Below are 54542 nucleotides of genomic sequence, written 5' to 3'. Positions count from 1 at the left end.
CGTCGATCGCGTCGCCGCGCACGAGGCGGGGCGGGTCGAGTCGCGCGATCGCGATCGCGGCGCGCAGGCGGTCCCGGCGCTCGTGCTGCTCCGGCCAGACGAGGGTCTCGAGCCAGAGGGTGTCAGCGGGGTCGGAGACGTCGAGCGGCGCGAGGTCGATGCCCGCGCGCCAGACGATCTCGGGCAGCCGGGTCGGCACCGGCACGAGCCCGTTCGTCGCGCACTCGAGAAGCACGGTGCTCGGACCGTCGGACGGATGCAGCGGCTCTCCCCCGTCGTACCGGTAGCTGTAGCGGTCCGGGTAGAGGCACAGGCCGGCACTCGCCCCCACCTCGAGCAGGGCGAGCGGCCCGGGGATCATCGCGAGCGCCGGGAGCAGGCTCGCGCACCGTCGGGCCTCGTTCGTCTGGGTGCTGCGGTGCTCGGTCTCCGCCGCGACGGAGGGCCAGTGGCGCACCAGCCAGTCCCGGAACCCGGGGTAGGGCCCCTCGGGGGCACCGAGCAGGCGGGAGCAGGCGAAGACGAGGTTGGGTTGGCGCTTCTGCAGCGGGAGCTCGTCGATCAGCGCGATCACGGGGGCGTCGTCCGACACCGCGAGGGCCCACTCCTCATAGATCGCGGACTGGCCGCGTGCCTCGACCTCGCCGAAGGTGCGATACCACGACGCGGTGTCCCTCACGCCGTGTCCCTCACGCGCCCGGCCGATACATGGAGAGGTGCGGAAGGCCCGCCTCCACGTAGGCGGCGCCGAACGGTTCGAAGCCGAACTTCGAGTAGAGCGGAGCTATGTACTCCTGGGCGTGCAGGAGCATGGCGTCGTGGCCGTGCCGCTCCACCGCCTCCGCGAACACAACCTGCGCGAGCCCCTCGCCGCGTCGGTCGCCACGCACGACCACTCGCCCCACGATGCGGTGGGCGTCCCGGTGCGAGGCCTCGCCGTCCCAGAGCACCCGCAGGTAGGCGGCGACGCCCCGGTCATCCGCGATCCAGAAATGCTCCGTCGTCGGCTCCTGGTCGCGATTGTCGAGCTCCTCTTCGTCGATGCGCTGTTCGACGAAGAAGACGTCGGTGCGGAGCTTGAGGATCGAGTACAACTCGTCAGTTGTGAGTTCGCCCCACGACTTGCGGACTACGGAACATTCGGGCACGGTGCCGAGTTTAATGAGTCGAACGGTCTTTTCCGGAAAGGAACCATCCCATGAGCAATCACACCAACCCGACGAGCTTTCCCGTGGCGAAGTCGGAGGCCGAATGGCGCCAGGAACTCGACCCGACCCGCTACGCGATCCTGCGCGAAGCCGCGACGGAGCGCCCGTGGTCCGGCGCTCTCCTCGATGAGAAGCGCGCGGGCGTCTACACCTGTGGCGCGTGTGGCGCCGAGCTGTTCCCCAGCGGCACCAAGTTCGACTCCGGATCCGGTTGGCCGAGCTTCTACGCCTCCATCAACCCGGATGCCGTGATCCTCAACACCGACACGAGCCTGGGCATGACCCGCACCGAGGTGCTTTGCGCCAACTGCGGCTCGCACCTGGGGCATCTCTTCGACGACGCCTACCAGACGCCCACGGGCGATCGGTACTGCATGAACTCGCTCTCCCTCGGCTTCAAGGAAGAGAAGTAACCGCCGAATGACGGCGCTGGATGCCGTGGGGCGCCGCCGCTCCTGGCCGCGAGTGACCGGCGATGCGCCCGGTCACGACGAGCTCCTTCCGCTCGTGGCCGCGGCCGGCACGGTGGCGGACCACGGCGCCCTGCGCCCGTGGCGTCTGATCGAGTTGCGCGGCGACGCGCTCGGGCGGCTCGGTGCCGCGTTCGTCGAGGCGTCGGGCACCGAGGGCAAGGCGGCGGAGACCCTGGCCGGCAAGCCGCTGCGTGCCTCGCTGCTCATCGCCATCGTGGTCACCTACCGGCCCAGTCCGAAGGTGGCCGAGTGGGAGCAGGAGGCCGCAGCATCCGGTGTCGCCCACATTCTGAGCCTGCTTCTCGCCGAGGCGGGCTGGGGCGTGATGTGGCGCACGGGCCACCTCACCCGCTCCGAGCCGGTGCGGCGACTGCACGGGCTCGCCGACAACGAGCAGCTGCTGGGCTGGCTCTACGTCGGCGGGGTCGCCGATGGCGGCCGGGACGTGCGCACCGAGCGCATCAACCCCGAGGAGTTTCTGACCGTGCTCTGAGCCGCCGGGACGGCACGGCCGCGATGGCCACCGCCACGAGGGTGAGCAGGGTGCCGCCCACGGTCGACGCCTCGATCACGTGCCCGCGAATGGGCAGGAAGGCGTCGAGCGCGAGGGACATCACGAGCTGGCCGGCGATCGAGCCCAGCCCGAGCAGCAGCACCCCGGTGGTGCGCACGACGACGACCGCCCCCGCGATGAAGATCGTGCCGATGAGCCCGCCGGTGTAGAGCCACGGATTGCTGGGAAAGTGCGCGGGCCAGCCGACGATGGCCTCGTGCACGGCGCAGGCCGCGAGCAGCACGGTGGTGCCGGCCAGGAAGTTGAGGAACGTGGCCGTCATCGCCGATCCCGCGACGATGCGCACCTGTCCGTTGACCGCCTGCTGACCGGCGATGCCGAGCCCGGCGGCGAACGGGAGCAGCAGCATCCACGGCGGGATGTCGGTGACGAGCTGGGCCGACACCGCCCAGCCGACCGCGACGAGGGCAAGGGCGGACCCGATGAGTCGGGTCACGGTGATCGCGGCGGGAGGGGTGGCTCCGATTCCTCGCCGGTCGATGGCGAGTCCGCTGATGGTCTGGCCGGACACGACGGCGACCGTGAAGAGCGCGACGCCGAGGGTCGCACCGGTGAGGCCCTGGGACAGCACGAACAGGCCGCCGGCGACTCCCCCGGTGACGTACCACCAGGGCGTGGTGCGCGCCCGCACGGCAGAGGCGACCCGCGCGAGCCCGCGGCGTCCCGGCCGCCAGACGGCCAGCGCGACGAGCAGGATGACGAACCCGGAGCCGAACGAAATCACCGAGCCGAGATAGCCGTCGCCGAGGCTGCGGCCGAGCTCGCTGTTGATGCGGGACTGGGTGGCGGTGAGGATGCCGATGACGATCGCCCCGACGACCCCCGCCACCACGGTGAGCCGCCGACGGCGCAGCAGGGCGGCGGGCGCGGACGAGGTGGTCATGATCGCCTCCCACGCTAGCGTGATCGCGGGGTGGGCAGCGGCAGCCAGTAATATGGGTTCTCGTTCGCCCCCTTAGCTCAGTTGGCCAGAGCACCGCTCTTGTAAAGCGGGGGTCGTCGGTTCGAATCCGACAGGGGGCTCAGAAAAAGAGCCGACGATTCGGCTCTTTTTCTGAGCCCGCATGGCCGTGACCCGTTCCTGTGGGTCCTCGGGATGTCTGAATGGGTATCGATAAGCGAGGGGTGTGACCCACCGTCAGTCGATAGCGATCGGCGTGCCGAGCGGCAGAAGCGCGGCGAGAGCCGTTATGTCGGCGTTCGACATGCGGATGCAGCCATGGCTGACAGCCCTTCCGATGCTCGCGGCATCATCCGTTCCGTGCAGACCGATTTGACCGGGACCGCCGCCGAAGCTCGTGAGCACATCGGAAAAGGCGGAGAGCCCGAACGCGTACGGGCCGTAGCCGGGGTTGCTCGGGGCGATCAGTTCGGTCAGATAGAACGACCCGTGCGGCGTTGGTGTGCCGCCCGTGCCCGTTGCGACCGGGTACGTCGACACCACTGTGTTGTTGCGAGTCAGCGAGAGGGTGTTCGCTTCCGTCGACACGCGGATGCTGTATACGAGGTCGTGAAGGGTCACCTGGGACGCGCTGATCCAGCCCCTGCTGCCGTTCGGACGCGTGGGGAGGTCAACCTCGAGCCATCCGTCGCTCGACTGCACCACGAGCAGCGTGAGCGGCCCCCCGGTCGGGCTTGGATTGGTGAGCGACAGCTTTGCCGGGCCGCCGAGGCTCGCGTACACCGTGAGACGAGGAACCGTGGCGGTCGCCGAAGTCCCCACCGGGGGCGGGGGTGCTGGAGGCGCGGGCGAAGCCGAGACCGACGGACTGGATGATGCGGGTGCCGAGGGACCCGGCTGCACCGCACCCAGACGCGCACACGAGGAAAGCAACGCCATCGCGATGACCGCACCCGCCAGCACCGGGAGCAGACCTCTACTGGCCATTGCCAGCATCCCGCTCCGAGTGAAGGCCGCCCGGAATTGCTGGGGCGGCCGCCGCTTCGGTTGTCTCGTTCGTGGCGACTAACCCGTGAATCGTGCGCGACCTGGCACCGGCGTGGCGGGGGTGCCGACAGCTGAGGTGGCGCAGGAGGTCGGGCGGGTGATCACATTGTCGTCCATGGTGACTCCCCCGGTCCGGGCCAGAAGTCGACCCTCGACCGTCGCGCCGGTGTCGGCGCTTACCGAGGTGAGAGCCATGATCGTTCCGACGAACTGGGCACCCGTGTGCAGGGTGGCCGAGGAGGCGACCTGCCAGAAGACGTTGCAGGCGCTGGCGCCGCCGATGAGCAGGACACGGGATCCAGGGCCGGCATCGAGGGTGGCTGCGGACTGGAAGATGAACACGTCAGTCGCGCTTCCGTTGAGCGTCAGGGTGCCACCGAGCGAGAGCGCACCGCCCGAATAAACCCCGGGCACCAGGGTCATGCCGTCAAGCGCGGCGAGCCCGCTCGTCGTCGGGGTACGGCCTGCCGCATCGTTGTAGGCGGTCACCAGATCGTTTTGGGCCAGACCCGACAACGTGTCGGTGGCATGGATGGTTCCGTTATTCACGATTCCCGGCGGGAATCCGGTCACCGCAGAACCGGCGTTGACTCCGAGGTCACCGCTGATGATGGTGGGGCCGGTGTTGGTGACAGTGCTCGCGGCGAGCACCGCAAAGCTCCCGGCGTTGCCGAGTCCGACCGCGGACTCGGCCGCGCGAGCAGAATGCGCACCGGGGGCCGACGCGAGGCTCACAGAAAGGACCAAGCCAAGGAGGACGAAGATAGGCACCGAAACACGTCTTGTGGAGTGGGCCATGGTCATCTCGATTCGATCGTCTTCAGCACGAAGGGACATCCCCGCGGGGCTAGCGTACCAGCACGCAGCCGCTGTCGGCCGTGGCCGACCCTGACTACAGACCCGACGATGACTTGATTTCCCGACTAATCCGGATACCTGACCATGGCCGACGATCGAGAAGATCCCCATCTCCGCTAGCCAGCGATCCTGCGGCCGCTCCGAACACAGCAACTGCCGCACCGTAATCGCGCCGCACTCATGGCGTCAGGACGATCCGGCCGAACACCTCGCCTGCGTCCATGCGCCGATGCGCCTCCGCGGCCTTCGGGAGGGGGAGCACGTCGTGAACCACGGCGCGAAGCTCACCGCGGGCAGCCGCCGCGAACTGGTCGGCACGCACCCGGTTGCGATCGAGGATGGGCACCGTGTCCAGGCTGAAGGTCGCAAATGACAGCGACCGCCGAAATGCGCGCATCAGCGACATGCCAAAGTCAGCGGGGGGATAGCCTCCGACCACGCCGATCGAGACCATGCGGCCGTTTGGCGCGAGGTGCTCGAAGAAGGTCGGCATCGCCCCACCTCCCACCACGTCGAGCACGATGTCGAACGGACCTGACTCCCCACCCTCCTGCACGTCGCCGGAACGGTCGAGCACGAGAGTGGCGCCGAGCGCCCGAAGTCGATCACCACGCTCGGCAGAGGCGGTTGTGACGCCGATCCGGGAAGCGCCGCCTGCTGCCGCCAGCTGCACAGCCATGATGCCGATGCTGCCCGCGGCGCCGCGGATCAACACGGAATGACCGGCAGTAAACCGGGCATGCGCGAGCGCGAAATGGGCGACCGGGCCGGCGCTTCCGAGGGTCACGGCGTCGGTCATCGAGAGGACCGACGGAAGGATCGTCACATCGTCGATGGCGGCGATCGCCCGTTCGGCATAGCCACCGCTGACTCCGGTGAACGCCCAGACCCGCTGCCCGATCCACGTCCGATCGACCCCGGTGCCGACCCCGATGACGCGTCCTGCGACCTCGCTGCCGGGGACGAGTCCCACGGCAAAGCCGGAGCCGAGCGTGCCGCGTCGGATGACCGCGTCGACTCCGCCGACTCCGATTGCCTCGGTCCCAATCAGCAGTTGGCCCGGTCCCGGCACAGGCTCGGGGATGTCTGACGCCTCCAATCCGTCCGCGTCACCAAAAGTCCGGATCGTCACTGCTCGCATTTCGCTGCCGCCTCCGATTGCGCCTCCACGGGGGATTCCCGCCTCACGCGACAGTAACGGACGCCCCCGTCCACTTTGCTAAAGTGAGACACATGCCCCGCCGATTGCCTCACACGCTCCGGGCCGACGCCGAAGACAACAGGGAACGAGTGCTCGAGGCAGCGAGGACACTGTTCTCCGAACGAGGTCTTGACGTACCGATGCGCGCTATCGCCAGGCAGGCGGGGGTGGGTCCCGCGACGCTGTACCGACGGTTCCCGACGAAGCAGGCCCTCATCGAGGCCGCTTTCAGCGACGAGCTCCACGCCTGCCGAACGATCGTCGCCGAGGCCTGCGCCGATCCTGACCCGTGGCGAGGACTCTGTTCCTTCCTCCTGCGGACCGGCGAATTGAACGCGCGCAATCAGGGCTTCACCGAAGCCTTTATGACGACATTTCCCGATTCGTTCGACTTCACGGCGCACAGAACTGCGATGCTGCGCTCCCTGGCCGACCTCTGCCGGCGCGCACGCAACGCTGGATCGCTCCGGACCGGAGTCGTACTCGACGACTTGCTGCTCATGCTCATGGCCGGGCGCGGACTCTCCGCAGCGACCGTGGATCAGCGTGTCGCAGCCGCGCGCAGATTTTCGGCCCTCGCTGTCGAGGCTCTCCGGGGCTCCGGAGCGGACGCGCCTCTCCCGCCACCGGCGCGTTTCGTCGCAGGTCTCTTCAACTGACGGCACGACAGCCCGTCGTATCCGAACTATGGTCAAGACGAGATCCCGTAGGCCAGAATAAAGAGATGTTCTCAATTATTCCCCTCCTTCCCCTCGTGATCTACCTGCCGCTCTTCGCGCTTCTCGTCATCGGGATCTGGGTGGGAGTTCTCGGAATCCGCGCGCTGAACAGATACCTGCGCGCACCGACCACGGAGACGAAACCGCCGCTCTGATCGGCCGCCTTTCGGATCCGAGCAGGATTCGAGAAGCGCCGACGCAGGGGTCGGCCTAGCCTGTGAATGCAAGGCGGCGACCACATCCAGCCGCGCGCGAAACGAACGGAGAGTCACAATGCCCACGAAGAATGCCACGTCCGAGTCCGTCGGCTTCACCGCCGCGGAGCGTGCCGCCATGAAGGGTCGCGCGGCCGAGCTCCGCGCCGAGGGCAAGGCCGGCGCCAAAAGGGCGGACGGCCTGCAGGCGGTGCTCGACAGCATCGCGAAGATGGCGCCGGAGGACCAGGTGCTCGCCGGACGAGTACACGCGACGGTGACGGCGACCGCGCCCGGGCTGTGGCCGAAGACCTGGTACGGGATGCCCGCCTACGCGGACGACGACGGCAAGATCGTCTTCTGCTTCAAGAACGCGGGCAAGTTCAACTCCCGCTACTCGACCCTCGAGTTTCAGGATGCCGCCCACCTCGACGACGGCGAGATCTGGCCGGTGTCCTACGCGCTGGAGAAGTGGAGCCCGGCGGTGGAGAAGCGAGTCGCCGAACTGGTGACAGCCGCGATCTCCTGAGGATGCTCAGCTCGCGTCGGCCCGCCGGTAGGTGTTGACGAGGATCCCCGATGGCAGCGCGCGAGTCTCGACCAGGGCGAGCGTGCTGAGCGGGAAGCCGTCGGAGAACAGCCTCTTGCCCGTGCCCAGCACGATCGGGTAGACGAGGAGCCGGTACTCGTCGACCAGGTCGTGCTCGGCGAGCGTCCTGATCAACTGGGTGCTCCCCCACACCCGGATCTCTCCGCCCGGTTGCGCACGCAGGCTCTGCACCGCGCCCGGCACGTCGGGGCCGAGGAGCTGCGAGTTCTTCCAGCCGAGCTCGGTCAGCGTGCGCGACGCGACGTACTTCGGGATGCGGTTGTACCTCCTGGTGAACTCCCCCTGGAGGCCCTCGGCGTTCTCGTCCCACACTCCCCACGAGCCGGCGAAGATCTCGTATGTCTTGCGGCCGAAGAGGAGCGCCTCGGTCTTGCTCTCCCATTCCGCCACAAGGGTTGCTCCTTCGCCCTCGTCGACGACGTACCTGTCCTGCCAGCCGCCGTGCTCGAAGCCGCCCTCCCGGTCCTCCTCCGGGCCGCCGCCCGCCTGCACGACGCCGTCGAGGGTCATGAAGGCCTGCACCACGATCGTGCTCATGGGCCCAGAATACTGGCCGATCGAGGTCATTTCGAGGGGATGACACCACTCGCGCTTGACATGACACCACTCTGGTGTCATTCTGGTGACATGGAACTTGGACAGTACGTCACCGACCTGCAGCGCCAGCTCGTGGATGCCGCGGCGAACGGCTCGGACGACACCCGCGCCGTCGCTGAACGGCTGGCCGCCGGGCTGGATGCCGCGACGCGGCTCGTGCTGCTCGACGCGCTCTCGGCCGCGGCCGGGGAGATCACCCGCGACCTCGCGCCGGGCTCGGTCGACCTGCGGCTGCGCGGACGCGAGATCGAGTTCGTGGTCACGCCGCCCACCACCGAGCCTGACGATGACGACCGGACCGTCGCATCCGTCGACCTCGACGATGCGAGCACCTCCCGCACCACGCTCCGCCTGCCGGATGCGCTCAAGACTCGGGTGGACGAGGCCGCTGCGGCCGATGGCCTGTCCGTGAACACCTGGCTGGTGCGTGCCGTCGCTGCAGCCCTGCAACCCAAACAACGACGATCAGCGCAGCGCACGCTGCGCACCGGCGACAACTTCGCCGGCTGGGCGCGATAAGCCGTCCCGCTCAGCACCCCACCACAGCCCCGCGAGCCCGCGGGGCCCGTCAGACACGCCCACAGAACGGAAAGCGCCAGCATGCCTACATTCACCACCCCCGCACCGATCGACGTCGCCATCAACCTGCCGGTCGGCGACATCGAGGTCATCGCCAGTGACCGTGCGGACACGGTCATCACCGTGTCGCCCACCAACCCAGGCAAGGCTGTGGACCGCCGGGGTGCGGAAGAGACGAAGGTCGACTTCGACGGCGAGCGGCTCACCATCAAGGGCCCCCGGCCGCGAATCAGCCTCGTCGGACCCACCGAGTCCGTCGACCTCAGGGTCGAGCTTCCCACCGGATCACGACTCACCGCGGAGCTCGCGGTCGGCCTGGTGCGCACCGTCGGCCGCCTCGGCGCCACCCGCATCAAGGCCTCGACCGGCGGAATCGACGTCGACTCCACCGGCGACCTCTGGCTGCGCGCCGGGCACGGCGCCGCCACCGTGGGCAGAGCGGACGGCGGGATCGAGATCACCGCAGATCACGGCCAGATCAGGGTCGGCTCGGTGACCGGCGATGCGCTCCTCAAGGCCTCGCACGGCAACGTCACGGTCGGGGAGGTCGGCGGCGAGCTCGAAGCGAAGCTCTCCTACGGTGACCTCGAGGTCACCAGGGCGCTCGCCTCCGTGACCGCGAAGACCGCGTACGGCAGCATCCAACTGCACGAGGTGTCGAGCGGCTCCATCCAGGTCGACAGCGGCTACGGCCTGATCGCCATCGGGGTGCGCGAGGGCGTGCCCGCCTGGCTCGACCTCTCCTCGAAAGAGGGGCGTGTGCGCAACCAGCTCGACGGCGACCGCGCCCCCGAGACGTCCGAGTCGTCCGTGGCGGTGCGCGCACGCACCCAGTTCGGCGACATCACCATCCAACGCTCCCGGTAATCCCGGGGATCGAGAAGAAGGGCACCACGCCATGTCACTCCCAGCGATCGAAGTCCGTGGGCTGCGCAAGTCCTACGGCAAGAAGACCGTGCTCGACGACGTCGACCTCACCGTGGCCGCGGGCACCGTCACCGCGCTGCTCGGCCCGAACGGCGCGGGCAAGACCACGACCGTGCACATCCTCAGCACGCTCCTGCGGCCCGAAGGCGGCACGGCGTTCGTGAACGGCTGCGACGTCGTTCGCGACCCAGGCGGCGTACGCGCGGTCATCGGACTGACGGGGCAGTTCTCGGCGGTCGACAAGCTGCTCACCGGCGAGGAGAACCTCCTGCTGATGGCCCGGCTGCGCCACCTCGGGGAGAAGCGCTCGAAGACACGGGTGGCCGAACTGCTCGAGCAGTTCGACCTCGTCGAGGCCGCCCGCAAGCCACTCGCCACCTACTCCGGCGGGATGCAGCGACGGCTCGACCTCGCGATGACCCTCGTGAGCACCCCGAGGGTCATCTTCCTCGACGAGCCCACCACCGGGCTGGACCCGCGCAGCCGCCACACGATGTGGGACATCGTTCGCGAGCTCGTCGCCGACGGCACGACCGTGCTGCTCACCACCCAGAACCTCGAGGAGGCGGACGAACTCGCCGACCGCATTGCGGTGCTCGACGGCGGCCGCATCGTGGCTGCGGGTACGCCGGAGGAACTCAAGCGCCTCGTGCCCGGCTGGCACATCCGGCTCCGGTTCGCGGATGCCGCGGCGCTCGACGGCGCCACTCTGGCGCTTCGAGAGCACGGCCTCGGCGAGTCCGATCGCGAGGGAAGCACTCGCGACGATGCCGGGCTCGCGCTCACCGTGCCGACCGACGGCGGGGTGCGCGCCCTGCGAACCGTGCTGGACCGCCTCGACGCGGCGGGCCTCGAGGTCGACGACCTCAGCATCCACACCCCGGATCTCGATGACGTGTTCTTCGCCCTAACCGGCAGGAACGATCGCCCGGGCCGGGCCGACCGAGAAGGAAACGAATCATGACCAGCACCATCGCCCAACGGCCGACCGCCGTGGGCACGAGTCGACAGTCGCATGTCGTCGCCGACGCGTTCACGATGCTTCGCCGCAACCTGCTGCACATCGTGCGCTACCCCGGGCTGTCCATGTTCACGATCCTCGGACCGGTGGTCATCCTGCTGCTCGTCGTGTTCGTGTTCGGCGGCACGCTCGGGGCGGGCCTGCCCGGCGTGGGCCCGGCCGCAGGGCGGGACGCCTACCTCGCGTACGTGATGCCGGGCATCCTGCTCATCACCATCGCGGGCACCGCCAGCGGCGCCGCCATCACGGTCTCGATGGACATGACCGAGGGCATCACCGCACGGTTCCGCACGATGGCGATCTCCCGGGGCGCGGTGCTCGCCGGACACGTGCTCGGCAACACCATCCAGGCCGTCATCGCGGTCGCCCTGGTGCTCGGCGTCGGCTTGGCAGTCGGCTTCCGGCCCGCCGCCGGACCGATCGAGTGGATCGCCGCCGCCGGCCTGATCGTGTTCATCGCGTTCGCGGTCAGCTGGATCGGGGTCGCGATGGGGATGCAGTCGAAGACTGTCGAGACGGCCAGCAACCTGCCGATGATCCTGACCCTCCTGCCGCTTCTCGGCAGCGGTTTCGTGCCGACCCAGTCGATGCCGGCCTGGTTGCAGTGGTTCGCCCAGTACCAGCCGTTCACCCCGTTCATCGAGACCATCCGGGGGTTGCTGCTCGGCACCCCGCTCGGCTGGAACCCGACGCTCGCGCTCTGCTGGTGCGTCCTGATCACGGCCGTCGGGTACGCCTGGTCGATGGCGATATACGAGCGGAAGTCGGTGCGCTGAGGCCGGCGCGGCCGCGCGACCTCAGTCGGGCTCCGGCGCCGGGCTCACGATCATGATGAGGTTGCCGCAGGTGTCGTCGAGCACCGCTCCGATCATCGGGCCCATGGGCATCGGCGGCTGGGTGAACACGACCCCTTCCGCCTCGAGCTCGCGATACGCGGCGTTCACGTCGTCGACGCGAAAAGAGGTCATGGGGATCCCGTCTTCGACGAGAGCCCGCGTGAACGCCTTCGCGGCGGGATGCTCGTCGGGCTCGAGCAACAGCTCCACCCCGTTCGGGTCGTCGGCCCCCACGACAGTAAGCCAGCGATATTCCCCGGCGGGCACATCCGTCTTCTTGATGAATCCGAGCTTCTCCGTGTAGAAGGCGAGGGCCTTCGCCTGGTCGTCCACGAAGACGCTCGTCACCTGCAGTCGTGCCTTCACTCTGGGCTCCTATCGATCGAGGGGCCAGCGCTCGGTGATCGAGCGCAGCGGCTCCGTGTTCAGGGTGTGGATCTTCGTTCGGCCGGCGCGGTGCGTGGCGATCAGCCCGGCATCCTCCAGCACCGCGAGGTGCTGGGACACCGCCTGCCGGCTGGACTGGCTGCCGTGCACGTTCATCAACCGAGCGCAGAGCTCGAACAGCGTCTGGCCGTCGCGCAGCACAAGCTCGTCCATGATCACGCGCCGGGTCGGATCGGCCAGTGCCTTGAAGACGTCTCCCACGGTGCCAGAATAGGCAAGCACACACTTGCCTGTCAATGCCGAGGTGACCGGGGCACCCCGGATGGGCCCGCCGACGGCCCGTCCGGCCTGTAGCGTGTCAGCGGCGAACTATCGCGTAGACGGGACGAAATGATCACCCTCCAGCAGGATTCCGACGGCTTCATCCGCATGAACAGGCACTTCCCGATCTCGGCGACCATTTCCATCACCTTCGCCGACGGGTCGTCCGAGGTGTTCTCGGGCGAGCAGGTCAACGCGATCTACGACGCCACGCTGGCGGAGTTCCGGGCCCAGAACCACCTGGACGCGAAGGGGTTCTCGCGCGGCCCGGCCAAGACCGTGCACCCGAGGAACAAGATCGAGTTCGTGCCGGTTCATGCCGGGATGGGGAGCGAGCCCACCGCCTGAGGCCGCTGCCGGTGGCGACGGCGCGTGCACAACTCCGGCAAATCCCGGCCCGCCGCCTGTCCTGGCCCCGGAATTCGGCCCGCGCGCGTCCTCGACAGAAGGTTTTGCAGGAGTTATGAACGCCGGGCGGGGGGAGCCAGTTCACGCCCGGATGGCGAGCACGGAGCCGACCCGGGCCACCCGATCCTGGCCGCCTGAGCCAGTCGAGCAGGTCGAGCCAGCCGAGCCTGTCGAGCAGGCCGAGCCGGCCGAGCAGGCCGAGCAGGCCGAGCAGGCCGAGTCACGTTCATAAATCCTGCAAATCCCGGCACGCGGCCCGTCCTAACCCCGGAATTCGGCCCGCGCGCGTCCTCGACGGAAGGTTTTGCAGGAGTTATGAACGCCGGGCGAGGGAGCCAGCTAACGCCCGGTGGCGAGCGAGCGCCCCTCCCACGGAGCCGACCCCGGCCGCCCGACCCCGGCCGCCTGAGCCTGTCGAGCCAGCCAGTCGAGCCGGCCAAGCAGGCCGGGTCACGTGCATAACTCCGGCAAATCCCGGCACGCGGCCTGGCCTGGCCCCGGAATTCGGCCCGTGCGCGTCCTCCACGGAAGGTTTTGCAGGAGTTATGAACGCCGGGGCAGGGCAGCGCAGGGCAGGGCACGATCACGTCGGGGCAGGGGCAGGGGCAGGGGCAGGGCACGGTCGCATCAGGGCAGCGTCACGTCAGGGCGGGCTCGCATCGCGGCTTGTTACGTCGGGGCAGGGGCAGGGCACGGTCACGTCGGGGCGGGCTCGCGTCGCGGCTTGTCGCGCCCGGCTGGGGCCGCAGCCGGGGCAGGGAAGCAGCGGGGCCGGGGTCGCCTCGACACGATCGTGGCCACCCGGGGATCCGGCGGCCTCGGGGAAGGCCTAGGACTTTTGGCCGACGGGCAGCGAACTGTCGCGGAACCAATCGAGCAGCCGCCTCGCCCGTTCGGCGGTCTCTGACCCGTTAGTCGGACTCTGCGGTTGGTGGAAGAAGTCGTCGTAGCCGGGGATGGACCGCGAGAACCTGTCCGTGAGCGCGCGGTAGCCCATCCGCCAGCTCGGATAACGCCGCTCGGTGATGGGCTCCACGCTGAGCATCCGGACGCCGAAGTGGCGAGGGTCGACGGCGATGACGGCGTAGCACGCTCGTACCGCCTCGTCCGGACCCTCGAGCACCTGAATGAACTGGCTGTTGTCGTACAACAGGATGCCCGTGATGCCGAGCCGGGCGTTGTTGCCGCGAATGCTCGTGAGCAGTCGCGCCAGGTCCTCGTCGGAGTAGGCGCGACTCGCTGAACTCAGGTACGCGATCGACAACATGCGGCCTCCATTTTCTTGAACCATGCTCGCGTATACCGACAGTTCGGTACAGTCCCCTCTTTAGGGCGCACGCCGCCCGAGGCGCTCGGTCGGGTACCCCCGAACGGGGCACACTATGCTGCTCAGGCGGCGCAAAACCACCGCATTGAGTAAGAACGGAACCGTTCACCCATGTCTCAGGAAGAAACCGCCCAACCCCGCATCCACGTAATCGTTCGCGGCAGCACTGCCGGCGAGGTACTCGTCGACGGTCTCAGCCACCCCATCGTCGCCGCCGACGATGCCGGTGTGCGAGAGGAAATCATCGCCCACGTCACGACCCGCGCGCGGGTCAGCGGTCGAGCCCTCTACATCACGACCGAGGACGAGTCCGGCCAGGGCGAGCTGCTGGTCCACCCCGATGGACGCGTCGAGGGGGTGGGGGCCGGGGTTCCCCCGCAGACCCGTCCCATCCTCGTGCCGCCGGTCGAAGTCGGCCGGACCGAGCCGGTCTCCGCCGTCAGGCGGGAGACGGCCGTTCCCCCGGCGCCCGAGCCGGCGGCGCCCGAGCCGTCAGCGATCCCCCAGCCGCTCGGGCGGGAAGACCTCGACCAGGACTCGCTGTTCCCGATGCCGATCACGGCGCCCGCCTCCCGCTCACTCGCGGGAGCGCTCGGCGGGGAATCCGCCACGCCCCCGACCCTCGCCGACTTCCTCGACTCCCGTCCAGAGTCCCCGGCAGGCCCGGCGGCGTGGGGCTGGCAGGGTGCCGTTCGCCGGCTCTCCGCCGGCCTGATCTCGCCGACACCGGGCTCGGGGGAGCGAGCCCACCGGGCCGCGGTTACCGCCGTGCAGCGTAGCCTCAACGGGCCGCGCACCATTGTCGTGCTCAACCCCAAGGGCGGTGCCCACAAGACCACGACGACCCTGTTGATCGCCGCCACCCTCGGCATGTACCGCGGCGGGTACACCCTGGCCTGGGACAACAACGAGACGATGGGCACCTTGGGCGTTCGGGCGCAGGCCGCCCGGCACACCAACACGGCCGTCGACCTGCTGCGCGCGCTCGACCGCTTCGCCGATCCCCGCTCCATGCGCGTGGGCGATCTCGACAACTACGTGCGGGCCCAGGGCGACGCCCAGTTCGACGCGCTCGCCTCCGACCTGGACCCGGCCGGCGCCGCAAGCATCGACGCCGACGCGTTCCGCAAGCTCCACGCCACCCTCAGCCGTTTCTACCGGGTGCTCGTGATCGACACCGGAAACAACATGCGGGCGTCGAACTGGGAGGCCGCCGTCGAGACCGCCGACCAGCTCGTGATCGTCTCCACCATCCGCGAGGACACCGCCTACGGAGCCGCCTCCCTGCTCGACGGGCTGCGCCAGAAGGGGCATTCGGACAAGGTCGACCAGGCGGTGACAATCCTGGCGTCCCCGGCGAAGAACGCCGACGAGCAGCTCTCCGAGCGGCTGCATGACCACTTCGGTCAACTCACCCGCGCGGTCGTGGACGTGCCGTACGACCCGGCACTCGTGGCGGGAGGCCCGCTGGTGATCGAGGCCCTCGCGCCGGCCACCCGGGAGGCGTGGCTTCGCGCGACTGCCGCCATCGCGGAAGGGCTCTAGGTACGGCCGAAGCGCCCGACTCTCCCCGTTACGCGATATCGTGGCCGGTCAGTGACGACTGTGTCTCGAGAGATAAGGAACGGACAGAAAGATGGCCACTGCCACCCGACCCGATGAGAGCCGCTGGCAGAGCTGGCACGGCAAGTTCATCGTCGAGGAGCGCTACGTTCGCCCCGAGACCAGGCGGAACCTGTATCTGACCTCCTCGATCCTCATCCCGCTCGGCATCCTGTTGTTCATCGTCATCCTGACGTCTGTGCTGCAGCAGACCGGGCCGGCTCGGCTGGACCGACCGGTGGAGCTCTGGATCAACTCGCTGCGCTCGCCATCCACCACCGCGGTGATGGGGGTGATCACGACCATCTTCGGCCCGATCTTCCTGCCGATCATCATCCTCGTCGCCACGGTCGCCTGGGCGCTGCTCGCACGGCACCTGTGGCGACCGCTCCTCCTCGCCGGAGCCATGATCACCGGGGTGATCGTGGCGAACACCATCGCCCCCATCGTTCACCGGCACCGCCCGCCGACCGACCTGATGCTGATCGGCAGCGACTCGACGCCGTCGTTTCCGTCTGGCCACGTGCTGGGGGCGAGCGACTTCCTCATCCTCCTGTCGTTCCTGCTCATCTCCCGCGCTCCGTCGGCCGGTCGCGTGGTCCTGGCCGCCATCGTCTCGGTGCTGGGGATCGTCGCCGCGATGACGAGCCGGATGTACCTCGGCTACCACTGGCTCACCGACACCCTCGCCTCGCTGTCCCTGTCCCTGGTGATCATCGGAATCGTCATTGCGATCGACACCTGGCGCACGGTGCGGGTGCCCGGCGAGCCGGTGACCGGCCCGGCATCGCAACCGCAACGGGACGGCACCTAGGCATGAGGGAGGCCGGCCGGGGGCCGACCCGCGTGTGGATCGCCTGCGTCGACGATGAGTTGCCGGCCATCGCAGCGGGCCTCGGGCTACCGCACGGCGATTCCCGGCAGGGCGCGTTGCTCGACCCGGACGAGCGGGCTCGGGCGTCGAGCTTCGTCGATCCACTGGTCTCGGCGAGATTCAGCCGGGCGCACGCGGTGCTTCGCCTGGTGCTCGGCTCGGTGCTGGCGGTGGAGCCCGCACTCGTGTCCTTTCGCCGAGGCGCCTGCCCCGCCTGCGGGGGTCCGCACGGTCGGCCGCAACTGGCGCACCCTCCTGGGCCGGAATTCAGCCTCAGCCGCACCGGAGCCTGGGTGGCCGTGGCCGTGCGAGAGGGGGCCGCCGTCGGGGTCGACATCGAGGTGCGGCGATCGGATGCCGCGCTCGCCCCGCTCGAGCGGGACATCCTGGCCGCGGGCGAGGCGGTGACCGGCGACATCCTCGACGTGTGGGTGCGCAAGGAGGCCCTGCTCAAGGCCACCGGGCTCGGCCTCTCCCGCGAGATGTCGACCGTGCACCTTCTGCCCAGGGCCGGCGGCTGGCTGGAGGCCGGCACGCCCGGTATGGTCGTGCGCGATCTCGTCGCCGGCCCGACGCTCGGCGGCGCGATCGCCGGGCCGGCGTTGGGCGAGGTCGAGGTCCTCGTCTGGCCGACAGGCTAGTCAGCCCTCGAACCACCCGTGGGGGGCGTGCTTTGCGACCTGCTCCTCGAGCGGAAGCGTCGGGGCCGCCCAGCGGATTCCATTCGCCAGCACCCGCAGCACCTCCGGCTGGTGATAGACGGGGTATTCCTGGTCGCCGGGCGAGAAGTAGAAGACCCGGCCGTGCCCGCGCGTGTATGTGACGCCCGAGCGGAAGATCTCGCCGCCCACGAACGATGAGACGAAGACCAGTTCGTCCGGTACCGGGATGTCGAAGGGTTCGCCGTACATCTCCTGCCGCGCGATCACGAGCGGGTTCGGGATGCCCGCAGCGATCGGGTGGGTGGGCGCGATTGTCCACACCAGCTCGCGTTCGCCCTCGTTGCGCCAGAGCAGCGAGGCGGTCGACCCGGTCAGTTTCTGGAAGATCTTGGAGTAGTGGCCCGAGTGCAGAACGAGGATGCCCATCCCGGCGAGCACACGACGGTGCACCCGCTCCACCACCTCATCCGACACCTGGTCGTGGGCGATGTGCCCCCACCAGAGCAGCACGTCGGTCGCGTCGAGCACCTCCTCGGTGAGGCCGTGCTCCGGATCGGCGAGAGTGGCGGTGCGCACGCTGTCCGCGCCGCCCTCGGCGAGGTCGAAGTGCCCGGCGAGGCCCTCGGCGATCGCGCCGTGGATGCCCCGCGGGTAGTTCTGGGCGACGATCGCGTCACCGCGGCTCTCGTGCACGTTCTCGTTCCAGACGGTGATTCTCATGCGACGTTCACTTCCTTGTTGATGCGAGCGGATTCGTAGACGGCATCGAGAACCCGGCTGCGGTGGAGGGCGTACTCGCCGTACGAGTTCGCCCACTGGCCGGATCGGATCGTGGCGAGGAACTCCTCGATCACGAGCCGGTGCTCCCCGCCGGGCACGTGCACCCGAGGCACCGTGATGGCCGACGCGCCATGCACCTCCGAGTGAAGCCGCAGGGTGTCGTCGGTGGCGTGATCGCGAACGAAGAGGCTCGCGCCCCCCATCGAGCCGAGGAGGTCGACGGAGATGTCGTTGTCATGGGCCGTGTAGTCGGCCCAGGACGCCTCCAGTTGGATGCTCGCCCCGTTGTCGAGTCTGAGCAGGGCGAAGGCGAAGTCCTCCACCTCGAAGGTCTGGGTGCCCCCGGTCGTCTGGGAGTTGCTGGCGCCTCCCCGGCCGAGGCGCCCGACCTCGCCGTAGTCGACCGCGCTCACGGAGAGCACCCGCGGTTCGCCGAGCAGATAGAGCACGATGTCGAGCACGTGCGAGCCGAGGTCGATCATGGGACCGCCCCCGGACATCGCCCGGTTGGTGAACCACGAGCCGATGCCCGGGATTCCGCTCCGCCGGCGCCAGCTCGCGCGAGCGTGGTAGATGCGGCCCAGTTCGGTGGAGGCGAGGTAGTCCTTGAGCAGGCGCACGTCGCCGCGGCGACGATGGTTGAAGGCGATCTCGAGGACTCGGTTGTTGGTGAGGGCCGCATCGGTCATCTCCGCGGCGAGCGCGCCGGTGGTGGCGAGCGGCTTCTCGCAGAAGACGTGCTTGCCGCTGGCCAGCGCAGCGAGAGCGATCGGATGGTGCAGGTGGTTGGGCACGCCGATGCTCACGATGTCGAGATCATCGCGCGCGACGAGGTCCTGCCAGTCGTGGTAGAGGTTCGGAACGCCGCGGGTGCGGCCGAGTTCGGCCAGCCGAGACTCCTCCTGGCCGGCCAGGGCCACGACGGTGACACCAGGAAGCGCCGTGTACGCGTCGAGGTGGGTCGTGCCGGCGAATCCGAGACCGATCACCCCCACCCTCAGCTCGGTCGGGGCCGTGGTCGGCGCGGGTACGGTGGGCGCTGGCAGGGTCATTGACGGCCTTTCACGGCGAGGGAGGGAGGGGGTTTCGGCGGAATCGAGCGAGAATGGTTTAGCGCTCCACCTCGCCTGCGAAAGTCAACCGGCACCGCCCCCTCGCTGTCAAGTCGCGAGCAGCGTGTCGGCCCGGATCCGCGACAGCTCTGATCCGCTAAATTCGAGTGGACCCCGATCGGAGGATGCCGTGCGCGTGACTCTCAAGGACATCGCCGCCGAGGCCGGCGTCAGCCTCCAGACGGTCTCCAACGTGGTCAACGGAAACCACGCCAGGGTCTCGACGGCCACGATCGACCGGGTGCTCTCCATCGTGACCGCACGCGGCTACGTGCCGAGCGCCTCCGCCCGCACCCTCGCCGGCAGCGCCTCGCGAACGATCGGCCTCATCGTGCCCGCCGCGGACATCTCACGCCTGCTGCTCAGCCCCTACGACGTCGACATGCTCGGCGGGCTGGAACGCGAATTCCGATCGCGAGGGTTCGACCTGCTGCTGCGCGGGATCGTGGACGTCGCCGAGGTGCGCGAGGTGGTGCAGACCTGGAACCTCCACGGCGCGGTGCTCCTCGAGTTCACCGAGAGCCAGGTCGGCGCCCTTCGCGCGGTCGGCGAGGCGGTGCTCGTGTCCCTCGACGCCTATGCCGACAATCCGGCCGTGCGGTCGGTGCGCATCGACGACTTCGACGGCGGGCGGCAGGCCGCGGGGCACCTCCTCCGCGCCGGGCACCGCTCGGTCGCCTTCGCCGGGCTGATGGGCAGCACCACCGGTGTCGTGCGGGAACGCCTTGCCGGCTTCCGCGCCGGCCTCGCCTCCGAGGGGGTGATGCTCTCCGACGACGCAGTGCTGGATGCGCATGCCAGTCACGAGGCCGGTCACGCCCTCGCGACCTCCCTCGCCGCCCGGTGGGCGGAGTCGAGGCTCGAGCCGGGCGCCCGCCCGACCGCCATCTTCGCCACCGCCGATATCCTCGCGATCGGACTCATCCAGGGATTCGTCGCGGCCGGACTGCGGGTGCCGCGGGACGTATCGATCATCGGCTTCGACAACCTCGCGGCCGGACTGTACGTGACGCCGCAACTGACCACGATCGCTCAGGACTTCGGAGCGAAGGCCTCCGCGGTCTCGTCACTGCTCTTCACGCGACCCGCGGAGATCGGTCGGTCGGCGTCCCCGATCGTCACCGGGGTCCAGCTGATCGAGCGCGCCTCGGTCGCTGCTCCCCCCGGGGGACGCCGCGGGAACTGAGCGCTACGGGGCCGGGCTGGGGCTCGGGGTCGCCGTGGCGTCCTCGCGGAACGTGTCGCCGGCGGCCTTCTGGATGGCGGCGGAGAACGCGCTCGCGTCGGTCGCCGCCCCGTTGAACTTGGCACCGTTGATGATCACGGTCGGCGTCGCCGACACCTTCTTCACGTCGGAGTTGGCGATCGGACCGGTGGTGGCGCGCGATGTGGCCGCCGTCACCCAGGCCTTGAACGACTGGTCGGTGATGCAGCTCGTGATCGAGGCGAGGGAGTCGACCTTGGCCTGCTTCGCGATGGAGACGAGCTTCTGGTCGGTCAGCCCCTCGGTGTTCTCCTTCGGCTGCTCCTCGAAGAGCAGGCTGTTGAAGTCGAAATAGGAGTTCGGCGAGAAGTTGGCGACACAGGCCGCCGCGTTCGCCGCGCGGCTGGAGTAGCGCTGGCCGAGCGAGCGGTTGTCAAGAATCGCGATCGGATGGATCTCGAGCGTGGCCGCTCCGGTCTTGAGATAGGACTTGATCTGGGCGGTGTTGGTCTGCTCGAAGACCTGGCAGACGGGGCACTGGTAGTCGACGAAGATCTGGATGTCGATGACGTCGGACTTGTTTCGGGCCGACGGCACGGGGGCGTCGCCCGGCTGAAGCGCGGCGGTGGGCACGGCGGCGAGGTTCTGGCCGATCTTGATGCCGTCGCTGATCATGTTCTTCGGACCCGCGGACGGCGGGCGCACCGAACTGGTGATCACGACGACGATGACCGCGATGATCGCCAGGGAGACGACGATGAGGCTGCCCTGAAGCACGAAGCGGCTTCGGCGATCCTTCTTCCTCTGCTCTTCGCGCAGGGTGCGGGCCTTCTCGCGAGCGGCCTCGCGCCTCTGGTTCTTGCTGAGGCGATCGTCGCCAGCACCGCCGTAACTCATCGAACCTCACTATTGATCAATATGGTTGTGGCCCTCGAACCGTCTCGACAGCAGCGAGCGGGAGCCCTTTGCACACTAGACAGTGATTCTGGGAATAGGCCAGACGAACGCTGGATAAGCCTAACCAACAGGTGAACGGCAATTTAACGTCGTTCACCTCGACGTGACATAATGACCGAGCAGTATCTTCCATTCACTACGGATCGTCCGGCACGTACCTGCCGGTGAAGGAGCAATAGAACCATGGCATCTGTCACTTTTGACAAGGCAACCCGTCTCTACCCGGGTTCCACCAAGCCCGCCGTCGACGCACTCGACCTGCACGTCGCGGATGGCGAATTCCTCGTCCTCGTCGGCCCCTCCGGCTGTGGCAAGTCCACGTCGCTGCGCATGCTGGCCGGCCTCGAAGAGGTCAATGACGGCAACATCCTCATCGGCGACCGCAACGTCACCGATGTGCCGCCGAAGGACCGTGACATCGCGATGGTGTTCCAGAACTACGCGCTGTACCCGCACATGACTGTCGCCGAGAACATGGGCTTCGCGCTCAAGATCGCCGGCGTCAACAAGGACGAGCGCGCCACCCGCGTTCTCGAAGCCGCCAAGCTTCTGGACCTCGAGCCGTACCTGGGCCGCAAGCCGAAGGCGCTCTCCGGTGGACAGCGTCAGCGCGTCGCCATGGGCCGCGCGATCGTGCGCCAGCCGCAGGTGTTCCTCATGGACGAGCCGCTGTCGAACCTCGACGCCAAGCTCCGCGTGCAGACGCGTACCCAGATCGCCTCCCTCCAGCGCCGCCTCGGCGTCACGACCGTCTACGTCACGCACGACCAGACCGAGGCGCTCACCATGGGTGACCGCATCGCCGTGCTCAAGGATGGCGTGCTGCAGCAGGTGGGAACCCCCCGCGACCTGTACGCGAACCCGAAGAACGTCTTCGTCGCCGGATTCATCGGCTCGCCGGCCATGAACCTCTTCACCGCCGACCTCGTCGAGGGTGGGCTCAAGTTCGGATCGGCCGTCGCGGCCCTCGACCGTGCCACCATGGGCGCGACGAGCAACACCAAGGTCACGATCGGTGTGCGTCCGGAGGACGTGCGCGTGTCGACGACCGGCGAAGGCCTCAAGGTTGACGTCGACCTCGTCGAGGAACTCGGCGCCGACGGTTACCTTTACGGTCACACCGACATCGACGGCGGTCGCGTCGACATCGTCGCCCGCGTCGATGGCCGCGTTCACCCGAACGCCGGCGAGACGGTCTTCATCCTTCCGGAGCCCGCCCACATCCACGCGTTCGACATCGAGTCGGGCAACCGCCTCAGCAAGGCCGTCGCCGACTGATCGGTCGAATAACCCTGGTGCGGGCGACGATCTCTTTCGTCGCCCGCACTTTTTTTTACTCTCGAAATCTCGATAGGCACAACGCATGAGCGGCTCACTCAACATCACCTCGGCAACCGTCGACCCGGCGCTGCTCGACCTGCCGTGGAATCTCCCCCTCGACGTGTGGCCAGACAGCGTGATCGCCGCCCTGCCCAAGGGAATCTCACGGCACCTCGTGCGGTTCGTGCACCTCAGCGGCTACGTGATCGCGATCAAGGAGACCTCCTCGGAGCTGGCCAAGCGCGAGTACGACATGCTGCGCGCTCTGCAGAAGCTCGACGTGCCCTGCGTCGACCCGGTCGCGGTTATCACCAACCGCACGGACGACGAGGGCAACCCGCTCGAGTCCGTGCTCGTCACCCGGCACCTCAAGTTCTCGCTCCCCTACCGCGCGCTGTACTCGCAGACCCTGCGACCGGACACCGCGACCAGGCTCGTGGACGCCCTCGCCGTGCTGCTCGTCCGACTGCACATCCACGGCTTCTTCTGGGGCGACGTCTCCCTCTCGAACACGCTCTTCCGCCGCGATGCCGGCTCGTTCGCCGCCTACCTCGTCGACGCCGAGACCGGCCAGCTGTACAGCGGCCTCTCCAACGGCCAGCGTGAGAACGACCTGGAGATCGCCCGGGTCAACATCGCCGGCGAACTGCTCGACCTCGCCGCCGGCGGGCGCCTCGACGAGGACGCCGACCCGGTCGAAGTCTCGAACGGGATCGTCGCGGCCTACCGCAACCTGTGGAAGGAGCTCACGGGCTCCGAATCCTTCTCCTCCTCCGAGCGCTGGCGCATCAACGAACGCGTCGAGCGCCTCAACGAGCTCGGCTTCGACATCGAAGAACTCGCCATCAAGACTGATGACTCCGGCACCCAGGTGCGCATCCAGCCGAAGGTGGTGGACGCCGGCCACCACCAGCGCCGTCTGTTGCGTCTCACCGGACTCGACGCCGAGGAGAACCAGGCCCGCCGCCTGCTCAACGACCTCGACTCGTACACCGCGACCTTCAAGAAGCAGGGCCTCGACGAGGAGATGGTGGCCCATGAGTGGCTCGCCCAGGTCTTCGAACCGGTGATCCGTGCCATCCCGCGCGATCTGAAGCGACGCCTCGAGCCGGCGGAGGTCTTTCACCAGCTGCTCGACCACCGTTGGTTCCTCTCGCAGAACGAGAATCGGGATGTTCCGCTCGCCGAGGCCGTGAGCTCCTACGTGGACACCGTTCTGCGTCACCGCCGCGACGAGGCCACCGTGATCGACCCGGTCACCGGAACGATCACCTTGCCGATCTCGGTGGTCGATGAGAGCGACTGGCGCTCGAGGGTCTAGCTGCACTGCCCGGGGATGTTGGTTGACCTACTGATGGGTGGGCTGTCTCCGATCGCGGTGTGGAGCCCGTTGTGATGGCATTCGTGGGGCCCTGTTCGAGGGCGTTTCGGCCCGCCCGTCCCCGCCACTGCGCGGCACTCGCTTGCCCTCGCGCGCGTCGTGCAGCACGGTGCCGCCGTCCACGGGTGTCCGCCATACAGACTCCAGTTGTGCAGGACAGGTTGTGCAGGACGCCTCGGGCGGATAGCGAAGACGATAGGCGCAAAACCGAGGGGAGCGTCCTTCAGGCCGGGACCGATCCGGTCGCCACACCCCTGCCGTGTCCTGCACACGCTGTCCTGCACAACTGGAGTCTGTGGGGTAGGCAACCACGCCTCCGGGGCCCGTCCTGCAGAACGCGGCCCGACCGACGCGAGCGGCGCCGCCAGAGGGCGTCCGGGGCGGCCGCGAGGTCCACGACCACGAGAACTAGCCCAGCAGCCGCTCGAGCCCCCCACCGGCCACGTGGTCGAAGATGAGGTTGGTCTCGGTGTGGGCGACCGCCGGGTGCCCGGCGAGGTTCTCGAGCACGAAGTCGCGCAGGTCTGAGGCGTTCGGCGCGGCCACGTGCAGGAGGAAGTCGTCCACCCCTCCCATGTGGAAGAGGGCGAGCACCCCCGGCCAGTTCGGAGCCTCCCGGCGGAATCGGTCGACCTCCTCGCGCACGATCGAGACCAGGCGGATCGAGATGAGCGCCTGCACGGTCATGCCGAGCGCGGCGATGTCGACGTCGGCGTGGTAGCCGCGCAGCACCCCCGAGGCGTGCAGCCGCTTCAGCCGCAGCGAGACCGTGGACTCCGCCACCCCCGCGACGGCGGCCAACGCGGCTCCCGACATCCGCGCATTGGCCGAAAGCGCCCGGATGATGAGGCGGTCCGTGTCATCGATCATCGCGTCGACCCCTTCGCTGGTTCTTTCGTCGGACGCGGAGATTGCGCCCCAACAGTGCATGATCCGCGCATGCGGTGCCCAGTATCGCACTATCTGCGGACACTCTTGAGTCCTGTCGCAGATTCTGGTTTCGTCGACCCATGTCGACTTCCGAATTCCGTCTCGAGACCCGCGCCGTACATGCCGGAATGGAAGGGCTGAGCGAGAGCGGCTCGCACGTGCCCCCCATCGACTTCTCCACCACGAACCCGCTTCCCGGCGTGGAGCTCGGCGGCGAATCCTACGAGCAGCTCGCCACCGGCGGCGTGCTGCTGCCCGGCCAGTCCGCGGTCTACCAGCGGCTCTGGCAGCCCGGCGTCGCCCGCTTCGAGGACGCCCTCGCCGCGCTCGAGGGGTCGGAGTCCGCGGTCGCCTTCGCGAGCGGCATGGCCGCACTCGCGGCCTGCCTGCTCGCCACCGTCACCGCCGGTCGCCCCCATGTCGTGGCCCTCCGCCCGCTCTACGGCGGCACCGACCACGTGCTGGAGAGCGGACTCGTGGGCACCTCCGTCACGTGGACCGACCTCGACGGCATCGCCGGGGCCATCCGGGCAGACACCGGACTCGTCGTCATCGAGTCCCCCGCCAACCCGACGCTCGAACTCGTGGACATCGCCGCCGTGGTCGCGGCGGCCGGCGGCGTCCCGGTTCTCGTGGACAACACGTTCGCGACTCCCGTGCTTCAGCGTCCGATCGAACACGGCGCGACCATCGTGCTGCACAGCGCCACCAAGTACATCGGCGGCCACGGCGACGTCATGGGCGGGGTCGTCGCGACCACCGACGAGTGGGCCAGCCGCCTGCGCCATGTGCGCGCGCTCACCGGCGGGGTGCTGCATCCGCTCGCCGCCTACCTTCTGCACCGCGGGCTGCGCACGCTGCCGATCCGCGTTCGCGCCCAGCAGGAGACCGCGGAGACGCTCGCGCGGCGCATCCTCGGCGACCCGGCCGTCTCCCGCGTGCTCTACCCGACGCTGGACGGCTGCGACCCCGACGGCCTCCTCGGCCGCCAGATGCACGGCGGCGGATCAATGATCGCCCTCGAGATGGCGGGCGGCTACGACGCCGCCGTGCGGTTCATCGAGGCTCTGCGACTGGTGACGAACGCCGTCTCACTCGGCGGCGTGGACTCGCTCGCCCAGCATCCGGCGTCCCTCACCCACCGACCGGTCGCGGCCGAGGCCAGGCCTCACGCCGGGCTTGTGCGCCTTTCCATCGGCCTCGAACACGTCGACGACCTCAGCCAGGACATCCTCGGAGCCCTCGCGGCCGCCCATCGCACCGCCTGACCGCCCACGGTCGAGCTACTTGCGGGCGCGCTGCTTGGAGATCTCGTAGAGCGTGACGCTCGCCGCGATGCCGGCGTTGAGCGACTCCGTGGCCGCGTTGATCGGGATGGAGACGATCGCGTCGCAAGTCTCCGTGACGAGTCGGGAGAGCCCCTTGCCCTCGCTGCCGACGACGACCACCAGGGGTTCCTTCGCCCAGGACAGGTCGGGCAGCGGGGTGTCGCCGCCGCCGTCGAGGCCGAGGATGAACACGCCGCGTTCCTTGAACGCCTTGAGCGTCTGGGTGAGGTTGCCCGCCATGGCCACCGGGGTGCGCGCCGCGGCACCGGCCGAGGTCTTCCAGGCGGCGGCCGTGAGTCCGACCGAGCGGCGCTGGGGAACGATCACGCCCTGCCCGCCGAACGCGGCGACCGAGCGGATGATCGCGCCGAGGTTGCGCGGGTCGGTGATGCCGTCGAGCGCGACGAGCAGCGGCACCTGGCCGCGGGAGATGATCTTCTCCAGCAGGTCGGTGGGGTGCGCGTAGTCGTACGGCGGAATCTTCAGCGCGAGACCCTGGTGCACCGAGTCGAACCCGGCCAGGCGGTCGAGCTCGGGCTTCATCACCTCGAGGATCGGCAGCCCGCGCTTCGTGGCGAGCTGCATGACCTCCTTCACCCGGTCGTCGTACTCGATGCGGGTCGCGATATAGAGGGCGGTCACCGGGATCTTGGCCCGCAGCGCCTCGAGCACGGAGTTGCGGCCCGTGACGACCTCGAACTCGTCGGTCTGCTTGGGCCGGTTGGCGCGGCCGGCCTGCGGCCGCTGCGGAGCCCCGGCGCTCGAACCGGTCTTGGCGGGCTGGCGCGTGCCGCCCGCGGCCGTGAACCGGTCGTTCGCGGCCTTGCGCTTGCCCGCGGGATGATACGGGCGGTCGACGGCCTTGGGCGTCGGCTTCTTGCCCTCGAGGGCCTGGCGGCCCTGGCCGCCCGAGCCGACCTGCTTGCCGGTGCTGCTCTTGCGCACCGCGCCCGCGCGAGGCTTGTTCGCTCCACTGCTCTTCATTAGTCAAGACTCCAATGTGACCCCGTCGGGGTGTCTTCGATCTGGATGCCGGCGGCGGCGAGTTCATCGCGGATGCGGTCGGCCGAGGTGAAATCGCGCTCTTTGCGCGCGGCGTCCCGGTCTTCCAGCAGCTTCTCCACGAGGGCCGCGAGGGCGACGCTGGCCGGATCGTGTGCGGCAGTGTGCCACTCTACGGCCATCGGGTTGATACCGAGAACCTCGGCCATGGCGAGCACCCTGCCCTGGATCACGGCGGCGCCGCCCAGATCCTCCGCGTCCAGCGCCGCGTTGCCGGCCCGAACCTGGTCGTGCAGCACGGCGAGGGCCTGCGGAATGGCGAGGTCGTCATCCATCGCCTCGGCGAATTCCGCGGGCACCAACTCCACTCCCTGCCCGGCGAACTGGGTTCCCTCGAGTCGACGCTCGGCGCGGTCGAGGAAGACCTCGATGCGCTCCAGGGCCGCCTCCGCCTCGATGAGCGCACCGTCGTGGTAGTCGAGGGTGGATCGGTAGTGAGCGGCACCGAGGTAGTAGCGGATCACGAGGGGGCGGGCCTCATCGAGAAACTCCGACGCGAAGACCGAGTTGCCGAGCGACTTCGACATCTTCTGCCCGTTCACGTTCACCAGCCCGTTGTGCACCCAGTGGTTGGCGAACGGCAGGCCGGCGGCCGACGACTGGGCGAGCTCGTTCTCGTGGTGCGGGAAGCGCAGGTCGAGACCGCCGCCATGGATGTCGAACCGGGGACCGAGATACCGAGTCGCCATGGCCGAGCACTCGATGTGCCAGCCGGGCCGGCCGTCACCCCATGGGGAGGGGAAGGCCGAGGACTCCGGCTCGTCCGCCTTGTGTCCCTTCCAGAGAGCGAAGTCGCGGGCGTCCCGCTTGGCCCTCGACTCGGCATCGGCCGAGGCTGCCATGTCGTCGGCCCGCTGGTTGGTGAGCTCGCCGTAGGAGGGCCAGGACGCCACGTCGAAGTAGACGTCGCCCGAGTCGTCGTCGGCCACGTAGGCGTGGCCGTTCTCGATGAGGCGGGAGATGATCTCCTGCATCTGGGTGATGCTCGCTGTGGCGCGCGGCTCGTAGGTGGGGGGCAGGATTCCCAGGGCGCGATAGCCGTCGGTGAACTCGAGCTCGTAGCGGTAGGCGAGCGCCCACCACTGTTCCTCGGTGGCGTCGGACGACGCGGAGGCCGCATTGGCAAGGATCTTGTCGTCGATGTCGGTGACGTTGCGCACGAGGGTCACCGTGTAGCCGCGGTAGGACAGCCATCGTCGCCACTGGTCGTAGACGAGGGCGGAGCGAAGGTGACCGATGTGCGGCGAGGACTGCACCGTCGGCCCGCACACGTAGATACCCACCTCGCCCTCGACGAGGGGCACGAGGTCGACCACGGACTGGGTCCTGGAATCATAGAGGCGCACAGTCACGACTCACAGCCTAACTTGCGGGGGCAGCGGGCGGAGGAGAGCCGTGGCGATGACCGCGACACCCTCGCCGCGGCCGGTGAACCCGAGGCCGTCGGATGTCGTGGCGGCGACGCTCACGGGCGCGCCGACGAGAGAGGAGAGGGTGCGCTGCAGCTCGTCGCGGCGAGCGGCGAGCTTCGGTCGGTTGGCCACCACCTGCGCGGCGACGTTGCCGATCGCGTAGCCGGCCTCGCTCACCAGCCGCACGGTCTCGGCGATGAACACCGCGCCGTGCGCGTTCGCGAAGCGCTCGTCGGCGGTGCCGAAACGCTCGCCGAGGTCGCCGAGGCCCGCCGCGGAGAGCAGCGCGTCGCAGATCGCGTGGCTGAGCGCGTCGCCGTCGCTGTGGCCGGCGAGGCCGACCTCGCCCGGCCAGTGCAGCCCGCCGAGCCAGAGCTCGCTCGACTCATCGAAGGCGTGCACGTCCATGCCGACTCCGGTTCGCGCGGACCCGGGTGCGGCATCCGGGGCGGCCGACGCGAGCGCCTCGGCGCGACGCAGATCCCACGGGGTGGTGATCTTGAACGCGAGGGGGTCGCCGGGAACGACGATCACCGGATGCCCGGCCGCGGCGTAGAGCGCGGCGTCGTCGGTGTGCTCGGCGATCGCGGTCGCGTAGGCGTCGGCGAGAGGCTGGCGCGGAAAGCCCTGCGGGGTCTGCACCGCCACGAGCTCCGAGCGATCGACTGTGGCCACGGCGATCCCGTCTACCGCACGCTTGATGGTGTCCGCCACGGGCAGCCCCGGGATCACTCCGGATCCGGATGCCTCGACCGCGGCGATCACCGTTTCGAAGAGGTGGGTCGGCGTGAAGGCTCGGGCCGCATCGTGCACCAGAACGACGCGGATGCCGGGCTCGAGCACGGCGATACCCGCGGCCACCGAGGCCTGCCGGGTGGCGCCCCCCGCGACGACCGTCACGTAGCCTGCGGCCACCCCGGCGACCTCGAGCGCCATCGCCCGCGCCTCGCCGAGCTGAGCCACGGGCGCGACCACGACGACCTGGGCGGCGACGCTCAGCCCGAAGACCGGCAGCAGCGCGTGCTCCAGGATCGGCCGACCCTGGAGGTCGACGAAGGCCTTCGGCTCGGGCTGGCCGAGCCTGCTGCCGCTTCCGGCAGCAACGACGATCACTCCGACGCGCGGAGTCTCGGTGCTGCCCCTAGGAGGCAAGGACCTCGTCGAGAACCGTTGATGCCTTCTCTTCGTCGGTCTTCTCGGCGAGCGCGAGCTCGGAGATCAGGATCTGGCGTGCCTTGGCGAGCATCCGCTTCTCACCGGCGGAGAGTCCGCGGTCCTGGTCACGGCGCCACAGGTCGCGCACGACCTCCGACACCTTGATGACATCGCCGGACGCCAGCTTCTCGAGGTTGGCCTTGTAGCGCCTCGACCAGTTGGTCGGCTCCTCGGTGAACGGGGCGCGCAGCACCTCGAAGACCTTGTCCAGTCCCTCTTTGCCGATCACATCGCGCACGCCGACGAGGTCCACATTCTCTGCGGGCACCTCGATCGTCAGGTCACCCTGGGTGACATTGAGCTTGAGGTAGAGCTTCTCCTCGCCCTTGATGATTCGCGTCTTGACCTCGGTGATGGTTGCTGCACCGTGATGGGGGTAAACGACGGTTTCGCCGACCTCGAAAAGCATGGATGGGACTCCGTTCCGTGGCCTCTAGTTTACCACAGCGATCTCCCAGTTAGGGTGGCCTTACCCGAAGCCGGGCGCGAAGGGTCGGTAGGCTAAACTCCAAGCAGGTTCCCGCGGCGATCGTCCGCGATGTGAGGCCATTTTCTTTGCTTCTGGAGGGTTTTGTGAGAGCACGCATTGCTGCATCCGTCGTCCTGGCGGCCGCCATGATGTTGGGCGCGACCGGTTGCAGCCTGTTCGCCCCCCAGTCGACCAGCAAGCAGTATGACCCGAGCGACGGGGTAGGTGCGACTCTCGGCTCGATCCAGGTGCGCAACGCCCTGGTCTTCACGAAGGACGGCGAGGAGGCCGCCCTGGTCGTGAGCCTCATCAACGACGGCGAGCAGCCGGCCGACGTGAACATCCAGTACGAGGGATCCGAGGGCAAGCTCACGTCCACCGTGCGGCTCGACGCCGGCGAGGCGCGGACCCTCGGCGCCAAGGGCTCCAAGCAACTCGTGCTTCAGGGCATCAACACCGAGCCGGGCGGACTCTTCCCGGTCTTCTTCCAGTCGGGATCCGACACCGGCAAGCAGCTTCTCCTTCCGGTGCTGGACGCGAGCCAGAAGGAATACGTGGGCCTTCTGCCCTCGCCGACTCCGACGCCCACTCCCACTCCCACTCCCACCGGCATCCCGACCCCGAGCGCGTCACCGAGCAACTGAGCCTCGCGGGGCGTCCCGGCCCGCCCGCGTTTCTCCCTCACCCGCGTTTCTCCCTCACCCGCGTTTCTCCCTCACCCCGCGTTTCTCCGGAGCTTCGGGGCTAAACCGGCCGGAATCGGGCTATTCGGACGCAATTTGGACCGCGGCGAGACAAACCTCCGGAGAAACGCACGCCGCGGAGCACGCCGGCGGAGCACGCACGCCGAAATCGCCCTCCCCGCGGATCTCCCGCAGGTCCCGTCCCGACCGCGCCCTCACCCCGCGCTTCTCCGGAGCTTCGGGGCCAAACCGGCCGGAATCGAGCTATTCGGCCGCAATTTGGACCGCGGCGAGACAAACCTCCGGAGAAACGCGCGCCAGCGGAGCACGCACGCGGAGCACGCACGCCGAAATCGCCCTCCCCGCGGATCTCCCGCAGGTCCCGTCCCGACCGCGCCCTCACCCCGCGCTTCTCCGGAGCTTCGGGGCCAAACCGGCCGGAATCGGACTGTTCGGACGCAATTTGGACCGCGGCGAGACAAACCTCCGGAGAAACGCGCGCCAGCGGAGCGCGCACGCGGAGCGCACACGCCGAAATCGCGCTCCCCGCGCATCTCCTGCAGGTCCCGTCCCGACCGCGCCGTCACCCCGCGTTTCTCCGGAGCTTCGGGGCCAAACCGGCCGGAATCGGACTGTTCTGACGCGATTTGGACCGCGGCGAGACAAACCTCCGGAGAAACGCGCGCCAGCGGAGCGCGCACGCGGAGCACGCACGCGGAAGTCGCGCGGTCAGGCCTCGAAGCGGTAGCCGAGCCCCCGCACGGTGAGCAGCATCGTCGGGTCTGACGGATGCCGCTCGATCTTGGTGCGGATGCGCTTGATGTGCACGTCGAGCGTCTTTGTGTCGCCGAAGTAGTCGGCACCCCAGACACGGTCGATCAGCTGGCCGCGGGTGAGCACCCGCCCCGAGTTGCGCAGCAGCACCTCGAGCAGTTCGAACTCCTTGAGCGGCATGGCCGTCTCCTTGCCGCGCACCGCCACGGTGTGCCGCTCCACGTCCATCCGCACGTCGCCGGCCTCGAGCACCGCGACATCGTCATCGTCGCCCTCCACCCGGCGGCGCATGACCGCGCGGATGCGGGCGAGGAGCTCGCGGGTCGAATACGGCTTGGTGACGTAGTCGTCGGCGCCCAGCTCGAGGCCGACCACCACATCCACCTCGCTGTCCTTCGCCGTCAGCATGATGATCGGCACCTGCGAGCGGGTGCGGATCTCGCGGCAGACCTCGGTGCCCGGGATTCCCGGCAGCATGAGGTCGAGCAGGATCAGGTCGGTGCCGTTGCGGTCGAACTCGGCGAGCGCCGCCGGGCCGTCGGCGGCGATCGTGGTCTCGTACCCCTCCCGGCCCAGCAGGAAGGCCAGGGGCTCGCTCAGGGACGATTCGTCTTCCACGATCAGGATTCGCGTCATCATGCTTCTTTCAGTGAAGCCTGCGAGGCGTGGGACGCCTCGGGCAGGCGGATGGTGAAGGTGGAGCCATTGCCGACCTGGGACCACACGCGAACGTCGCCGCCGTGGTTCTGCACGACGTGCTTGACGATGCTGAGGCCGAGGCCCGAACCGCCGGTGTGCCGTGATCGCGCCTGATCGATGCGGTAGAAGCGTTCGAACACCCGGTCGAGGTCCTCCTCGGGGATGCCCGCGCCCTGGTCGGTCACCGCGATCTCGACGATGCCGTCAGCATTGGTGACCCCCACCCCCACCCGGGAGCCCTTGGGCGAGTACTGGATGGCGTTGGCGATCAGGTTGTGCAGCGCGACGGCGAGCAGCGGCTCGTCGCCGTAGACCTCGGCGCCCGCGTCTCCCCCACTCACGATGGTCACCCGGCTCGAGTCCGCAGCCACCCGGTTCTGGTCGATCGCGAGCGCGACGACGTGGTCGATGTCGACCACCTCGGGTTTGGTGAGCGCGTCGGCCGCCTGCAGTCGGGAGAGCTGGATGATCTCCTGGGTGATCTTGGCCAGGCGTTCGGACTCCTTGGTGAGCCGTTTCGCGAAGCGGCGAACCTGGTCCGGCTCGTCGGAGGCCGCCTGGAGCGCCTCGGCGAGAAGGCTCACCGCGCCGATCGGGGTCTTCAGCTCGTGGCTGATGTTGGCCACGAAGTCGCGCCGCACCTCGTCGAGCCGGTAGCTCTCGGTGTGGTCTTCGGCCAGCAGCAGGATGTAGCGGGCGCCCAGCCTCGCGACCCGCACGAACAGGTAGATGTTGGCGTCGCCGAACGGCCCGCGGGCGAGCTCGAGCTCCTGGGTGATGGAATCGCCGGTGCGGCGCACCTGGTCGACCAGCGCGACGAGTTCCGAGTGCACGAGCGCGTCGTTCCACACCAGGCCGAACGCGAGGGCGCCCGGCGATGCCTTGACGACGTTGTTCGACGGGTCGAGAACCACCCCGGCGGACTCGAGGGCCTCGATCACCTGGTCGACGCCGTCCGGCACCGCGTTGCTCACGACATCCACCGCCCGCTGGCCCCGGCGGGCGGAGGCGACGAGGATCAGCACGATGGCCGCCCCAACGATCACACCGAAAACGAGTGTGAGCGGCACGAGCCACGCGGAGGTCATAGCAATAAGATTAGTTAGATCTCACGGCCCGCCTCGCAGCCCCTGTCGGGGGAAGGCGATACTTTGGCATTTGTTCAGGTGCTGATCACCAAGTGTTAACCGGCATGGGGCAGTGTGGCTTCAACTGTGCGGGGACCGTCATGCTCGCAGCGAAAGGGATTCGACAATGCGCGAGGTTTTCCAGCAGGAACTTCAAGAGGTGCAGGAGCGCCTCGTCGAGATCGCGACCCTCGTGGAGATCTCGATCGAGAACGCCACGCGGGCCTTCAACGAGTCGAACGTGTCCCTCGCCGAGGCGGTGATCGCGGATGACGACAAGATCGACGGCGCGGCGGTCGCCCTCGACGAGCTCGCCATCAACATCCTGGCCCGCCAGCAGCCGGTGGCCCGCGACCTGCGAATAGTCGTGAGCGCGCTGCGCATCAGCGCCTCCCTCGAGCGCATGGGCGACATGGCCGAACACATCGCGCAGCTCGCGCGCTACCGCTTCCCGGACAAGGTCGTCCCCCGTTCGCTGCGTAGCACCTTCGCCGATCTCGGCAAGTACGACGTGCAGATCGCGAAGAAGCTCACCGAGCTGCTGCGCACCGAAGACATGCGTCTCGCCGAGGAGATCCGCAACGACGACGACCAGATCGACGCGCTGCACCTCAGCGTGTTCGACAAGGTGCTCGGCGAGACCTGGAAGGGCGCGGCGGTCGACACGGTCGACGCGACCCTCGCCTCGCGCTATCACGAGCGCTTCGCCGACCACGCCGTCTCGATCGCCAAGAAGGTCCAGTACCTGGCGACCGGCGACTGGGTCTCCGCAGGCCTCTAGGACCGGCCTCCCGGGGCGTGCCCCCAACGGCAGGGCCCGCTCAGGCTACTTCTTACCCTGGGCGGCGACCGCGGCTGCCCCGGCGGCCGCGGCCTCCGGGTCGAGGTACACGGCGGGCTTCGTCGGCATGAAGTCGTCGCCGAGTTCGTAGACGAGCGGGATGCCGGTGGGGATGTTGAGCTCGGCGATGTCCGCATCCGAGATGCCGTCCAGGTGCTTCACGAGCGCGCGCAGCGAGTTGCCGTGCGCCGTGACGAGCACGGTCTTGCCGGTGGTGAGATCCGGCTTGATGTCCGACTCCCAGTAGGGCAGCATCCGGTCGATCACGAGCTTGAGCGATTCGGTGCGGGGAAGGTCGGCTCCGAGGCCCGCGTAGCGCGGGTCGTGGGCCTGCGAGAACTCGCTGTCGTCGTCGAGCGGCGGTGGCGGCACGTCGAACGAGCGGCGCCAGGTCATGAACTGCTCCTGGCCGTACTCGGCGAGGGTCTGCGCCTTGTCCTTGCCCTGCAGGGCGCCGTAGTGACGCTCGTTGAGCCGCCAGCTGCGCTTCACGTCGATCCAGTCGCGGTCGGCCACCTCGAGCGCGATGTTCGCGGTGTGGATGGCGCGCTTGAGAACGGAGGTGTACTGGATGTCCGGCAGCACGCCGGACTCGGCGATGAGCTCGCCGGCCCGCCTCGCCTCGGCGCGTCCCTGGTCGCTCAGGTCGACATCCACCCAGCCGGTGAAGAGGTTCTTGGTGTTCCATTCGCTGTTGCCGTGGCGCAGCAGGATGAGCGTGAAAGTCATGTCCCAACTCTAGCGAAGCCGCCCGCGCCCGCCCGCGGGTGCCGCTGCCCGCCCCGCGCCGCCTTCCCCTTCCCCGTTCGCCCGTTCCGAAATCCATGCATTTCTTCTCAACACGCCGCTGCGGGGTCACTCCAGCCGGAGCGTCGGCGCCGATTGCATGGATTTCGGAAGGAGCGGTGGCGGAAGGGGCGGCGAGATCGGTCGAGGCGCTGGGATACTTGGGGGCATGCCCATCGGTTCGATCACCCGCGGAACGACGGGCACCAATCGCCTGCGCCGGGTGGACCGGTGGATCGCGCAGCTTCCCGCGTTCCGCCGTGCGGCCGCACCTCTCGTCGTGGATCTCGGCTACGGCGCATCCGCCACGACGACCCTCGAACTGCACCAGCGTCTCGGCCGGCTGCGGCCGGACGTGGAGGTGATCGGCATCGAGATCGACCCGGCGCGGGTGAGGCTGGCGTCGGCATCCGCCCGGCCCGGGGTGAGCTTCCGGCTCGGGGGGTTCGAAGTGCCGCTGCCCGGCGACCGACTGGCCACGGTCATCCGCGCCCTCAACGTGCTGCGCCAGTACGACGAGTCCGCCGTGCCGGATGCCTGGCGCCGGATGGTCGCCAGACTCGAGCCGGGCGGTGTGCTCGTGGAGGGAACCTGCAACGAGATGGGCCGCGTCGCCAGTTGGGTGGATGTCGCGGCGAGCGGTCCCCTGTCGCTGACGGTGAGTCTGCGCCTCGCCGACCTGGAGAGGCCGTCGATCGTCGCCGAACGACTGCCGAAGGTGCTCATCCACCGCAACGTGCCCGGCGAAAAGATCCACGCATTTCTGCAGGACCTGGACCGGCACTGGCAGCTCAACGCCCCGCTCTCGGTCTACGGTCCGTCGCAGCGATGGATCGCCACCGCTCAAGGCCTCGCCGATGACGGCTGGCCGGTGCTGGGCAACCGGTCGCGCTGGAAGCTCGGAGAACTCACGCTCGCGTGGGAGGCCGTCGCCCCGAACGGGTTCGACTGGAGCTGACCGGCCGCGTCCCGCATCCGCCTTTCTCGGCCGGCTACACCTCGGGGAGGACCGCCCGCGCCTTCTCCTCCGGCAGATCCGCCGCCGTGAGCAGGTCGACGAGGAGCGGCCTGAGCATGAGCACGACCACCGACTCGGTCATCGGGGCGCCCTTCGCCACGAGTTCCGGACGCAGCCGCTCGGCCACCGCGACGAGGCCGACGCGCACGGTGTCCGCGAGCCGCGGATCGTCGAGGCTCTGCCCAAGCAGCCGCACCGAGGTCGCGAGGGAGGCCACGAGCGAGGCGAGCGCCGGTCGCGCAACCCCGTCCCGCACGAGGAAGTCGATACGCCGGCTGATCACTCGAAGGTTGCGGGTGGCGAAGTCCATGCCGACGAGCACGCGGCGCTGGGCATCGAGCTCCGGCCCGTGTCGGCGAAGGAACGGCGAGATCCTCGAGATCGCGACCGCGGAGTCGAGGGATGACCGCCACTGATCGATGATCGGCTGGGTGCTGCGCAGGCGCTCGAGAGCGTGCTCCGCCGCCGGTTCATCCGCCCGTTCGAGCGCCGCCACGAGGGAGTCGAGCGATTCGTTGAGGGCGCCGAAGAGCCGGACGGCATCGCGCCGGGCGAGCCGGCGCGGGTCCCTGGGCAGCACCGCCGTCACGATGAGCGCGACGACCCCGCCGATGATGCCGTCGATGCTGCGCACGAACGGTCCCCCCGCCGGCGCCGGCAGCAGCATCACGAGAATGGACTGCACCCCGGCGGCGACGACGAAGGCGTTGCTCGGCGAGAGCAGGCGGGCCACGAGCAGGGTCACGAGCAGCACGAGGGCGATCTGCCACACCCCGCGCCCGATCAGCAGCAGAAGCAGCTCGCTCAGCGCGATGCCGATCACGATGCCGATCGCGGATTCGAGCACCCTGACCGGCCGCGCGTCGCGGGCGAAGCCGAGACTCGAGATGGTCACCGTCAGGGCGATCAGGGGCACGGCATGCCCGACCAGGTAGTGCGCGATCGAGTAGGCGGCGGCCGCGGCCGCCACGATCTGCAGGGCGGGCACGATCGAATCGACGACCCGGCCGAGCGACTCACGCGGCTGGAGCCCGCGCATCAGGCCGGAGCGCGACACTGCCGAACCTCTACCGTTTCACCGCGCCGAGTCGCGGAAGCCGGGGAACGTGGGCCTCGGCACCCGCCTCCGGCGGCACGACGATCTCCTGCGCGGCGGCCACGATACCGTCGGCGGCGCGAACCGTGAGGGTGACCAGCGGGTCGGTCGTGCGCTTCACCACGGCGAGCGCGATCGGCCCGAGCTCGAAGTGCCGCGCCGACGAGGTGATCGCTCCGACCACCTTGTCGCCGTCGACGACGTCGTCTCCCGGCTGGGGAAGCACCGACTCGGAGCCATCGAGGTGCAGCATGACCAGGCGGCGCGGAGGATGCCCGAGGTTGTGCACCTTGGCCACGGTCTCCTGGCCGCGATAGCAGCCCTTGCTCAGGTGCACGGCCGAGCGCAGCCAGTCGAGCTCGTGCGGAATCGTCCTGTCGTCGGCCTCGGTGGCGAAGCGGGGACGCCAGGCGGCGATGCGCAGCGCCTCGAGGGCGAGCACGCCGGCGGCGGGCAGCGCCGCGAGGTCGGCGAGCGCCTCGCGCGGCACCAGGATCTCGCTGTAGGTCCAGTCGGCGCCCGGATGCCGGTCGATGACCGCATACTGGTGGCCGCCCGGAGTCACCGACGCCCACGGGTCGTGCCAGACGAGGGGAACGCCGTTGGGCTCTGCCGCGGCGACCTCCGGCGAACCGAGGGTGCCGATGGTGGCGAAGTCGGCGCTTCGATCGGCGAGTTCCACGCGCAGCATGAACCGCATCCGATCCAGCCAGGCCAGAAGCCCCGGCGCCTCGTCGCTCTCGAGCAGCAGCCAGAGGGCGACCCCGTCGTCGAGGAGGCGCACGGCGTACTCGAGCCGTCCTGTCGGGTCGAGCAGGAGCGTCTCGCTCGATTCGCCCGGCGTGAGGCGGGCGACGCTCTGGCTGGTGAGGGAGTCGATCCAGGTGAGCCGATCCGGGCCGGTGATGGTGAGCACCGCCCGGTTCGAGAGGTCGACGACGGCCAGGCCGTCGGAGAGTGCGCGCTGCTCCGCCATCGGGTTGCCGTAGTGAGCCGGCACTCCGGCGTCCCGGCCCGCACCGTCGACGGCGCCGGGCCGCTCGAGGAATGGGCTATTCGACACGGGCGAGCCTTCCGGATGCGTGGCTGGCGAGTTCCTGCCCGAGCGCGGCGATGTCCCACGCCCAGAGCAGGTGATTGTCGACCAGGCCGTAGAGGCGCGTGGACGCGCTGTGTTCCTTCGAGGTGACGGACCGCAGCACGGCATCCGTCACCAGGTCGATTCGCGGTCCCTTCACCTGCCCCACGTAGAGTTCACTGACTCCGCCCGGGTGCAGGATCGACACCTCGATGTCGAAGCCGCCCGTGGCGTTGCGCAGCGTCTCCACCGACCGGGCGGTGGTGAAGGGCCGGATGCCGACGCCGGTGAGCAGGCCGGGACCGGGGTCGCCCTCCGTGGCCGCCCGGCTCAGCCGCCAGTAGCCGGTCTCGGTGGCGAGCGGGGTGAGGTTCTCGTCGAGCAACCACGTGTAGGAGGTGTAGTTGAGATGCGGCAGCCCATCGTGGCTGAAACTCAGGCGATGCCCGAACTCGTAGTTTCGCGTCTCCTCGCCTACCGCGTAGTTGACGACCCCGGTGCCCTCCCAGACCCCGATTAGCCAGGAGAGGGGAACGAGCTCGGCTGGCAGATCCGCGTCGAGCTCGATCATGAGAGCCGAGTCGTCGTGAGAGTCGAGCTATTCAGCGCTGGCCCCGGAAGAGGTTGTACAGCACAACGACCGACACGTACCCGATGGCGAGAGTCGCCAGCACGAGCAGCCCGATGAAGAACAGTTCCAGCGGAAGATACATGACCCAATCCTATGTCGGGCCCGCGCCTATTTCGGTGCGAGCGCGATGACCGCGAGGATCGCGGTGGCCGCGGCGAGGATCACGACCGACCCACCAAGGCTCGCCATCACCCGGTTGACGAATCCCACCTTCTCCTCCGTGGCGAGCTGCACGGAGAAGGTGACGAGGATCGCGGCGGCGAGCACGATCGGAATCCACTTCCCGAACTGCGCGGCGGGTGTGAAGACTCCCACGAGCACCGCGCCGATGACCACGAGAACCCACACGGGAATCACGCTGCGAAGCGCGAGGGCCAGGCCGGGCTGATCAATGGTCACGTGTCAATCTTGCCCTACCCGGCGGGCCCGCCGCTGAATGTGCCTTTAGACTGTGGTCTTGGCACTTGGAGGACCTTTGGCGCAGTTGTTGATCCTTACTTCTGCCGTCAACAGCGAAGTCTTACCGGCTCTCGGGCTGCTCAGCCATCGCACGCGGCAGATTCCGGCGGAACCCGCCTCCCTCATCACCGCACCGAGTTGCGACCTGATCCTCGTTGACGCGCGCCAGGATCTGGCCAGCGCGAAGTCCTTGTGCAAGATTCTCAACACCACCGGAGTGAACGTTCCGCTGATGCTCATCCTCACCGAGGGCGGCCTCACCGCGGTGAGCGCCGACTGGGGAGTCGACGACGTCATCCTGGAAACAGCGGGACCCGCGGAGGTGGATGCCCGAATCCGTCTCGTCGTCGGACGCCAGGCTCTCGATAAGACGAGCAACAAGATCCACGCCTCCGGGGTCGTGATCGACGAGGCGAGCTACTCCGCGAAGGTGCACGGGCGCCCCCTCGATCTCACGTTCAAGGAGTTCGAACTCCTGCGCTTTCTCGCCACGCATCCCTCACGTGTCTTCACTCGCGAACAGCTGCTCAGTGAGGTGTGGGGCTACGACTATTTCGGCGGCACCCGCACCGTCGACGTGCACGTGCGACGGTTGCGGGCCAAGCTCGGCGACCTGGAGTCGCTCATCGGCACCGTGCGCAACGTCGGTTACCGCTTCAACGTGTACGACGATGACGCCGAACGACTTGCCCAGCCCGTCTCGTCCTGAGCGAGCCGACCCGGCATCCGCCGAGCCGTTCCTGCGTGCACTGATCCAGCAGGCGACCTGGCAGGACGGCCAGCCGCCGTTCTCCGACCAGTCGCTGGTAGGGCTGCGGGGCGGCTCGCGCGAACTCCTCCTGTTGGACGAGGTGGCCGCCGCGATCCTGTCGTCGACCGAGGCGGAGTTCGTGGTGGCTCCGGATGCCCGCGGCCGGGGCAACGGCACGACCATGCTCGAGGCGATCCTGGCGGCCAGGCCGGGCACGCTCAGGATCTGGGCGCACGGCGACCATCCGGCGGCCAGGTCACTCGCCCGCAGCCACGGGTTCGAGCCGGTGCGGGAGCTGCTGCAGTTGCGGGCGCCCGTGGTCGCCCCCGCGCGCGCGGTGCCGGTGGAGCCTTTCCGCCCTGGCGTCGATGACGAGGAGTGGCTGCGGCTGAACGCGCGGGCCTTCGCCACCCATCCGGAGCAGGGCCGGGTGAGCCAGTCCGACCTCGACGCGCTGCTGGCCGAACCGTGGTTCGACCCTGCCGACTTCCTGCTGCTGCGCGACGGCGACGGCGTGATCGTCGGCTACTGCTGGCTCAAGATCGAGGGATCCGTCGGCGAGTTCTACGTGGTCGGGGTCGATCCGGATCGCCAGGGCGAGGGCATCGGCCGGCGCCTCATGGACGCGGGCTTCGCCCGACTCGCCGCGCGGGGCATCCATACCGCGGCCCTCTATGTGGAGGCCGACAATGTGCCCGCGCTGCGGCTGTATCGGCCGCTCGGTTTCGTCGACCACTCCATCGACATCCAGTACGCCCGCGCCACCTGACCCCGCCCCGGCTCCGGCTTCCCCGGCGCCCGGTGCCCGCTGCCCTGTGCCCTGTGCCCTGTGCCCTGTGCCCAGTGCCCTGTGCCCTGTGCCGAAATCCATGCATTTCTGGGGCAACACCCGGTGGGAGCCACTGTTGAGCGGCGTGTCGCCTCCGATTGCATGGATTTCGGAAGGGGGAGGCGCGCGAGGGCGCGTTTACCCCGCGTTAATGCGGCACGCGATTGCCGGGAATGCGGGAGTGGGATGATGTGGGGATGGATAGCGAGACGTACCTTGGCGATGCCGGGCTGGCCACGGACAGCCTCGACGACGACTACGACACGACCTGGGTCGACGACGGGACACTGCCGCCCGAGCGCTATCTCGACCGGGAGCTGAGCTGGCTCGCCTTCAACACGCGCGTGCTCGAACTCGCCGAAGACCCGGAGCTGCCGCTCCTCGAGCGCGCCAACTTCCTGGCCATCTTCGCGAGCAATCTCGACGAGTTCTTCATGGTGCGCATCGCCGGCCTCAAGCGCCGCATCCTCACCGGCCTGGCCGTGCCCACCAACGTGGGAACCGCGCCGACCGAGGTGCTCGCCGTGATCCAGGATCGCGCCCACGAGCTTCAGGCCCGGCACGCGGCCGCCTTTCGCGATCTGGTCAAGCCCGACCTCGACGATGCCGGCATCCACATCGAGACCTGGGCGGACCTCGGCCCGGCCGACCGCGAATCGCTCGACGAGATCTTCGCCAACAAGATCTTCCCGGTGCTGATGCCGCTCGCCGTCGACCCCGCGCATCCGTTCCCCTACATCTCCGGCCTCTCCCTCAACCTCTCGGTGCGGGTGCGCAACCCGAAGACGGGCAAGGAGGAGTTCGCCCGCCTCAAGGTGCCGCCGATGCTCTCCCGCTTCGTGCAGCTCCCGGATGACGGGACCGGACTGCTGCGCTTCATCCCCCTCGAAGACCTCATCTCCAATCACCTCGGCGACCTGTTCCCCGGCATGGAGGTGTTCGACCACCACGAGTTCCGGGTCACCCGCAACGAGGATGTCGAGGTGGAGGAAGACGAGTCGGAGAACCTCATCCAGACCCTCGAGCGCGAGCTGCTGCGCCGCCGGTTCGGTCCGCCCATCCGGCTCGAGATAACCGACGACATGGACGACCTCACCCTCGGCCTGCTCGTGCGGGAGCTCGACATCACCGAGCACGAGGTCTACCGGCTGCCGGCTCCCCTGGACCTCGGCGGGCTGTTCGAGCTCACCAAGATCGACCGGCCGCGGCTGAAGTACCGCAGGCATGTGCCCACCACCAGCGTGAGCCTCATGCCGCTCGAGTCCAACTCGCCGCCGGACATCTTCGGCTCGATCGCGCGGCAGGACATACTGCTGCACCACCCGTACGAGTCCTTCGCCACGAGCGTTCAGGCGTTCCTCGAACAGGCCGCGGCCGATCCGAACGTGCTCGCCATCAAGCAGACCCTCTACCGCACCTCCGGAGACAGCCCGATCGTCGAGGCCCTCATCCAGGCGGCCGAGGCCGGCAAGCAGGTGCTCGCCCTGGTGGAGATCAAGGCGCGGTTCGACGAGTCGGCCAACATCTCCTGGGCCCGCAAGCTCGAGAAGGCCGGCGTCCACGTGGTCTACGGGCTCGTGGGGCTCAAGACGCACTGCAAGCTCGCCCTGGTGATCCGCCAGGAGGGCGGATCGCTGCGGCACTACAGCCACATCGGCACGGGCAACTACAACCCCAAGACGAGCCGCATCTACGAAGACCTGGGGCTCCTCACCGCGAGCAACACGGTGGGCAAGGACCTCACCCGCCTCTTCAACCAGCTGTCGGGCTATGCCATCGAGAAGAAGTTCAAGCGCCTCCTCGTGGCACCCCTGCACCTGCGCAACGGGCTGCTCAAACGCATCCGCGCCGAGGCCGTCAACGCCCAGGCTGGGCTGCCGTCCGGCATCCGGATCAAGCTCAACTCGATAGTGGACGAAGTGATCATCGATGCGCTATACCGGGCGAGCCAGGCGGGCGTGCCGGTCGAGCTCGTCGTGCGCGGCATCTGCGTGGTCAAGCCCGGCGTGGAGGGGCTCAGCGAGAACATCATCGTGCGGTCGATCCTGGGCCGTTACCTGGAGCACTCGCGCATCTTCTCCTTCGTGAACAACGGCGACCCGCAGGTGTACATCGGCAGCGCGGACATGATGCACCGCAACCTCGACCGGCGGGTGGAGGCGCTCGTGCGGCTGACCAGCGCCGACCACCTGCGGGAGATCGACGAGCTCTTCGAGCTTGCGCTCTCGGATTCGACCTCGCACTGGGAACTCGCCGGGGACGGCAGCTGGAGCCGTCACCACCACGACGTGAACGGCCAGCCGCTCGAAGACATGCAGAATGTTCTGATGCGACGAATCTCAGCGCGCAAGCGATCCGGTGTCGTGCGGTGATCGTGCTCGGCCCCTCGAGGGTGTACGCCGCCGGCGCGCTCTGCTGGAGGATCGTCGACGGCGAGACCCTCATCCTGCTCGTGCACCGCGAGGAACGCGCGGACATCTCCCTGCCCAAGGGCAAGGTCGACCCTGGCGAGACGCCTCCCCAGACCGCCGTGCGCGAGATCGCGGAGGAGACCGGCCTCTCGATCGCCCTCGGTGCACCCCTCGGCACCATCGAGTACACGCTGCCCGGAGGCCGGGAGAAGACCGTCTTCTACTGGTCGGCCGAGGTGAGCGAGGAGACGATCGCCGCCTCCACCTTCGCCCCCAATGACGAGATCGCCGCCCTGCACTGGATGTCGATCGACTCCGCTCGCGACGTGCTGAGCTACGAGCGGGACCGGGATGTGCTCGACCGGTTCGCCGAGCGGGTCGCGGCCGGCAACGCCCGCACCTTTCCCATCATCGCGCTGCGGCACGGCAAGGCGGTGCCCCCCGCGAGCTGGGACGGGCCGGACTCGACACGGCCCCTTCTCCACCGCGGGCTCGAGCAGTCCGAGAGCGTCGCCCCGGCGATCGCCGCCTGGGGCCCGAAGAAACTCATCAGCAGCACCGCGGTGCGCTGCCTCGCGACGATCGAACCCGTGGCGGCCCTCACCGGTCTGCTCGTGAAGCGTTCGGTGAGCATCAGCCAGGATGCCTACGAGGACGGCACCTCCCGCGTGCGCAAGGTTGTGCGCAAACGCCTGCAGAGACGTGAGGCGGTGGTGCTGTGCAGCCACGGGCCGGTGCTTCCCGAGATCATCGACGCGATCGCCGATGCCACAGGCACCCCGCTCGACGCCCCATTGCGCCGGGCGGGCATGCTCGCGACCTCCGAGTTCACCGTTCTGCATCTTTCGGTCGAGCAGCCCGACGGGGGCATCGTGGCGGTCGAAACGCACGGACCAGCCGTGTTCTAACCGGCAATTTACGCCCTGTTCACCTTTTGTTAACCCTCTGGGGCGTGACCGGTTAACCGCGCTTTGTATTCTCGCTGAGGGGTCGGCACCCGACCCGCTTCCTGTAATCAAGAAATTCCCGAAGGGACCCCCGTGAACGTCAATCGACGTATCGTTACACGCGCGAGCAGCATCGCAGCCATTGCCATTGCGGCAACCATCGTCCTCTCCTCGTGCGCAGCAAACGAGGCAGCACCCTCAACCTCCGGCTCGGCCGCTCCGGTGAGCAAGCTCTCCGGCACGCTGAACGGAATCGGCTCGTCCGCGCAGGGCGCGGCACAGACCGCATGGATCGCCGGCTTCCAGACCTCGAACCCCAAGGTCACCATCAACTACGACCCCCAGGGCTCCGGCGCCGGTCGCACCAACTTCATCTCGGGCGCCGCGGACTTCGCCGGCTCGGATGCAGCGCTCAAGGACACCGAGATCGCCACCCCGTCGCCGCTCTGCAAGAGCGGCACGAAGGCCATCGACCTGCCCGTCTACATCTCCCCGATCGCGATCGCGTACAACGTCGCCGGCCTCAAGGACCTCAAGCTCGACGCCGCGACCATCGCCGGTATTTTCAAGGGCGCCATCACCAAGTGGGATGACGCGGCCATCAAGTCGCTCAACTCCGGAGCCACGCTCCCCTCGGCGCCGATCACCGTCGTGCACCGTTCGGATGACTCGGGCACCACCCAGAACTTCACCGACTACCTGAGCGCCAACGCCCCCACCGTGTGGGACAAGCCGGCCGCGCAGACGTTCCCCTACGCCGTGGGTGACGCCGCCAAGGGCACCTCCGGTGTCGCCGACGCCGTCAAGGGCGCCGCGAACAGCATCGCCTACATCGACGAGTCCGGCGCGACCGGCCTCGGCATCGCGCAGCTCAAGGTCGGCGACTCGTTCGTCAAGATCAACGCCGCCGGCGCTGCCGACGTGGTTGCCAAGTCCCCCGCGGCGACCGGCCGTGGTACCAACGACCTCGCCATCGCGATCGACCGCAAGAACACCGACAAGAACGCCTGGCCGCTCGTGCTCGTGAGCTACCTGATCGTCTGCAACACCTACGACGACGCGGCCAAGGGCAGCCTCGTGAAGGCGTACGCCTCGTACGTCGCCAGCGCCGAGGGCCAGGCCGCTGCGGCGACGCAGGCCGGTTCCTCGCCGCTCGCGAAGGATCTCGCAGCCAAGGTTGCGGCGGCAATCGCTACCATCAAGTAGCGCGCGTGCACACTCGGCCCGGGCTGGCGGCAATTCGCAGCCTGGGCCGAGTTTGCGCGTTTCACCCGAAGAACGACGTTCGCACGTCAGGAAGCTAGGAATGGCCACCCCAACAACTGGAGCGATCAAGGCCAGGGTTCGCCTTGGGGATCGAGTGTTTTCGAGCAGCACGGTCTTCGCCGGATCCCTCATCCTCGTTCTCCTCGCCGCCGTCGCGATCTTCCTCATCGTTCAGAGCATCCCGGCGATCACCGCCAAGGCGGGCACACTGCCGAATGCGGCCCCCAACTTCTGGGTCTACGTCTGGCCCCTCGTCTTCGGCACCGTCTGGGCCGCGGCGATCGCCCTGGTCATCGCCATTCCGATCTCCATCGGTGTCGCCCTCTTCATCTCGCACTACGCCCCGAGGAAGCTCTCGCAGGGCCTCGGCTACGTCATCGACCTCCTCGCCGCGGTGCCGTCCGTGGTATTCGGCCTCTGGGGCGTGCTCGTGCTGGCCAAGGGCATCCAGCCCTTCTTCGTCTGGCTCAACGAGAACCTCGGCTGGATCCCGCTCTTCGGTGGCGTGGTCTCCGGCACGGGAAAGACCGTGCTCACCGTGGCCATCGTGCTCGCCGTCATGGTGCTGCCGATCATGACCGCCGTCTGCCGCGAGATCTTCCTGCAGACCCCTGTGCTGCACGAGGAGGCCGCCCTCGCACTCGGAGCCACCCGGTGGGAGATGATCCGCGTGGCCGTGCTGCCCTTCGCCCGCCCCGGCATCATCTCGGCCTCGATGCTGGGCCTCGGCCGAGCCCTCGGCGAGACTCTCGCGGTGGCCATGGTGCTCTCGCCGGCGATCGTGATCAACTTCTTCCTGCTCACCGCGCAGAACCCCAACACCATTGCGGCGAACATCGCCCTGCAGTTTCCCGAGGCCTCGGGCGTCGGCATCAACACCCTCATCGCCTCCGGACTCGTGCTGTTCGTCATCACCTTCATCGTGAACGCGATCGCCCGCATCGCGGTCAATCGGCGCAAGGCATTCTCGGGAGCGAACTAATGGCCGTATCCACCGCCGCCGGCCCCATGCCCAACGCGCTCACCACCGGTCGCCTGCCCAAGGGCACCATCTGGATGGTGCTCGGCGGCAGCTGGCTGCTCCTCGGCCTCGTCTTCGGCCTCGTGCAGATGGCTGGCGGCACGAAGCAGTACAACCTCGTGGGCGCCCTGTTCCTCGGCACGGTGCTCTTCGACATCCTCGTCTTCGTGATCTCCTACCTCGTGGAGGGCGTGCGTCAGGCGAGGGACCGCCTGGCGACCTCGCTGGTCACGACGGCGTTCATCATCGCGCTGCTGCCGCTCGTGTCGCTCATCTACACCGTGCTGCTCAACGGACTCGGCCGCATGATCCAGCCGTCGTTCTTCAGCCAGTCGATGCGCAACGTGCTCGGGGCAGAGGGCGGGGCCGTGCACGCGATCGTCGGCACCCTCGAGATCACGGCGGTCGCCGCGCTCATCTCCGTGCCGATCGGCCTGCTCACCTCGATCTACCTCGTCGAGTACGGCCGCGGCACCCTCGCCCGCGTGATCACCTTCATGGTGGATGTGATGACCGGCATCCCGTCGATCGTCGCCGGCCTGTTCGCCTACGCCTTCTTCGTTCTGGTGACCGGCAATGTCGGTTACCGGTCGGGTTTGGGCGGCTCCATCGCCCTCGCGGTGCTGATGATCCCCGTGGTGGTGCGCTCCTCCGAGGAGATGCTCAAGCTCGTGCCGAACGAACTCCGCGAGGCGTCGTACGCGCTCGGCGTGCCCAAGTGGCTCACCGTCGTCAAGATCGTGATCCCCACCTCGATCGCGGGAATCACCACCGGGGTCATGCTCTCCATCGCCCGCGTGATCGGCGAGACCGCCCCGCTGCTCATCATCGCCGGCCTTACCGATAGCGTTAATTACGATCTTGTCCACGACCGGATGATGACCCTCCCAGTGCTCGTCTACACGCAATACTCCAACCAGGGCGCCCACCAGTCGGACTTCGTCAACCGGGCGTGGGCCGGGGCGCTCACCCTCATCCTCATCGTCATGGCCCTGAACCTCGTCGCCCGCCTCATCGCCCGAATCTTCGCCCCCAAGCTCGGCCGCTGAGCGCCGCACAATAGAAGGAAACCCGTGTCCAAGCGCATTGAAGTGAACGATCTCAACGTCTACTACGGCAAGTTCAAGGCCGTGGAAGACGTCACGTTGACGATCGAACCCCGTACCGTCACCGCCTTCATCGGCCCGAGCGGCTGCGGTAAGTCCACCTTCCTGCGCACGCTCAACCGCATGCACGAGGTGATCCCCGGGGCCCGTGTCGAGGGCGAGGTGCTCATCGACGGCAACAACCTCTACGGACCGGGCGTCGACCCCGTGCTCGTGCGCCGCCAGGTGGGCATGGTCTTTCAGCGCCCCAACCCGTTCCCCACCATGTCCATTCGCGACAACGTGCTCGCCGGGGTGAAGCTCAACAACCGCAAGATCTCCAAGACCGATGCGGATGCCCTGGTCGAGAAGTCGCTGCAGAGCGCCAACCTGTGGAACGAGGTGAAGGACCGCCTCGCCCTTCCGGGTTCCGGTCTTTCCGGCGGGCAGCAGCAGCGCCTCTGCATCGCGCGGGCGATCGCGGTGCAGCCGGACGTCGTGCTCATGGACGAGCCGTGCTCGGCGCTCGACCCCATCTCGACCCTGGCGATCGAGGACCTCATCGAGGAGCTCAAGCTCGAGTACACGATCGTGATCGTGACCCACAACATGCAGCAGGCGAGCCGGGTCTCCGACCGCACCGCGTTCTTCAACATCGCCGGCACCGGCAAGCCGGGCCGGCTCATCGAGTACAACGACACCAACACGATGTTCTCGAAGCCGAGCGTGCAGGCCACCGAGGACTACGTCTCCGGCAAGTTCGGATAGTCGCCCCTTCTCACCCCGCAACCCGCGTTTCTCCGGAGGTTGCGCGCCAGACGCGGCCGAGAAGCCCGCGGATACGGGCAACACATCACGTGCCGGCACCCCACGACCCGAAACCTCCGGAGAAGCGCGCGCCGGGGCTCCTCGGGCCCGCCGCGGCAGCTCGCCCCCGGCGGACCCCTCAACCCGCGTTCTCCGGAGGTTGCGCGCCAGACGCAGCCGAGAAGCCCGCGGATACGGGCAACACATCACGTGCCGGCACCCCACGACCCGAAACCTCCGGAGAAGCGCGCCTCGGGCCAGAACCGCGGGACTGCGCTACGCGCTCGGGATCGCGACGATCGGCTTCGTCGTGGGTTTCTTCGAGCCGCCGCTCGGTTCGACAGTGATACCGACGGTGTCGCCGCTCACGATCGCGCCGTCGAGCACCCGCACGGTGCTTCCCGAGCGGGCCGCGTCGAAGGTACCGGCCGGCTTCGCACCCGCCGTGTCGATGTACCACAGCTGGTAGGTCTTGCCCGCCGGGAGGGCGGGAAGCTTGTCGATGACCACGGCGGATCGCTCGAGGTCCAGCGACCAGAAGAGCGTGGCCGTGCCTCCGCCCGCAACGGGTGAGACGGAGCGCTGCACGTCGCTCGCCGAGGTCAACTCGGCGAATTTCGTCGCCAGCTGCTGCCCGTCGTTGGCGTTGGCCAGCCCCAGAAGGTTTCCCCCCACGAACAGCGCCACCGCCGCGGCCGCAGCGAGGAGCACTGTCGCGGGCCGGGTGTACCAGCGCGCGGTTGCCTTAGCCTGGGCCGGAGACTCGCTGGACTTGCGGATGGCGCGGGCGGCATCCGCACTGGGTTCGGCGTTGTCGAGGGGCGCCGCGGTGGTGTCGGCACCGGGGACCGCAGTCGGAACAGGCGCGTCGGTGCCGCCAGGAGGCGCGAGCTGCGGGGTCACCGCGATCTGCGCCATGAGGCGGCCCTTGAGGCCGGCGGGCGGGGCCTCCGGGGTGGAGGCCAGCCCGAGGATCACCGCGGTGTCAGAGAGCGAGGCCACTTCGGTCCTCGCCTCCTCCGAGGTCAGCAGGTACTCCTCGAAGCGCGCGCGATCGGTGTCGTCGAGGGCGCCGAGCGCGTAGGCGCCGGCAAGCAGGTGCAGTTCGTTGCGATCGCTCACGACGCCACCCCCAGTTCATCCCGAAGGCGGATCATCCCGTCGCGCAATCGAGTCTTGACCGTGCCGATCGGCACGCTCAGCAGTTTCGCCACTTCGCTGTGGCTGTAGCCGCCGTAGTACGCGAGGGTGACGGCCTGGCGCTGCAGTTCTGTCAATTGCGTCATCGCCTCCTTCACCCTCTCGTGTTCGATGGACACTTCGACCGTTTCGGATACATTGTCGTACTCCGCCACGTAATCCCTGACGCCGATCTTCACGTCGCGGTCCCTGCTGGACTGCGACGCCCGGATGCGGTCGACGGCACGTCGATGCGCCATCGTGAGAATCCACGTGGCGGCGCCGCCCTTGCTCGGTTCATAGCGGGAGGCCGACTGCCAGATCTCGAGGAACACCTCCTGGGCGACCTCCTCGGACTGGGAGTAGTCCACGAGCAACCGCCGAATCAGGCCGAAGACTCTCGGCGAGATCTCGTCGTACAGGGCGCTGAACGCGTCCTGGTCGCCGCCGGCGATTCGAGCCAGGAGGCTCTCTTTCGAGACTGGTTCCTCCACGGACTCCTGGTCCGGGTCGTGGTTGGTCTCTCGGGGCACAAGTTCAAGCATCTCAAACAACTTCTGCCACGGCGTGCACCGATCTGGCCAGCCCGACTATTGCCTCCGGGGTCGTGGCTTCCCCATTCAGCTGGACGCGACCACGCGTCAGCCCCGAGGATCTCGTGGATCCCCGTTCGATGCCGCTCCGGCTGGTCACACAGTCAGTTCGAAGCCCTGCGCCAACCGGTTTGGTCGGGAGCGCACAATCACAGGATTCTCCGCTGGGGCAAAGAGGAGGCCGGGCCGCAGAACGCCTCTCGGCGCGAGGCCGCTCGGAGCGGCGAATATTGGAGCCCGGGGTTACTGCGGCCCGGCCGTGGCCCTTGCGAGCCGTTGACCAGTCTACCAAGGCTTGCGGCTCGACCCACCAGTTCCGTATCAGTCGAGGGTGCCGGCGCGCCAGAGCCGAGCGCAGGAGACGAACTCCGTCGCCGTCTGGGAGAGGCGCAGCGCCCGCGTCGTCAGCTCGGACGCGCGGTCGGGCGCGGTCGGTTCGACGTCATCCGCAACGCTCGTGCAGCCGAGCGAGGAGAGCCGGCAGAACGCCGCCGCCCGGTCGAGCGCCACCGCGAAGTCGCCCTGGAAGAGGCCGCGCAGAATCTGGTCGGCGAGCGCGGTGATCTCGGCGGGTCCGGTCGGCGCGGTCGCTCCGGCCACCACGGGGTCGATCGTCGTGGCGAGCTCGGTGCCGCGCTGGTACAGGTAGCTCGTGCCCTCTGCATCCTGCCGCACCATCGCGCGCATGAGGTAGATGCGCCAGAGCGCCCCGGGCAGACTGCGCGGATTCGCGCGAGACCAGAGTTCGGCGACCGCATCGATGCCGTGCTCGTCGGTGAACGCCACAAGGCGGTCCACGATGTCGGTCTCCGGGCTTTCGCGCACCCTGTTGAGCAGCGCGTGGGCGGTCTCGTGCGCGACGCGGCTGATCTGGGCGGGGTCTTCCCCGCCCTGGAAGCTCTCGAACTTGGATCCCGAGAACTGGGTGGGCTTGTGGAACTCGTCGGTCATCCGTTCAAGCCTAGGCCAGCGGGCGGCCGCCGGCACCAGCCAGACTGGCCCTCCCCGGCGACTGGTCACTGCGGCACAATTCTCCGCCGCCGGCGCGGTATGAGAGGTAAAATCAGGAGCCGGGCTTCACCGGCACGAGGAGGCATCTCATCATGAATATTCTGCTCATTGTTGTCATCGTCATCGCCGTCGCACTCGCCATCACGGGCGGTCTGGTCAGTTCCCTCCAGTTTCTTCTCTGGGTGGGGATCGTGCTCGCCGTCATCGCCGTAATCGTCTGGATCGTTCGCAGCATGTCCGGCCGCCGCACCTGACGGCCCGTCATCAGCAACACCGGTGCTCTGCCATCGGGCCAGGACCGCAGGCGGTGGAATCCACGCTAGATTTAACCGTAGGGGCCTCTAGCTCAGTTGGTAGAGCATCGGACTTTTAATCCGTGGGTCGTCGGTTCGAGCCCGACGGGGCCCACCCTGGTCAGAATGCTTTTTAGAATTCAAACAGTGGCCTACGGGTGTCCATACCCGCATTGTTCCCACAGCGCTGGGCATTCTGGCAGTGCTCATCCTCGCTCAAGTGCTCGAATGCCTGGTCCTCGACCAACCAACAACTGCTCACCACGCGACCCTCAGCCGCGAAGCCGCCGGTGCCGAGAACCGGACCGAAATTCCCGGGATGGACGTTGCCGGCATCACCGAGAGGCCGGAGAGAAGAATGTCTTCATGGGCACGGTCGATGAAGCCGACGCGCGCCCTACCCGCCCACGCGAGCTATCGAGATGCGCGCTCGATTTCGGAGGCCGTTGCCCGCAGCCGAGACAGCAGATCGCTGGTGAGTTCTTCGAGCGAGTGGGCGCCTGCAGCGACCGACACGTTGATGGCCGCAATCGTCGCGCCCGCCTCGTTCTTCACGGGAACCGCAAGGGAGATCAAGCCGATCTCGAGTTCTTGATCGACCAGTGAGTAGCCCTGCGCGCGCACCCGGGCGAGTTCAGCGCGTAGATCGGTGGCACGTGAAATCGCGCGGGGTGTCGGGCGCTCGAGCGTCTCCGGTAGGGCGACGTCGGTCGCGGCCAGGAGGACGCGCCCCATCGATGTCGTGTAAGCCGTGAAGCGCGTCCCGACTGAGATGGATACGCTCATGATTCGACGGACCGCCGCCCTGGCGACGTAGACGATGTCGTTTCCGTCGAGCACCGACATCGAGCTCGACTCGCCTGTTTCGCGCGAGAAGGCATCAAGGTGCGGCTGCGCGATCTCCGGAAGGCTCAACGCAGACAAGTATCCGAACCCGAGTTCGAGTACGCGCGGAGTCAACTCGAAAGCGCGTCCGTCGGTGCGGACGTAGCCGATCTCAATGAGCGTGTGCAGGAATCGGCGCACGGTGGCTCGCGTCAGGTCAGTCTGTGCCGCGATCTCACTCAGCGTCATGCTGGCATGGTCCGCGTCGAACGCGCGAATGACCGACAGCCCGCGCACGAGCGATTGGACGTACAGGTCACTCGGTTCTGGTGTTGGCACCCTGTAACGCTAGCGTTCGAGCACGACCGCGAGGCCCTGGCCCACGCCGATACAGATCGCGGCGACACCGACTCTGCCTCCGCGGAGTTCGAGTGCGCGTGCGAGGTGGAGCAAGATGCGGGCGCCGGAGGCGCCGAGGGGATGCCCAATCGCGATTGCACCGCCGTCAATGTTCACCTTCTCCGGGTCGAGTTCGGGCCAGAGTTTCAGGCACGCGAGGCTCTGCGCTGCGAAGGCTTCGTTCAATTCGACCAGGTCCACGTCGTCCCAGGTCTTGCCGGCGCGCTTCAGAGCGATATTGGCCGCCTCGACCGGCGCGATGCCGAAGATGTTCGGGTCGTTTCCGGCGACGCCGCGCGAGACGATTCGCGCGAGTGGCTCGCCGGGCAGAGCGTTGTCTCCGCCGATGAACAGGGCTGCGGCCCCGTCGTTGAGAGGTGACGAGTTCCCCGCGGTTACCGTGCCATTCTGCCGAAACGCGGGCGTCAGCCCGGCGAGGGATCCCATGGATGAGTCGGCGCGGATGCCCTCATCACGCAAGAGGGTGGTGCCGGGCACCGCGACGACCTCCTGATCGAAGCGGCCGGCGTCCCATGCCTTCGCCGCGTTTCGGTGGCTGCGAACAGCAAACTCGTCCTGCGCTTCTCGCGAGATGTCATAACGGTCCGCGAGGATCTCTGCCGTCTCCCCCAGCGGGATGCTCCAATCAGTGGGCATCTTCGGGTTCGTCATCCGCCAGCCGATCGTCGTGGAGTGCATAGTCTCGCTCCCTGCCGGGTATGGGCGGTCTGGCTTGAGCATGACCCACGGCGCGCGAGACATCGATTCGACCCCGCCCGCGATCACCAACCTGGCGTCGCCGACCTCGACGGCGCGACTGGCCTGGATGATCCCCTCGAGCCCTGATCCGCACAGCCGGTTGACCGTTGCACCCGGTACGGATGTCGGAAGCCCAGCCAAGATGAGGGCCATCCGGGCCACGTCACGATTGTCTTCCCCGGCTGCGTTCGCATCGCCAAGAATGACGTCGTCGATCGTCGCTGGGTCCAGCGACGGATGACGGGCTACCAACTCCCGAATCACATGTGCGGCAAGGTCGTCGGGTCGCACCCCGGCCAGGGCCTTGCCGAACCGGCCGATCGGAGTGCGCACCCCGTCGAAAATGAATGATGCAGTCATGCCGAAGTCCCATCGATGAGGGCGAGGCCAGTGAGGTCGCGCAAAGCGTCGACCGTCGCATCGCCGAAAAGTTGTGTAACCGTGGCTCCCGCGGCGCTCAGGCCGAAGACGGCAACATCGGTGTAGATCCGGCTCACGCAACGCATCCCAGTGAGCGGATAGCTGCACTCATCCACGAGTTTCGACTGGCCCTGCTTGGTGCTGAGATCCATCATCACGTACACGTTCTTGGCACCGATAGCGAGATCCATGGCACCGCCCACCGCCGGGATTGCTCCCGGCTCTCCCGTGCTCCAGTTCGCGAGATCGCCGAATTGC

At 68.2% G+C, this 54542-nt stretch carries 60 protein-coding genes and 2 tRNA genes (2 of these 62 cut by a window edge); 31 read left to right on the top strand and 31 right to left on the bottom strand.

The window, feature by feature from the left end:
* Together FVP33_RS01150 and FVP33_RS01145 are read right to left on the bottom strand one after the other, a co-directional pair.
* Positions 1–679: the 5' portion of a DUF2332 domain-containing protein gene (locus FVP33_RS01150; RefSeq protein WP_147781805.1), read on the bottom strand. Its footprint begins 323 nt before the window's first position; the window shows 679 of its 1002 coding nt (coding positions 1–679); it begins with the start codon at positions 677–679; its stop codon lies off the left edge, out of view.
* Between the two features lie 10 nt (positions 680–689).
* Positions 690–1148 (bottom strand): GNAT family N-acetyltransferase, encoded by a 459-nt coding sequence (locus tag FVP33_RS01145; protein WP_147781804.1) that lies wholly within the window; start codon positions 1146–1148, stop codon positions 690–692.
* A gap of 50 nt (positions 1149–1198) precedes the next feature.
* Here FVP33_RS01145 and msrB point away from each other — a divergent pair, with 50 nt between their 5' ends.
* The gene (msrB, locus tag FVP33_RS01140) at positions 1199–1621 is read left to right on the top strand and encodes a peptide-methionine (R)-S-oxide reductase MsrB (RefSeq protein ID WP_147781803.1); all 423 of its coding nucleotides are present in this window, start codon (positions 1199–1201) and stop codon (positions 1619–1621) included.
* A gap of 7 nt (positions 1622–1628) precedes the next feature.
* Positions 1629–2174, top strand: a complete 546-nt coding sequence (locus FVP33_RS01135) for a nitroreductase family protein (protein WP_147781802.1) — start codon at positions 1629–1631, stop codon at positions 2172–2174.
* On the opposite strand, the gene FVP33_RS01130 is transcribed toward FVP33_RS01135, so the two are convergent.
* On the bottom strand, positions 2143–3138 hold the full coding sequence (locus FVP33_RS01130) for a DMT family transporter (protein WP_147781801.1): 996 nt from the start codon (positions 3136–3138) through the stop codon (positions 2143–2145). The two genes, FVP33_RS01135 and FVP33_RS01130, sit on opposite strands and share 32 nt — an antisense overlap.
* Before the next feature lie 66 nt (positions 3139–3204).
* On the opposite strand from FVP33_RS01130, the gene FVP33_RS01125 reads away from it, so the two are divergent.
* Positions 3205–3278 (top strand) — tRNA-Thr (locus tag FVP33_RS01125).
* A gap of 115 nt (positions 3279–3393) precedes the next feature.
* Here the strand turns inward: FVP33_RS01125 and FVP33_RS01120 are convergent.
* From FVP33_RS01120 to FVP33_RS01110, 3 genes are all read right to left on the bottom strand, one after another.
* On the bottom strand, positions 3394–3978 hold the full coding sequence (locus tag FVP33_RS01120) for a L,D-transpeptidase (protein WP_246142102.1): 585 nt from the start codon (positions 3976–3978) through the stop codon (positions 3394–3396).
* A 243-nt stretch (positions 3979–4221) separates the two neighbouring features.
* Entirely contained in the window at positions 4222–4974 is a 753-nt protein-coding gene (locus tag FVP33_RS01115) for an ice-binding family protein (protein ID WP_222706587.1), read from the bottom strand.
* 265 nt (positions 4975–5239) lie between these two features.
* A complete protein-coding gene (locus tag FVP33_RS01110; RefSeq protein WP_147781798.1) occupies positions 5240–6202 on the bottom strand; it encodes a zinc-binding dehydrogenase in 963 nt (320 codons plus the stop codon).
* Positions 6203–6294: 92 nt separating this feature from the next.
* Here FVP33_RS01110 and FVP33_RS01105 point away from each other — a divergent pair, with 92 nt between their 5' ends.
* The 3 genes from FVP33_RS01105 to FVP33_RS01100 all read left to right on the top strand — a co-directional run bounded on the left by FVP33_RS01105 (position 6295) and on the right by FVP33_RS01100 (position 7704).
* Positions 6295–6921, top strand: coding sequence for a TetR/AcrR family transcriptional regulator (locus FVP33_RS01105; RefSeq protein ID WP_147781797.1), 627 nt, complete (start codon positions 6295–6297; stop codon positions 6919–6921).
* A 65-nt stretch (positions 6922–6986) separates the two neighbouring features.
* Entirely contained in the window at positions 6987–7136 is a 150-nt protein-coding gene (locus tag FVP33_RS19385) for a hypothetical protein (protein ID WP_187270525.1), read from the top strand.
* Between the two features lie 118 nt (positions 7137–7254).
* Entirely contained in the window at positions 7255–7704 is a 450-nt protein-coding gene (locus tag FVP33_RS01100; RefSeq protein WP_147781796.1) for an iron chaperone, read from the top strand.
* Positions 7705–7710: 6 nt separating this feature from the next.
* Here the strand turns inward: FVP33_RS01100 and FVP33_RS01095 are convergent, their stop codons facing one another.
* Complete coding sequence (locus FVP33_RS01095; protein ID WP_147781795.1) at positions 7711–8322, bottom strand: dihydrofolate reductase family protein; 612 nt, start codon at positions 8320–8322, stop codon at positions 7711–7713.
* A gap of 90 nt (positions 8323–8412) precedes the next feature.
* Here FVP33_RS01095 and FVP33_RS01090 point away from each other — a divergent pair, with 90 nt between their 5' ends.
* The 4 genes from FVP33_RS01090 (at position 8413) to FVP33_RS01075 (ending at position 11685) form a co-directional block, all read left to right on the top strand.
* Positions 8413–8901, top strand: coding sequence for a histidine kinase (locus FVP33_RS01090; protein ID WP_147781794.1), 489 nt, complete (start codon positions 8413–8415; stop codon positions 8899–8901).
* Positions 8902–8982: 81 nt separating this feature from the next.
* Positions 8983–9828, top strand: coding sequence for a DUF4097 family beta strand repeat-containing protein (locus FVP33_RS01085; RefSeq protein WP_147781793.1), 846 nt, complete (start codon positions 8983–8985; stop codon positions 9826–9828).
* Between the two features lie 31 nt (positions 9829–9859).
* Entirely contained in the window at positions 9860–10852 is a 993-nt protein-coding gene (locus FVP33_RS01080) for an ATP-binding cassette domain-containing protein (protein WP_147781792.1), read from the top strand.
* The gene (locus FVP33_RS01075; protein WP_147781791.1) at positions 10849–11685 is read left to right on the top strand and encodes an ABC transporter permease; all 837 of its coding nucleotides are present in this window, start codon (positions 10849–10851) and stop codon (positions 11683–11685) included. Before FVP33_RS01080 ends, FVP33_RS01075 begins: the two co-directional genes overlap by 4 nt.
* Positions 11686–11706: 21 nt before the next feature.
* Here the strand turns inward: FVP33_RS01075 and FVP33_RS01070 are convergent, their stop codons facing one another.
* Positions 11707–12111 carry a VOC family protein gene (locus tag FVP33_RS01070; protein WP_147781790.1) on the bottom strand — a complete coding sequence of 135 codons (405 nt, stop codon included), beginning with the start codon at positions 12109–12111 and terminating at the stop codon, positions 11707–11709.
* 9 nt (positions 12112–12120) lie between these two features.
* Positions 12121–12393, bottom strand: a complete 273-nt coding sequence (locus FVP33_RS01065; RefSeq protein ID WP_147781789.1) for an ArsR/SmtB family transcription factor — start codon at positions 12391–12393, stop codon at positions 12121–12123.
* A gap of 129 nt (positions 12394–12522) precedes the next feature.
* On the opposite strand from FVP33_RS01065, the gene FVP33_RS01060 reads away from it, so the two are divergent.
* Entirely contained in the window at positions 12523–12801 is a 279-nt protein-coding gene (locus FVP33_RS01060; protein WP_147781788.1) for a hypothetical protein, read from the top strand.
* Positions 12802–13690: 889 nt separating this feature from the next.
* Here the strand turns inward: FVP33_RS01060 and FVP33_RS01055 are convergent.
* Entirely contained in the window at positions 13691–14128 is a 438-nt protein-coding gene (locus tag FVP33_RS01055; RefSeq protein WP_187270524.1) for a BLUF domain-containing protein, read from the bottom strand.
* Between the two features lie 171 nt (positions 14129–14299).
* Between FVP33_RS01055 and FVP33_RS01050 the strand changes: the two genes are divergently transcribed.
* The 3 genes from FVP33_RS01050 (at position 14300) to FVP33_RS01040 (ending at position 17305) form a co-directional block, all read left to right on the top strand.
* Positions 14300–15733, top strand: coding sequence for a MinD/ParA family ATP-binding protein (locus FVP33_RS01050; RefSeq protein WP_187270523.1), 1434 nt, complete (start codon positions 14300–14302; stop codon positions 15731–15733).
* Positions 15734–15824: 91 nt separating this feature from the next.
* Positions 15825–16604 carry a phosphatase PAP2 family protein gene (locus tag FVP33_RS01045; RefSeq protein ID WP_147781786.1) on the top strand — a complete coding sequence of 260 codons (780 nt, stop codon included), beginning with the start codon at positions 15825–15827 and terminating at the stop codon, positions 16602–16604.
* Positions 16605–16606: 2 nt separating this feature from the next.
* Positions 16607–17305 (top strand): 4'-phosphopantetheinyl transferase family protein, encoded by a 699-nt coding sequence (locus tag FVP33_RS01040; protein WP_147781785.1) that lies wholly within the window; start codon positions 16607–16609, stop codon positions 17303–17305.
* Here the strand turns inward: FVP33_RS01040 and FVP33_RS01035 are convergent, their stop codons facing one another.
* A complete protein-coding gene (locus FVP33_RS01035; RefSeq protein ID WP_147781784.1) occupies positions 17306–18046 on the bottom strand; it encodes a ThuA domain-containing protein in 741 nt (246 codons plus the stop codon).
* The gene (locus FVP33_RS01030; RefSeq protein WP_147781783.1) at positions 18043–19158 is read right to left on the bottom strand and encodes a Gfo/Idh/MocA family protein; all 1116 of its coding nucleotides are present in this window, start codon (positions 19156–19158) and stop codon (positions 18043–18045) included. Before FVP33_RS01030 ends, FVP33_RS01035 begins: the two co-directional genes overlap by 4 nt.
* Positions 19159–19354: 196 nt before the next feature.
* Here FVP33_RS01030 and FVP33_RS01025 point away from each other — a divergent pair, with 196 nt between their 5' ends.
* Complete coding sequence (locus tag FVP33_RS01025) at positions 19355–20404, top strand: LacI family DNA-binding transcriptional regulator (RefSeq protein WP_222706586.1); 1050 nt, start codon at positions 19355–19357, stop codon at positions 20402–20404.
* A gap of 3 nt (positions 20405–20407) precedes the next feature.
* Here FVP33_RS01025 and FVP33_RS01020 read toward each other — a convergent pair whose 3' ends face one another.
* Complete coding sequence (locus tag FVP33_RS01020; RefSeq protein ID WP_147781781.1) at positions 20408–21319, bottom strand: DsbA family protein; 912 nt, start codon at positions 21317–21319, stop codon at positions 20408–20410.
* Between the two features lie 243 nt (positions 21320–21562).
* On the opposite strand from FVP33_RS01020, the gene FVP33_RS01015 reads away from it, so the two are divergent.
* Entirely contained in the window at positions 21563–22657 is a 1095-nt protein-coding gene (locus FVP33_RS01015) for an ABC transporter ATP-binding protein (RefSeq protein WP_147781780.1), read from the top strand.
* A gap of 85 nt (positions 22658–22742) precedes the next feature.
* Complete coding sequence (locus FVP33_RS01010; RefSeq protein WP_147781779.1) at positions 22743–24020, top strand: DUF4032 domain-containing protein; 1278 nt, start codon at positions 22743–22745, stop codon at positions 24018–24020.
* 468 nt (positions 24021–24488) lie between these two features.
* Here FVP33_RS01010 and FVP33_RS01005 read toward each other — a convergent pair whose 3' ends face one another.
* Positions 24489–24950: an Lrp/AsnC family transcriptional regulator gene (locus FVP33_RS01005; RefSeq protein WP_147781778.1), complete on the bottom strand. Its 462-nt coding sequence runs from the start codon at positions 24948–24950 to the stop codon at positions 24489–24491.
* A gap of 140 nt (positions 24951–25090) precedes the next feature.
* On the opposite strand from FVP33_RS01005, the gene FVP33_RS01000 reads away from it, so the two are divergent.
* Complete coding sequence (locus FVP33_RS01000) at positions 25091–26278, top strand: trans-sulfuration enzyme family protein (protein ID WP_147781777.1); 1188 nt, start codon at positions 25091–25093, stop codon at positions 26276–26278.
* Positions 26279–26293: 15 nt separating this feature from the next.
* Here FVP33_RS01000 and rlmB read toward each other — a convergent pair whose 3' ends face one another.
* Genes rlmB through FVP33_RS00980 form a run of 4 tightly spaced genes read right to left on the bottom strand, consistent with a single transcriptional unit; the run spans position 26294 to position 30436 of the window.
* Entirely contained in the window at positions 26294–27322 is a 1029-nt protein-coding gene (rlmB, locus tag FVP33_RS00995) for a 23S rRNA (guanosine(2251)-2'-O)-methyltransferase RlmB (protein ID WP_147781776.1), read from the bottom strand.
* Positions 27322–28752, bottom strand: a complete 1431-nt coding sequence (gene cysS, locus FVP33_RS00990) for a cysteine--tRNA ligase (RefSeq protein WP_147781775.1) — start codon at positions 28750–28752, stop codon at positions 27322–27324. The genes rlmB and cysS overlap by 1 nt, the downstream gene beginning before the upstream one ends.
* A 3-nt stretch (positions 28753–28755) precedes the next feature.
* Positions 28756–29964 carry a 2-C-methyl-D-erythritol 4-phosphate cytidylyltransferase gene (gene ispD, locus FVP33_RS00985; protein WP_147781774.1) on the bottom strand — a complete coding sequence of 403 codons (1209 nt, stop codon included), beginning with the start codon at positions 29962–29964 and terminating at the stop codon, positions 28756–28758.
* Positions 29954–30436, bottom strand: coding sequence for a CarD family transcriptional regulator (locus FVP33_RS00980; protein ID WP_134506949.1), 483 nt, complete (start codon positions 30434–30436; stop codon positions 29954–29956). Before FVP33_RS00980 ends, ispD begins: the two co-directional genes overlap by 11 nt.
* Positions 30437–30600: 164 nt before the next feature.
* Between FVP33_RS00980 and FVP33_RS00975 the strand changes: the two genes are divergently transcribed.
* Positions 30601–31140, top strand: coding sequence for a hypothetical protein (locus FVP33_RS00975; protein WP_147781773.1), 540 nt, complete (start codon positions 30601–30603; stop codon positions 31138–31140).
* A gap of 768 nt (positions 31141–31908) precedes the next feature.
* Here the strand turns inward: FVP33_RS00975 and FVP33_RS00970 are convergent.
* On the bottom strand, positions 31909–32589 hold the full coding sequence (locus tag FVP33_RS00970; RefSeq protein ID WP_147781827.1) for a response regulator transcription factor: 681 nt from the start codon (positions 32587–32589) through the stop codon (positions 31909–31911).
* Positions 32589–33740, bottom strand: coding sequence for a sensor histidine kinase (locus FVP33_RS00965; protein WP_147781772.1), 1152 nt, complete (start codon positions 33738–33740; stop codon positions 32589–32591). Before FVP33_RS00965 ends, FVP33_RS00970 begins: the two co-directional genes overlap by 1 nt.
* A gap of 166 nt (positions 33741–33906) precedes the next feature.
* Between FVP33_RS00965 and phoU the strand changes: the two genes are divergently transcribed.
* On the top strand, positions 33907–34560 hold the full coding sequence (gene phoU / locus FVP33_RS00960; RefSeq protein ID WP_147781771.1) for a phosphate signaling complex protein PhoU: 654 nt from the start codon (positions 33907–33909) through the stop codon (positions 34558–34560).
* A gap of 45 nt (positions 34561–34605) precedes the next feature.
* On the opposite strand, the gene FVP33_RS00955 is transcribed toward phoU, so the two are convergent.
* A complete protein-coding gene (locus FVP33_RS00955; RefSeq protein WP_147781770.1) occupies positions 34606–35349 on the bottom strand; it encodes a phosphoglyceromutase in 744 nt (247 codons plus the stop codon).
* A 226-nt stretch (positions 35350–35575) separates the two neighbouring features.
* Here FVP33_RS00955 and FVP33_RS00950 point away from each other — a divergent pair, with 226 nt between their 5' ends.
* On the top strand, positions 35576–36364 hold the full coding sequence (locus FVP33_RS00950; RefSeq protein ID WP_147781769.1) for a class I SAM-dependent methyltransferase: 789 nt from the start codon (positions 35576–35578) through the stop codon (positions 36362–36364).
* Between the two features lie 34 nt (positions 36365–36398).
* Here the strand turns inward: FVP33_RS00950 and FVP33_RS00945 are convergent, their stop codons facing one another.
* The 4 genes from FVP33_RS00945 to FVP33_RS00930 all read right to left on the bottom strand — a co-directional run bounded on the left by FVP33_RS00945 (position 36399) and on the right by FVP33_RS00930 (position 39628).
* Complete coding sequence (locus FVP33_RS00945; RefSeq protein ID WP_147781768.1) at positions 36399–37481, bottom strand: FUSC family protein; 1083 nt, start codon at positions 37479–37481, stop codon at positions 36399–36401.
* Positions 37482–37491: 10 nt separating this feature from the next.
* On the bottom strand, positions 37492–38583 hold the full coding sequence (gene ygfZ, locus FVP33_RS00940; protein WP_147781767.1) for a CAF17-like 4Fe-4S cluster assembly/insertion protein YgfZ: 1092 nt from the start codon (positions 38581–38583) through the stop codon (positions 37492–37494).
* A complete protein-coding gene (locus FVP33_RS00935; RefSeq protein ID WP_147781766.1) occupies positions 38573–39169 on the bottom strand; it encodes a heme-binding beta-barrel domain-containing protein in 597 nt (198 codons plus the stop codon). Before FVP33_RS00935 ends, ygfZ begins: the two co-directional genes overlap by 11 nt.
* A gap of 168 nt (positions 39170–39337) precedes the next feature.
* Positions 39338–39628: a hypothetical protein gene (locus FVP33_RS00930; protein ID WP_147781765.1), complete on the bottom strand. Its 291-nt coding sequence runs from the start codon at positions 39626–39628 to the stop codon at positions 39338–39340.
* A 76-nt stretch (positions 39629–39704) separates the two neighbouring features.
* Here FVP33_RS00930 and FVP33_RS00925 point away from each other — a divergent pair, with 76 nt between their 5' ends.
* The 8 genes from FVP33_RS00925 (at position 39705) to pstB (ending at position 48766) form a co-directional block, all read left to right on the top strand.
* Complete coding sequence (locus FVP33_RS00925) at positions 39705–40397, top strand: response regulator transcription factor (RefSeq protein ID WP_147781826.1); 693 nt, start codon at positions 39705–39707, stop codon at positions 40395–40397.
* Positions 40360–41208 carry a mycothiol synthase gene (gene mshD / locus FVP33_RS00920; RefSeq protein ID WP_147781764.1) on the top strand — a complete coding sequence of 283 codons (849 nt, stop codon included), beginning with the start codon at positions 40360–40362 and terminating at the stop codon, positions 41206–41208. The genes FVP33_RS00925 and mshD overlap by 38 nt, the downstream gene beginning before the upstream one ends.
* 257 nt (positions 41209–41465) lie before the next feature.
* Positions 41466–43640: an RNA degradosome polyphosphate kinase gene (locus FVP33_RS00915; protein ID WP_147781763.1), complete on the top strand. Its 2175-nt coding sequence runs from the start codon at positions 41466–41468 to the stop codon at positions 43638–43640.
* Entirely contained in the window at positions 43637–44587 is a 951-nt protein-coding gene (locus FVP33_RS00910; RefSeq protein ID WP_342779830.1) for an NUDIX hydrolase, read from the top strand. Before FVP33_RS00915 ends, FVP33_RS00910 begins: the two co-directional genes overlap by 4 nt.
* 150 nt (positions 44588–44737) lie before the next feature.
* Positions 44738–45832, top strand: a complete 1095-nt coding sequence (gene pstS / locus FVP33_RS00905; protein ID WP_147781824.1) for a phosphate ABC transporter substrate-binding protein PstS — start codon at positions 44738–44740, stop codon at positions 45830–45832.
* A 100-nt stretch (positions 45833–45932) separates the two neighbouring features.
* Entirely contained in the window at positions 45933–46874 is a 942-nt protein-coding gene (pstC, locus tag FVP33_RS00900; protein WP_147781762.1) for a phosphate ABC transporter permease subunit PstC, read from the top strand.
* A complete protein-coding gene (gene pstA, locus FVP33_RS00895; RefSeq protein WP_147781761.1) occupies positions 46874–47962 on the top strand; it encodes a phosphate ABC transporter permease PstA in 1089 nt (362 codons plus the stop codon). Before pstC ends, pstA begins: the two co-directional genes overlap by 1 nt.
* Positions 47963–47986: 24 nt before the next feature.
* On the top strand, positions 47987–48766 hold the full coding sequence (pstB, locus tag FVP33_RS00890) for a phosphate ABC transporter ATP-binding protein PstB (RefSeq protein ID WP_147781760.1): 780 nt from the start codon (positions 47987–47989) through the stop codon (positions 48764–48766).
* A 315-nt stretch (positions 48767–49081) separates the two neighbouring features.
* Here pstB and FVP33_RS00885 read toward each other — a convergent pair whose 3' ends face one another.
* The 3 genes from FVP33_RS00885 to FVP33_RS00875 all read right to left on the bottom strand — a co-directional run bounded on the left by FVP33_RS00885 (position 49082) and on the right by FVP33_RS00875 (position 51528).
* Positions 49082–49927 (bottom strand): anti-sigma factor, encoded by an 846-nt coding sequence (locus tag FVP33_RS00885; RefSeq protein ID WP_147781759.1) that lies wholly within the window; start codon positions 49925–49927, stop codon positions 49082–49084.
* Positions 49924–50529: a sigma-70 family RNA polymerase sigma factor gene (locus FVP33_RS00880; RefSeq protein WP_147781758.1), complete on the bottom strand. Its 606-nt coding sequence runs from the start codon at positions 50527–50529 to the stop codon at positions 49924–49926. Before FVP33_RS00880 ends, FVP33_RS00885 begins: the two co-directional genes overlap by 4 nt.
* Before the next feature lie 369 nt (positions 50530–50898).
* The gene (locus FVP33_RS00875) at positions 50899–51528 is read right to left on the bottom strand and encodes a DNA-directed RNA polymerase subunit beta (RefSeq protein WP_147781757.1); all 630 of its coding nucleotides are present in this window, start codon (positions 51526–51528) and stop codon (positions 50899–50901) included.
* 152 nt (positions 51529–51680) lie between these two features.
* Here FVP33_RS00875 and FVP33_RS00870 point away from each other — a divergent pair, with 152 nt between their 5' ends.
* The gene (locus tag FVP33_RS00870) at positions 51681–51842 is read left to right on the top strand and encodes a DUF2207 domain-containing protein (protein WP_147781756.1); all 162 of its coding nucleotides are present in this window, start codon (positions 51681–51683) and stop codon (positions 51840–51842) included.
* A gap of 81 nt (positions 51843–51923) precedes the next feature.
* Positions 51924–51996 (top strand) — tRNA-Lys (locus FVP33_RS00865).
* Positions 51997–52295: 299 nt separating this feature from the next.
* Here the strand turns inward: FVP33_RS00865 and FVP33_RS00860 are convergent.
* The 3 genes in view from FVP33_RS00860 to FVP33_RS00850 are tightly spaced (at most 9 nt apart) and all read right to left on the bottom strand, a layout consistent with a single transcriptional unit that may run on beyond the window.
* A complete protein-coding gene (locus FVP33_RS00860; protein ID WP_147781755.1) occupies positions 52296–53045 on the bottom strand; it encodes an IclR family transcriptional regulator domain-containing protein in 750 nt (249 codons plus the stop codon).
* 9 nt (positions 53046–53054) lie between these two features.
* A complete protein-coding gene (locus tag FVP33_RS00855; protein WP_147781754.1) occupies positions 53055–54224 on the bottom strand; it encodes a thiolase family protein in 1170 nt (389 codons plus the stop codon).
* A protein-coding gene (locus FVP33_RS00850) for a 3-oxoacid CoA-transferase subunit B (protein ID WP_147781753.1) crosses the window boundary here: on the bottom strand, positions 54221–54542 show its 3' portion. 332 nt of this gene lie beyond the right edge of the window; 322 of the gene's 654 nt are visible here — the last part of the coding sequence; the start codon falls outside the window, past its right edge — the gene reads right to left on this strand; it ends in the stop codon at positions 54221–54223. The genes FVP33_RS00855 and FVP33_RS00850 overlap by 4 nt, the downstream gene beginning before the upstream one ends.

Origin of the sequence: Lacisediminihabitans profunda, assembly GCF_008040105.1 — a bacterium.
GTDB lineage: Bacteria > Actinomycetota > Actinomycetes > Actinomycetales > Microbacteriaceae > Lacisediminihabitans > Lacisediminihabitans profunda.
Note: the sequence above shows the minus strand (reverse complement) of the source record. Positions and strands in the feature narration are given on the sequence as shown.

Coding starts and splice junctions, on each gene's coding strand:
- pstC (WP_147781762.1), top strand. CDS start 45,933: ATGGCCACCCCAACAACTGGAGCGATCAAGGCCAGGGTTCGCCTTGGG.
- FVP33_RS01040 (WP_147781785.1), top strand. CDS start 16,607: ATGAGGGAGGCCGGCCGGGGGCCGACCCGCGTGTGGATCGCCTGCGTC.
- FVP33_RS01035 (WP_147781784.1), bottom strand. CDS start 18,046: ATGAGAATCACCGTCTGGAACGAGAACGTGCACGAGAGCCGCGGTGAC.
- FVP33_RS01130 (WP_147781801.1), bottom strand. CDS start 3,138: ATGACCACCTCGTCCGCGCCCGCCGCCCTGCTGCGCCGTCGGCGGCTC.
- mshD (WP_147781764.1), top strand. CDS start 40,360: ATGACGCCGAACGACTTGCCCAGCCCGTCTCGTCCTGAGCGAGCCGAC.
- FVP33_RS01090 (WP_147781794.1), top strand. CDS start 8,413: ATGGAACTTGGACAGTACGTCACCGACCTGCAGCGCCAGCTCGTGGAT.
- FVP33_RS19385 (WP_187270525.1), top strand. CDS start 6,987: ATGTTCTCAATTATTCCCCTCCTTCCCCTCGTGATCTACCTGCCGCTC.
- FVP33_RS00855 (WP_147781754.1), bottom strand. CDS start 54,224: ATGACTGCATCATTCATTTTCGACGGGGTGCGCACTCCGATCGGCCGG.
- FVP33_RS00965 (WP_147781772.1), bottom strand. CDS start 33,740: ATGACCTCCGCGTGGCTCGTGCCGCTCACACTCGTTTTCGGTGTGATC.
- FVP33_RS01075 (WP_147781791.1), top strand. CDS start 10,849: ATGACCAGCACCATCGCCCAACGGCCGACCGCCGTGGGCACGAGTCGA.
- FVP33_RS01080 (WP_147781792.1), top strand. CDS start 9,860: ATGTCACTCCCAGCGATCGAAGTCCGTGGGCTGCGCAAGTCCTACGGC.
- FVP33_RS00955 (WP_147781770.1), bottom strand. CDS start 35,349: ATGACTTTCACGCTCATCCTGCTGCGCCACGGCAACAGCGAATGGAAC.
- FVP33_RS01000 (WP_147781777.1), top strand. CDS start 25,091: ATGTCGACTTCCGAATTCCGTCTCGAGACCCGCGCCGTACATGCCGGA.
- FVP33_RS00875 (WP_147781757.1), bottom strand. CDS start 51,528: ATGACCGACGAGTTCCACAAGCCCACCCAGTTCTCGGGATCCAAGTTC.
- FVP33_RS01020 (WP_147781781.1), bottom strand. CDS start 21,319: ATGAGTTACGGCGGTGCTGGCGACGATCGCCTCAGCAAGAACCAGAGG.
- FVP33_RS01100 (WP_147781796.1), top strand. CDS start 7,255: ATGCCCACGAAGAATGCCACGTCCGAGTCCGTCGGCTTCACCGCCGCG.
- FVP33_RS01085 (WP_147781793.1), top strand. CDS start 8,983: ATGCCTACATTCACCACCCCCGCACCGATCGACGTCGCCATCAACCTG.
- pstA (WP_147781761.1), top strand. CDS start 46,874: ATGGCCGTATCCACCGCCGCCGGCCCCATGCCCAACGCGCTCACCACC.
- FVP33_RS01105 (WP_147781797.1), top strand. CDS start 6,295: ATGCCCCGCCGATTGCCTCACACGCTCCGGGCCGACGCCGAAGACAAC.
- msrB (WP_147781803.1), top strand. CDS start 1,199: ATGAGCAATCACACCAACCCGACGAGCTTTCCCGTGGCGAAGTCGGAG.
- FVP33_RS00950 (WP_147781769.1), top strand. CDS start 35,576: ATGCCCATCGGTTCGATCACCCGCGGAACGACGGGCACCAATCGCCTG.
- phoU (WP_147781771.1), top strand. CDS start 33,907: ATGCGCGAGGTTTTCCAGCAGGAACTTCAAGAGGTGCAGGAGCGCCTC.
- FVP33_RS01055 (WP_187270524.1), bottom strand. CDS start 14,128: ATGTTGTCGATCGCGTACCTGAGTTCAGCGAGTCGCGCCTACTCCGAC.
- FVP33_RS01005 (WP_147781778.1), bottom strand. CDS start 24,950: ATGATCGATGACACGGACCGCCTCATCATCCGGGCGCTTTCGGCCAAT.
- FVP33_RS01110 (WP_147781798.1), bottom strand. CDS start 6,202: ATGCGAGCAGTGACGATCCGGACTTTTGGTGACGCGGACGGATTGGAG.
- FVP33_RS00935 (WP_147781766.1), bottom strand. CDS start 39,169: ATGATCGAGCTCGACGCGGATCTGCCAGCCGAGCTCGTTCCCCTCTCC.
- FVP33_RS01095 (WP_147781795.1), bottom strand. CDS start 8,322: ATGAGCACGATCGTGGTGCAGGCCTTCATGACCCTCGACGGCGTCGTG.
- FVP33_RS01060 (WP_147781788.1), top strand. CDS start 12,523: ATGATCACCCTCCAGCAGGATTCCGACGGCTTCATCCGCATGAACAGG.
- FVP33_RS00970 (WP_147781827.1), bottom strand. CDS start 32,589: ATGACGCGAATCCTGATCGTGGAAGACGAATCGTCCCTGAGCGAGCCC.
- FVP33_RS01045 (WP_147781786.1), top strand. CDS start 15,825: ATGGCCACTGCCACCCGACCCGATGAGAGCCGCTGGCAGAGCTGGCAC.
- rlmB (WP_147781776.1), bottom strand. CDS start 27,322: ATGAAGAGCAGTGGAGCGAACAAGCCTCGCGCGGGCGCGGTGCGCAAG.
- FVP33_RS00870 (WP_147781756.1), top strand. CDS start 51,681: ATGAATATTCTGCTCATTGTTGTCATCGTCATCGCCGTCGCACTCGCC.
- FVP33_RS01050 (WP_187270523.1), top strand. CDS start 14,300: ATGTCTCAGGAAGAAACCGCCCAACCCCGCATCCACGTAATCGTTCGC.
- FVP33_RS01135 (WP_147781802.1), top strand. CDS start 1,629: ATGACGGCGCTGGATGCCGTGGGGCGCCGCCGCTCCTGGCCGCGAGTG.
- FVP33_RS01010 (WP_147781779.1), top strand. CDS start 22,743: ATGAGCGGCTCACTCAACATCACCTCGGCAACCGTCGACCCGGCGCTG.
- FVP33_RS00980 (WP_134506949.1), bottom strand. CDS start 30,436: ATGCTTTTCGAGGTCGGCGAAACCGTCGTTTACCCCCATCACGGTGCA.
- FVP33_RS00915 (WP_147781763.1), top strand. CDS start 41,466: ATGGATAGCGAGACGTACCTTGGCGATGCCGGGCTGGCCACGGACAGC.
- FVP33_RS00880 (WP_147781758.1), bottom strand. CDS start 50,529: ATGCTTGAACTTGTGCCCCGAGAGACCAACCACGACCCGGACCAGGAG.
- FVP33_RS01030 (WP_147781783.1), bottom strand. CDS start 19,158: ATGACCCTGCCAGCGCCCACCGTACCCGCGCCGACCACGGCCCCGACC.
- FVP33_RS01015 (WP_147781780.1), top strand. CDS start 21,563: ATGGCATCTGTCACTTTTGACAAGGCAACCCGTCTCTACCCGGGTTCC.